The 56,071-nt window shown below is 61.7% G+C and carries 58 protein-coding genes and 1 other RNA gene (2 of these 59 cut by a window edge); 39 read left to right on the top strand and 20 right to left on the bottom strand.

What is annotated here, in order from left to right; translation table 11 throughout:
• The 5 genes from FG13_RS25895 to FG13_RS25875 all read left to right on the top strand — a co-directional run.
• A protein-coding gene (locus FG13_RS25895) for an AAA family ATPase (RefSeq protein ID WP_035825686.1) crosses the window boundary here: on the top strand, positions 1 to 494 show its 3' portion. The gene continues 415 nt to the left of window position 1, outside the view; only the last 494 of its 909 coding nucleotides appear in the window; its start codon lies beyond the left edge, outside the window; it ends in the stop codon at positions 492 to 494.
• 5 nt (positions 495 to 499) lie between these two features.
• Entirely contained in the window at positions 500 to 1,513 is a 1,014-nt protein-coding gene (locus FG13_RS25890) for a DUF58 domain-containing protein (RefSeq protein ID WP_051959463.1), read from the top strand.
• Complete coding sequence (locus tag FG13_RS25885; protein WP_035828758.1) at positions 1,510 to 3,531, top strand: transglutaminase TgpA family protein; 2,022 nt, start codon at positions 1,510 to 1,512, stop codon at positions 3,529 to 3,531. Before FG13_RS25890 ends, FG13_RS25885 begins: the two co-directional genes overlap by 4 nt.
• A gap of 8 nt (positions 3,532 to 3,539) precedes the next feature.
• Positions 3,540 to 4,685, top strand: a complete 1,146-nt coding sequence (gene mltB / locus FG13_RS25880; RefSeq protein ID WP_235211807.1) for a lytic murein transglycosylase B — start codon at positions 3,540 to 3,542, stop codon at positions 4,683 to 4,685.
• A gap of 438 nt (positions 4,686 to 5,123) precedes the next feature.
• On the top strand, positions 5,124 to 5,456 hold the full coding sequence (locus FG13_RS25875) for a hypothetical protein (protein WP_034751784.1): 333 nt from the start codon (positions 5,124 to 5,126) through the stop codon (positions 5,454 to 5,456).
• A 100-nt stretch (positions 5,457 to 5,556) separates the two neighbouring features.
• Here FG13_RS25875 and cysM read toward each other — a convergent pair whose 3' ends face one another.
• Entirely contained in the window at positions 5,557 to 6,459 is a 903-nt protein-coding gene (gene cysM / locus FG13_RS25870) for a cysteine synthase CysM (protein ID WP_035825682.1), read from the bottom strand.
• 252 nt (positions 6,460 to 6,711) lie between these two features.
• Between cysM and FG13_RS25865 the strand changes: the two genes are divergently transcribed.
• From FG13_RS25865 to FG13_RS25850, 4 genes are all read left to right on the top strand, one after another.
• Positions 6,712 to 8,481: an FAD-dependent oxidoreductase gene (locus tag FG13_RS25865; RefSeq protein WP_035825678.1), complete on the top strand. Its 1,770-nt coding sequence runs from the start codon at positions 6,712 to 6,714 to the stop codon at positions 8,479 to 8,481.
• Positions 8,482 to 8,606: 125 nt separating this feature from the next.
• Positions 8,607 to 10,172, top strand: a complete 1,566-nt coding sequence (locus FG13_RS25860; protein WP_035825675.1) for a phospholipase D family protein — start codon at positions 8,607 to 8,609, stop codon at positions 10,170 to 10,172.
• A gap of 231 nt (positions 10,173 to 10,403) precedes the next feature.
• Positions 10,404 to 11,150, top strand: a complete 747-nt coding sequence (locus FG13_RS25855; RefSeq protein WP_035825672.1) for a PEPxxWA-CTERM sorting domain-containing protein — start codon at positions 10,404 to 10,406, stop codon at positions 11,148 to 11,150.
• 140 nt (positions 11,151 to 11,290) lie between these two features.
• The gene (locus FG13_RS25850; protein ID WP_051959462.1) at positions 11,291 to 12,136 is read left to right on the top strand and encodes a sterol desaturase family protein; all 846 of its coding nucleotides are present in this window, start codon (positions 11,291 to 11,293) and stop codon (positions 12,134 to 12,136) included.
• Positions 12,137 to 12,232: 96 nt separating this feature from the next.
• On the opposite strand, the gene FG13_RS29200 is transcribed toward FG13_RS25850, so the two are convergent.
• The 15 genes from FG13_RS29200 to gyrA form a co-directional block, all read right to left on the bottom strand.
• Positions 12,233 to 12,934, bottom strand: a complete 702-nt coding sequence (locus tag FG13_RS29200) for a ComEA family DNA-binding protein (protein WP_081922722.1) — start codon at positions 12,932 to 12,934, stop codon at positions 12,233 to 12,235.
• 177 nt (positions 12,935 to 13,111) lie between these two features.
• Positions 13,112 to 14,065 (bottom strand): D-glycero-beta-D-manno-heptose-7-phosphate kinase, encoded by a 954-nt coding sequence (gene rfaE1 / locus FG13_RS25840; protein ID WP_051959461.1) that lies wholly within the window; start codon positions 14,063 to 14,065, stop codon positions 13,112 to 13,114.
• Positions 14,062 to 15,429 (bottom strand): UDP-glucose dehydrogenase family protein, encoded by a 1,368-nt coding sequence (locus tag FG13_RS25835; protein ID WP_035825670.1) that lies wholly within the window; start codon positions 15,427 to 15,429, stop codon positions 14,062 to 14,064. The genes rfaE1 and FG13_RS25835 overlap by 4 nt, the downstream gene beginning before the upstream one ends.
• A 79-nt stretch (positions 15,430 to 15,508) precedes the next feature.
• Positions 15,509 to 16,684: a lipopolysaccharide assembly protein LapB gene (lapB, locus tag FG13_RS25830; RefSeq protein WP_035825667.1), complete on the bottom strand. Its 1,176-nt coding sequence runs from the start codon at positions 16,682 to 16,684 to the stop codon at positions 15,509 to 15,511.
• 46 nt (positions 16,685 to 16,730) lie between these two features.
• Positions 16,731 to 17,033, bottom strand: a complete 303-nt coding sequence (locus FG13_RS25825) for a LapA family protein (RefSeq protein ID WP_034751796.1) — start codon at positions 17,031 to 17,033, stop codon at positions 16,731 to 16,733.
• Positions 17,034 to 17,268: 235 nt separating this feature from the next.
• A complete protein-coding gene (locus FG13_RS25820) occupies positions 17,269 to 17,574 on the bottom strand; it encodes an integration host factor subunit beta (protein ID WP_008446215.1) in 306 nt (101 codons plus the stop codon).
• Between the two features lie 17 nt (positions 17,575 to 17,591).
• Positions 17,592 to 19,304 (bottom strand): 30S ribosomal protein S1, encoded by a 1,713-nt coding sequence (rpsA, locus tag FG13_RS25815; RefSeq protein ID WP_071650172.1) that lies wholly within the window; start codon positions 19,302 to 19,304, stop codon positions 17,592 to 17,594.
• A 141-nt stretch (positions 19,305 to 19,445) separates the two neighbouring features.
• A complete protein-coding gene (gene cmk / locus FG13_RS25810) occupies positions 19,446 to 20,114 on the bottom strand; it encodes a (d)CMP kinase (RefSeq protein ID WP_035825664.1) in 669 nt (222 codons plus the stop codon).
• 83 nt (positions 20,115 to 20,197) lie between these two features.
• Entirely contained in the window at positions 20,198 to 21,553 is a 1,356-nt protein-coding gene (aroA, locus tag FG13_RS25805) for a 3-phosphoshikimate 1-carboxyvinyltransferase (protein WP_035825658.1), read from the bottom strand.
• A gap of 18 nt (positions 21,554 to 21,571) precedes the next feature.
• Positions 21,572 to 22,480 carry a prephenate dehydrogenase gene (locus tag FG13_RS25800; RefSeq protein ID WP_035825655.1) on the bottom strand — a complete coding sequence of 303 codons (909 nt, stop codon included), beginning with the start codon at positions 22,478 to 22,480 and terminating at the stop codon, positions 21,572 to 21,574.
• 4 nt (positions 22,481 to 22,484) lie between these two features.
• Positions 22,485 to 23,591 (bottom strand): histidinol-phosphate transaminase, encoded by a 1,107-nt coding sequence (gene hisC / locus FG13_RS25795; RefSeq protein ID WP_035825652.1) that lies wholly within the window; start codon positions 23,589 to 23,591, stop codon positions 22,485 to 22,487.
• Between the two features lie 128 nt (positions 23,592 to 23,719).
• Positions 23,720 to 24,790 carry a prephenate dehydratase gene (gene pheA, locus FG13_RS25790; RefSeq protein ID WP_035828753.1) on the bottom strand — a complete coding sequence of 357 codons (1,071 nt, stop codon included), beginning with the start codon at positions 24,788 to 24,790 and terminating at the stop codon, positions 23,720 to 23,722.
• 179 nt (positions 24,791 to 24,969) lie between these two features.
• Positions 24,970 to 26,061: a 3-phosphoserine/phosphohydroxythreonine transaminase gene (gene serC / locus FG13_RS25785; RefSeq protein WP_035825651.1), complete on the bottom strand. Its 1,092-nt coding sequence runs from the start codon at positions 26,059 to 26,061 to the stop codon at positions 24,970 to 24,972.
• Positions 26,062 to 26,088: 27 nt separating this feature from the next.
• Positions 26,089 to 26,673, bottom strand: a complete 585-nt coding sequence (locus tag FG13_RS25780; RefSeq protein ID WP_035825649.1) for a DUF2059 domain-containing protein — start codon at positions 26,671 to 26,673, stop codon at positions 26,089 to 26,091.
• Between the two features lie 151 nt (positions 26,674 to 26,824).
• Positions 26,825 to 29,503, bottom strand: a complete 2,679-nt coding sequence (gene gyrA, locus FG13_RS25775; RefSeq protein ID WP_035825646.1) for a DNA gyrase subunit A — start codon at positions 29,501 to 29,503, stop codon at positions 26,825 to 26,827.
• A 264-nt stretch (positions 29,504 to 29,767) separates the two neighbouring features.
• Here gyrA and FG13_RS30290 point away from each other — a divergent pair, with 264 nt between their 5' ends.
• The 6 genes from FG13_RS30290 (at position 29,768) to FG13_RS29730 (ending at position 34,077) form a co-directional block, all read left to right on the top strand.
• The gene (locus tag FG13_RS30290) at positions 29,768 to 29,995 is read left to right on the top strand and encodes a hypothetical protein (protein WP_152598868.1); all 228 of its coding nucleotides are present in this window, start codon (positions 29,768 to 29,770) and stop codon (positions 29,993 to 29,995) included.
• A 164-nt stretch (positions 29,996 to 30,159) separates the two neighbouring features.
• Complete coding sequence (gene ompA / locus FG13_RS25770) at positions 30,160 to 30,870, top strand: outer membrane protein OmpA (protein ID WP_035825645.1); 711 nt, start codon at positions 30,160 to 30,162, stop codon at positions 30,868 to 30,870.
• A 127-nt stretch (positions 30,871 to 30,997) separates the two neighbouring features.
• Positions 30,998 to 31,693 (top strand): bifunctional 2-polyprenyl-6-hydroxyphenol methylase/3-demethylubiquinol 3-O-methyltransferase UbiG, encoded by a 696-nt coding sequence (gene ubiG, locus FG13_RS25765; RefSeq protein ID WP_035825644.1) that lies wholly within the window; start codon positions 30,998 to 31,000, stop codon positions 31,691 to 31,693.
• Between the two features lie 68 nt (positions 31,694 to 31,761).
• On the top strand, positions 31,762 to 32,466 hold the full coding sequence (locus FG13_RS25760) for an HAD family hydrolase (protein ID WP_035828752.1): 705 nt from the start codon (positions 31,762 to 31,764) through the stop codon (positions 32,464 to 32,466).
• 119 nt (positions 32,467 to 32,585) lie between these two features.
• Positions 32,586 to 32,946: a transfer-messenger RNA gene (ssrA, locus tag FG13_RS29735) on the top strand.
• A gap of 117 nt (positions 32,947 to 33,063) precedes the next feature.
• Positions 33,064 to 34,077, top strand: a complete 1,014-nt coding sequence (locus tag FG13_RS29730; protein WP_152598867.1) for a restriction endonuclease — start codon at positions 33,064 to 33,066, stop codon at positions 34,075 to 34,077.
• A 638-nt stretch (positions 34,078 to 34,715) separates the two neighbouring features.
• Here FG13_RS29730 and FG13_RS25755 read toward each other — a convergent pair.
• The 3 genes from FG13_RS25755 to FG13_RS25745 form a co-directional block, all read right to left on the bottom strand.
• Complete coding sequence (locus FG13_RS25755) at positions 34,716 to 34,931, bottom strand: hypothetical protein (RefSeq protein WP_035825643.1); 216 nt, start codon at positions 34,929 to 34,931, stop codon at positions 34,716 to 34,718.
• On the bottom strand, positions 34,928 to 35,932 hold the full coding sequence (locus FG13_RS25750; protein WP_051959669.1) for a phage portal protein: 1,005 nt from the start codon (positions 35,930 to 35,932) through the stop codon (positions 34,928 to 34,930). Before FG13_RS25750 ends, FG13_RS25755 begins: the two co-directional genes overlap by 4 nt.
• 62 nt (positions 35,933 to 35,994) lie before the next feature.
• Positions 35,995 to 37,794, bottom strand: a complete 1,800-nt coding sequence (locus FG13_RS25745) for a terminase ATPase subunit family protein (protein ID WP_035828751.1) — start codon at positions 37,792 to 37,794, stop codon at positions 35,995 to 35,997.
• Between the two features lie 136 nt (positions 37,795 to 37,930).
• Between FG13_RS25745 and FG13_RS25740 the strand changes: the two genes are divergently transcribed.
• From FG13_RS25740 to FG13_RS30285, 11 genes are all read left to right on the top strand, one after another.
• Entirely contained in the window at positions 37,931 to 38,719 is a 789-nt protein-coding gene (locus tag FG13_RS25740; RefSeq protein ID WP_035825637.1) for a GPO family capsid scaffolding protein, read from the top strand.
• Between the two features lie 49 nt (positions 38,720 to 38,768).
• The gene (locus tag FG13_RS25735; RefSeq protein ID WP_035820855.1) at positions 38,769 to 39,788 is read left to right on the top strand and encodes a phage major capsid protein, P2 family; all 1,020 of its coding nucleotides are present in this window, start codon (positions 38,769 to 38,771) and stop codon (positions 39,786 to 39,788) included.
• Complete coding sequence (gpM, locus tag FG13_RS25730) at positions 39,788 to 40,504, top strand: phage terminase small subunit (RefSeq protein WP_035825635.1); 717 nt, start codon at positions 39,788 to 39,790, stop codon at positions 40,502 to 40,504. Before FG13_RS25735 ends, gpM begins: the two co-directional genes overlap by 1 nt.
• Positions 40,505 to 40,599: 95 nt before the next feature.
• Positions 40,600 to 41,103: a head completion/stabilization protein gene (locus FG13_RS25725; protein ID WP_035825633.1), complete on the top strand. Its 504-nt coding sequence runs from the start codon at positions 40,600 to 40,602 to the stop codon at positions 41,101 to 41,103.
• A complete protein-coding gene (locus FG13_RS25720) occupies positions 41,103 to 41,312 on the top strand; it encodes a tail protein X (RefSeq protein WP_035825631.1) in 210 nt (69 codons plus the stop codon). Before FG13_RS25725 ends, FG13_RS25720 begins: the two co-directional genes overlap by 1 nt.
• Before the next feature lie 65 nt (positions 41,313 to 41,377).
• Positions 41,378 to 41,749, top strand: a complete 372-nt coding sequence (locus FG13_RS25715) for a hypothetical protein (protein WP_035820867.1) — start codon at positions 41,378 to 41,380, stop codon at positions 41,747 to 41,749.
• 8 nt (positions 41,750 to 41,757) lie between these two features.
• Positions 41,758 to 42,309, top strand: a complete 552-nt coding sequence (locus FG13_RS25710) for a glycoside hydrolase family 108 protein (RefSeq protein ID WP_200880315.1) — start codon at positions 41,758 to 41,760, stop codon at positions 42,307 to 42,309.
• Positions 42,306 to 42,818, top strand: coding sequence for a lysis system i-spanin subunit Rz (locus tag FG13_RS25705; RefSeq protein WP_035825629.1), 513 nt, complete (start codon positions 42,306 to 42,308; stop codon positions 42,816 to 42,818). The genes FG13_RS25710 and FG13_RS25705 overlap by 4 nt, the downstream gene beginning before the upstream one ends.
• Positions 42,802 to 43,290: a phage tail protein gene (locus FG13_RS25700; protein ID WP_035825628.1), complete on the top strand. Its 489-nt coding sequence runs from the start codon at positions 42,802 to 42,804 to the stop codon at positions 43,288 to 43,290. The genes FG13_RS25705 and FG13_RS25700 overlap by 17 nt, the downstream gene beginning before the upstream one ends.
• The gene (locus tag FG13_RS25695; protein ID WP_035825627.1) at positions 43,287 to 43,754 is read left to right on the top strand and encodes a phage virion morphogenesis protein; all 468 of its coding nucleotides are present in this window, start codon (positions 43,287 to 43,289) and stop codon (positions 43,752 to 43,754) included. The genes FG13_RS25700 and FG13_RS25695 overlap by 4 nt, the downstream gene beginning before the upstream one ends.
• 259 nt (positions 43,755 to 44,013) lie before the next feature.
• Positions 44,014 to 44,319, top strand: a complete 306-nt coding sequence (locus FG13_RS30285) for a DUF6968 family protein (RefSeq protein ID WP_152598866.1) — start codon at positions 44,014 to 44,016, stop codon at positions 44,317 to 44,319.
• Positions 44,320 to 44,344: 25 nt separating this feature from the next.
• Here the strand turns inward: FG13_RS30285 and FG13_RS30280 are convergent, their stop codons facing one another.
• Positions 44,345 to 45,283: a hypothetical protein gene (locus FG13_RS30280; RefSeq protein WP_152598865.1), complete on the bottom strand. Its 939-nt coding sequence runs from the start codon at positions 45,281 to 45,283 to the stop codon at positions 44,345 to 44,347.
• A gap of 412 nt (positions 45,284 to 45,695) precedes the next feature.
• Between FG13_RS30280 and FG13_RS25690 the strand changes: the two genes are divergently transcribed.
• The 13 genes in view from FG13_RS25690 to FG13_RS25635 are tightly spaced (at most 54 nt apart) and all read left to right on the top strand, a layout consistent with a single transcriptional unit that may run on beyond the window.
• Positions 45,696 to 46,340 carry a phage baseplate assembly protein V gene (locus FG13_RS25690; protein ID WP_035825625.1) on the top strand — a complete coding sequence of 215 codons (645 nt, stop codon included), beginning with the start codon at positions 45,696 to 45,698 and terminating at the stop codon, positions 46,338 to 46,340.
• Complete coding sequence (locus FG13_RS25685) at positions 46,337 to 46,681, top strand: GPW/gp25 family protein (RefSeq protein WP_035825622.1); 345 nt, start codon at positions 46,337 to 46,339, stop codon at positions 46,679 to 46,681. The genes FG13_RS25690 and FG13_RS25685 overlap by 4 nt, the downstream gene beginning before the upstream one ends.
• Positions 46,678 to 47,589: a baseplate assembly protein gene (locus FG13_RS25680; protein ID WP_035825621.1), complete on the top strand. Its 912-nt coding sequence runs from the start codon at positions 46,678 to 46,680 to the stop codon at positions 47,587 to 47,589. Before FG13_RS25685 ends, FG13_RS25680 begins: the two co-directional genes overlap by 4 nt.
• Complete coding sequence (locus FG13_RS25675) at positions 47,582 to 48,202, top strand: phage tail protein I (protein ID WP_200880314.1); 621 nt, start codon at positions 47,582 to 47,584, stop codon at positions 48,200 to 48,202. The genes FG13_RS25680 and FG13_RS25675 overlap by 8 nt, the downstream gene beginning before the upstream one ends.
• Positions 48,199 to 49,764, top strand: coding sequence for a phage tail protein (locus FG13_RS30755; RefSeq protein WP_051959460.1), 1,566 nt, complete (start codon positions 48,199 to 48,201; stop codon positions 49,762 to 49,764). The genes FG13_RS25675 and FG13_RS30755 overlap by 4 nt, the downstream gene beginning before the upstream one ends.
• Positions 49,765 to 49,796: 32 nt before the next feature.
• Positions 49,797 to 50,300, top strand: a complete 504-nt coding sequence (locus tag FG13_RS25665) for a hypothetical protein (protein WP_161784213.1) — start codon at positions 49,797 to 49,799, stop codon at positions 50,298 to 50,300.
• Between the two features lie 29 nt (positions 50,301 to 50,329).
• Complete coding sequence (locus FG13_RS25660) at positions 50,330 to 51,505, top strand: phage tail sheath protein (RefSeq protein WP_035825619.1); 1,176 nt, start codon at positions 50,330 to 50,332, stop codon at positions 51,503 to 51,505.
• Positions 51,506 to 51,559: 54 nt separating this feature from the next.
• The gene (locus FG13_RS25655) at positions 51,560 to 52,069 is read left to right on the top strand and encodes a phage major tail tube protein (protein ID WP_035825616.1); all 510 of its coding nucleotides are present in this window, start codon (positions 51,560 to 51,562) and stop codon (positions 52,067 to 52,069) included.
• A 39-nt stretch (positions 52,070 to 52,108) separates the two neighbouring features.
• Complete coding sequence (locus FG13_RS25650) at positions 52,109 to 52,417, top strand: phage tail assembly protein (protein ID WP_035825611.1); 309 nt, start codon at positions 52,109 to 52,111, stop codon at positions 52,415 to 52,417.
• A gap of 8 nt (positions 52,418 to 52,425) precedes the next feature.
• A complete protein-coding gene (locus tag FG13_RS29725) occupies positions 52,426 to 52,539 on the top strand; it encodes a GpE family phage tail protein (protein ID WP_071650284.1) in 114 nt (37 codons plus the stop codon).
• A gap of 15 nt (positions 52,540 to 52,554) precedes the next feature.
• Complete coding sequence (locus tag FG13_RS25645) at positions 52,555 to 55,443, top strand: phage tail protein (protein WP_152598863.1); 2,889 nt, start codon at positions 52,555 to 52,557, stop codon at positions 55,441 to 55,443.
• A gap of 15 nt (positions 55,444 to 55,458) precedes the next feature.
• Positions 55,459 to 56,067, top strand: a complete 609-nt coding sequence (locus tag FG13_RS25640; protein ID WP_035825607.1) for a phage tail protein — start codon at positions 55,459 to 55,461, stop codon at positions 56,065 to 56,067.
• Positions 56,064 to 56,071 carry the 5' end (the start) of a phage late control D family protein gene (locus FG13_RS25635; protein ID WP_035825605.1) on the top strand. The gene runs 1,237 nt beyond the window's last position, so the window shows 8 of its 1,245 coding nt (coding positions 1-8); the start codon lies at positions 56,064 to 56,066; the stop codon falls past the right edge of the window. Before FG13_RS25640 ends, FG13_RS25635 begins: the two co-directional genes overlap by 4 nt.

Raw genomic sequence — 56,071 nt, 5'->3', positions numbered from 1 at the left:
TCGTCATCGCCACGCAGAATTGCGCGCACCAGCTGGGCACCTTCCCCCTGCCCGAATCGCAGCTCGACCGTTTTCTCATGTGCGTCACCCTGGGCTACCCCGATGCGGCCGCCGAACGGGAACTGCTGCTCGGTGCCGACCGCCGCGCCATGCTGCAAACCTTGCCGGCCGTCATGAACGCGGAAGAATTGCTGCAGGCGCAGGCGGGCCTGCGCGCCATCCACGCCTCGGTCGCCGTCGTCGACTACGTGCTGGCCCTCGTGCATGCCACCCGCGTGCCGGGTGTGTTTGCCGATGGCCTGAGTCCGCGCGCCGCGCTGGCCCTGCTGCAGGCGGCGCGCGCCTGGGCCGCCCTGGCCGGACGCGACCACGTCACGCCCGACGATGTGCAAGCCGTGCTGCTCCCCGTCTGCGCCCACCGCCTGCATGCGGCGCAAGGGGCGACGGACAGCCGCACCCTGCTGCAGCAATTGCTGCTGGCGATTCCCGTCTGACCGCCATGCGCCTGCGCACCATCCGCTGGCTGCCGGCGCGCCCCTGGCTGGGCGCGCAGCGCGTGCACATCCGTCCCTCGGGTGCGGGCCTGGCATTTGCCGCGCTGCTGCTGGCGCTATGGATCGCCGCCGTCAATTACCGCCTGGGCCTGGGCTATGCGCTCACGTATTTCGCGGCCGCCTGCGCCATCGCCGACATGCTGTTTGCCAGCCGCAACCTGGCGGGCCTGGCGCTGGCCGCCAAGCCGGGCCAAGCTGTGTTCGCTGGCGGCCAGGCCACGTTCACCTTGCGCCTGATCAACCGCAGCACACGCCCGCGCCATGCGATCCAGCTGACCGTGATCGATTCCAGCGCAGCGCCCAGCCTGGCCGATATCGATGCCCACGGAGAAACGGCCATCCAGATCGTCGTAGCGGCGCGGCAACGCGGCTGGCTCGATGCCCCGCCCTTGCGCCTGTCCGGCAGTTTCCCGCTGGGCCTGTTCGTTGCCTGGTGCCATTGGCAACCCGAAGCGCGCGTGCTCGTGCATCCGCAGCCCGAGCAGAACGCGCCGCCACTGCCCTTGCCGGCCGGGACAGAACAGCCGGCAAAGCAGACACCACAACAGCCACACTCGTCCGGCGGCGCCCTGGAACTGGCCGGCGTGCGCGCCTACCAGCCCGGCGATCCCTTGCACCGCCTGGCCTGGCGCCAGATCGCCCGGCATGACGGCGAGCATTTATTCAGCAAGCAATTCCAGCCAGCCGCCGACGCGCAAGCGGGCGCAGCCCGTGGCAGCATCGTGTTCGATCTCGCCGCCTTGCACGCACTGGCGCCGGAAGCGCGTTTGTCGCGCCTGGCCGCCTGGGTGCTGCAGGCGGAACGCACGGGCTTGCCATATGGCTTGCGCCTGGGCGCGCTGACTCTGACACCGGCCTTGGGCCCCAGCCAGCGCGACGCCTGCCTGCGCGCGCTGGCGCTCCATGATGTGCCGCACGGTTCGCCGCACGATTGGCCGCCAGCGCAGGCGACGCCATGAAAGCCTGGCTGACCAACTTGCCGCGCGACAAGGCCGACATCGTGCTGCTGTTGCTGGCTGCCGCCATGGTGCTGGCGCCGCACGCGCTGCACCTGCCCCCGTGGCTGTCGGCCGCCGCCGCAGCCCTCCTCCTGTGGCGCGCCATCATCACCGTGCGGGGCCGGCGCCAGCCGCAGCTGACCGTGCTCGCGCCGCTGGCCTTGCTGGGCATCGCCGGCGTCTACGCCAGCTACGGCACCGTGCTGGGACGCGATCCCGGCGTGGCCATGCTGGCCTTGCTGCTGGCCCTGAAATCGCTGGAAATGCATGGCCGGCGCGACATCTTCGTCTTTGTCTTCCTCAGTTTTTTCCTCCTGCTGGCGAACTTCTTTCATGCGCAAGGCATCCTCAGCGCCGCGTGGATGCTGGCCACCGTCATCGTCCTGCTGGCTGGCCTGTTGTCGGCCCAGTACGGCGCCGTGCAGCCGCGCCTGGCGCAAAGGCTGCGTTTGCTGGGTCGCATGCTGGCGCTGGCCCTTCCCCTGTCGGCCGTACTGTTTCTGGCCGTGCCACGCATCGACGGCCCCCTGTGGGGTGCGACACAAGAAAGCGCGCAGGCGCGCACAGGCTTGTCCGACAGCATGCAGCCGGGTGCCATCGCCTCGCTGGCCCTGTCAAGCGAACCCGTCTTCACGGCCCGCTTTTCCACGCCGCTCCCGCCGCAAGAGCAGCTGTACTGGCGCGGCGTGGTGCTGGGCGACTTCGATGGCGCCACCTGGACGCGCAGGGGCGCTGGCCAGCGCGCACCGGCCAGCGACAACCGGATAGACATCGCACTGGAAGGCCAGCCCAGCCACTACGAAGTAACCTTGCAAGCGAGCGGCCAGCGGCGCATCTTCGCGCTCGACGTGCCGCGCAGCATCGAACGCCTGCCCAGCAATCCGTATGTCGTGTCGTCCGCGCTGGAAGTGCTGACCATACAGCCTATTACTTCGACCGTCCGTTACCGCGTCAGTTCCCTGCCCCGCTACCGGCTGCAGGCGGGCCTGTCGGCCGCGCAGCAGCAGCCATGGCTGGCCTTGCCCGCTGGCAGCAATCCGCGCAGCGTGGCCTGGGCCCGCGCATTGCGCGGCCAGGGCGCGCAGGCGCTGGCGCCCGCCGACGCCATCGCCGCCGTGCTCGATCACTTTCGCCGCGCGCCGTTCCGCTACACCCTGCAGCCGCCACTGCTGGGCAAGCATGGCGTCGACGACTTCCTGTTCACCACACAGGCGGGCTTTTGCGAACATTACGCGGGCAGCTTTGTCGTGCTGATGCGCGCCATGGGCATGCCCGCGCGCGTCATCACGGGCTACCAGGGCGGCCTGCGCAACGGCACGGACAACAGCCTGAGCGTGCGTCAGTCCGACGCCCATGCGTGGAGCGAAGTGTGGCTGGCCGGCCAGGGCTGGGTGCGCGTCGATCCCACCGGCGCCGTCGCGCCCCTGCGCACCGAGCGCAACCTCGACGCCGCCCTGCCGCCGGCCCCGTCGCCGCTGACGGCGTGGCGCGCCTTGGCCGGCCTCGATGGCGACGCGCACGGGGCGCTTGCCGCGTGGCGCCAGCAATGGCAGCAGGCCGAGCACGTCTGGAGCCGCTGGGTGCTCGACACTACGCCGCAGCGCCAGCGCGCCATGCTCGACGGCTTGAAAAACGTGCCCGCAAAAAAGCTGGCACTCGCTTGCGCCGTGCTGGCCCTGCTGGCCGCCGTGGCTGGCGCGCTGGTCTGGTGGCGGCAGGCGCGGCAAGGCGATCCGCTCGAGGCCCTGTACGCGCAGTTTTGCCAGCAGCAGGCGCGGCGCGGCTACAGCCGTGCGCCGCATGAAGGCCCGCACGGTTATGCTGCGCGGCTGTCCGCAGGCAAGGCCACACAAGAGGCGCACGCCGCCATTGCACAGTTTCTGGCAATCTATGCCGCGATGAAGTATGGTAATGCCAACCCAGACGAACAATTCCGCGCGCGGCGCAACTTGCGCCGCCTGTTAACCCAATGCCGATGAGACGCTCCTTGTTACCGATCAAATACCCCGCCCTGTCCCTGCTCCTCGCCCTTCCCCTGTGTCTGTCCACCGCGCATGCTGGCGAAAACAGCAATATTTCCGCTGCCGACCGGGCCCGTGCCGTGCGCGCGGCCAAGACGCCACCCGCCAAGGCAGCGGCCAAAAAAGCACCGGCGAAATTCGACTTCGAAGGCGAATTTGTCGACTATGCCAACTGGAAAGAAGTACGCGCCTTCCTCGACGAGATGTCCGCCAAACACGGCTTTAACCGCGCCGAACTCGATGTCCTGATCGGCAAGGTGCGCTATGTCGAGTCGACCGTGCAACTGATGAAGCCGGCCCCGCCGGGCAAGCCGAAGAACTGGCAAGCGTACAGCGCCCGCTTCATCGAGCCGGTGCGCATCAATGCGGGCGTGAAATTCTGGGAAGAGAATGCGGAAGCGCTGGCGCGCGCCGAACGCGAATATGGCGTGCCGGCCGAAATCATCGTCGGCATCATCGGCGTGGAAACTGTCTACGGACGCAACACGGGCCGTTTCCGCGTGCTCGACGCGCTGACGACCCTGGCGTTTTCCTACCCGGAAAGCCCGACGCGCGCCGCGCGCATGGAGTTTTTCAAGGGAGAACTGGAAAACGCGCTGCTGTACGCGCGCAAGGATGGCATCGATCCCTTGACCCTGCTCGGCTCGTATGCGGGCGCCATCGGCCTGCCCCAGTTCATGCCTAGCAGCATCATGAAATATGCGGTGGACTTCGATGGCGATAGTCACATCGACCTGCGCAATTCCACAGCCGACGCCATCGGCAGCGTCGCGCATTTCCTCGTCGAGCACGGTTGGCGGCGCGACGATCCGGCCATCAGCACCTATCCCGTCACCGTCTCGGCCAGCCGCGCCTGGGAAAAATTCATCGGCCAGGGCTTGCAAGCGAAGTACCGGCTGGCGGAAATGCAGGAGGCGGGCGTCAGTGCCGGCCCGTCCACACCCCAGAACATGCTGTTTGGCCTGATCGATCTGCAAAATGGTTCAGAAGCAACTGAGTATCACTTGGCAACCAATAACTTCTTTGCTATAACTCAGTACAACAGAAGTTATTTTTATGCCATGTCAGTGATCGACCTGGGCAAGGCCATCAGCCAAGTGCGCGCACGCTAACCGAAAGTCAGTGTAAAGTTATAATATTACTTGTAAGAAAGCGTAAGGGATGTTGAAGCGACCAGAAAACAAGTCTATGGTAGGGCCGATAACATGTGCCAGCCTTGCTCGCCAGCCTTTGTGCGGCACGGAATACGGAAATGGTTTTATACTTAACTTTTGTCAAAGTACAATTTTTGTTCTATCATAGAGCATAATAAAGAATAAATAGGTGTTGCAACAAGACAACACCTATTTTGTACAAAGCAAGATTGCTGGGCTTTCCGGCCTGAAATTGAATCCTGTTGTACAATTGTGTATATATTACGAAAAACTGTATCCCGGATCGTACCGTGTGTGAATTCGTTCCTTTTAGTAAAGAATGAACATGAACGCAGCAAGAGCGAGCTCCGAGTGTTTTTTACTTTGCAGTGCAACTACAGAAGGAACAATAACATCATGACAAACCAAGTCGGCATTGATATGAACAGCGATTCGGACTCCGACGATCTGCTCCAGTACAACCCAAACAGACTGCTCGATACCCTGATCGAAAACCTGCGCCTGAAAAACGACGCAGCCCTGTCCCGCGCGCTGGAAGTAGCGCCACCAGTCATCAGTAAAATCCGCCACCACCGCCTGCCGGTCGGCGCATCGCTGTTGATCCGCATGCACGAAGTCAGCGACCTGAGCATCCGTGACCTGCGTTACCTGATGGGTGACCGCCGCAACAAATTCCGCATCAGCGACAAGCAATTCAAGCCAAAAGAAGGCGAAACGCCACAAGGCTGATCCTGCCAGTTCCGCAGGTTTTCCCTCCCCGCCATGGGGAGGGGGTATTTCCAGCAGTTCTCAGGCCGTTCTGGCCGACATTATTTTCCCGTATCAACTATCAAGCAGGAAACACACCGGTAGATAAGTAGCGGTCGCCACGGTCGCACACGACAAACACGATCGTCGCGTTTTCCACCGTTTGCGAGATGCGCAGCGCGATTTCGCAGGCGCCGGCTGCAGAGATGCCGCAGAACAAGCCTTCTTCCGCCGCCAGGCTGCGCGCCATGCGTTCAGCCACGCCCTGGCTCACATACTCCACCTGGTCGACGCGCGACTTGTCGTAGATTTTCGGCAGGTACGCTTCCGGCCACTTGCGGATGCCGGGAATCTGCGAACCTTCCTCGGGCTGCGCGCCGATGATCTGGATGGCGGGATTCTGTTCCTTCAAATAGCGCGACACGCCCATGATGGTGCCCGTCGTGCCCATGGCGCTGACGAAATGCGTGACCTGGCCATTGGTATCGCGCCAGATTTCCGGCCCGGTGCTTTCATAGTGGGCGCGCGAATTGTCTTCGTTGGCGAACTGGTCGAGGATCACGCCACGGCCATCCTTCTGCATCTGCTCGGCCAGGTCGCGCGCATATTCCATGCCGCCCGTCTTCGGCGTCAATAAAATGTCGGCGCCGTAGGCGGCCATGCTCTGGCGGCGCTCCACGCTCAGGTTATCCGGCATCAGGAGCAGCATCTTGTAGCCGCGCAAGGCGGCGGCCATGGCCAGCGCGATGCCCGTATTGCCACTGGTCGCCTCGATCAGGGTATCGCCCGGCTTGATGACGCCGCGCTCTTCAGCGCGCTTGAGCATGGACATGGCCGCGCGGTCCTTCACGGAGCCGGCTGGATTATTGCCTTCCAGCTTGCCCAGGATGACGTTATTGCGCGCAAGCGCATCGGCACCCGGCAAGCGCGTCAGCTGCACCAGCGGGGTATTGCCTATCGTATCTTCAAGTGTCTTGTAAGCCATCGTGTCTGTTTGAGTAGGTTCAACAAAGACCCATTCTAATATGAGATGCCGGCCCGCGTATCGCTGATCGGCTCCAGCAGCCGGGCCCGCACGCGCGCCTTGCTGCGCCGCCACATGCGGCATGGCGCCTGCCGCGCCGCCATTTCCGGGCGTACACAAGGGGTATTGCGGCAGGCGCGTGCCGCATGCGCTAGACTCGTCACTGTTAGTTATTTTTGTTATTTGCTTATTCAGCCTCCGAACGGACTCGCCATGGCCAGCAGCACACCCGAATTCATTCCCGAAACGACGCAGGACGATCCCGTCCAGTTCGCCACGCTCGACTTGCAGGGCCGCAGCCACCAGATCTCGCCCGTCTTCAATGGGCTCGAACTGCAGCGCTTGCAGCGCTACGGCACGCTGCAGCGCTTTGCCGATGGCGATACGCTGTTCGAGGCAGGCAGCAGCAGCTTCGGCATGCTGGTGATACTGTCCGGGCGGGTCAGCATCAAGCGCCACGAAGTGATGGGACAGGCGTCCGTCCTGCGCGAAGTGGGCGTCGGCCACTTCATTGCCGAGGTAGCGCAATTGTCCGGCCGCCCCACCCTCGTCAACGGCAGCGCCGTGGGCGCCGTGGAATTGCTCGACATCAGTTCGGAATCCCTGCGCGCGCTGATCGTGGCCGAGGCGGAGATGGGCGAACGCATCGTGCGCGCCCTGATCCTGCGCCGCGTGGCGCTGATCGAATCGAATTCGGGCGGCCCCGTGCTGGTAGGGCCGCGCGGCAATGGCAATCTGTTCCACCTGCAAAGTTTTCTGTCGAGCAACGGCCATCCGCACACGGTGCTTGATCCGTCCACCGATGCGGCCGCCGCCGCGCTGGCCGAGCGCTACCAGCCTACGCCGCAGGACTGGCCGCTGGTGGTCTGTCCTGACGGCAAGATCATGAAGAATCCCGGCAATGCGGAACTGGGGCGCTGCCTGGGCATGTTGCCCGACTTGTCCGGTGACAAGATTTTTGATGTGCTGGTGGTGGGCGCTGGCCCCGCCGGCCTGGCCACGGCCGTGTATGCGGCCTCCGAAGGTTTATCGGTCCTGGCGCTGGAACAGCGCGCGTATGGCGGCCAGGCGGGCGCCAGCGCGCGCATCGAAAATTACCTGGGCTTTCCCACAGGTATCTCCGGGCGCGCGCTGGCGGGGCGCGCCTATGTGCAGGCGCAAAAATTCGGCGTCGAGATCGCCACGCCAGCCAGCGCCGCCAACCTGCTGTGCGACACCTGGCCCCTGCGCGTCAACTTGTGCGACGGCACGCAGGTGCGCGCCCGCACGGTGGTGCTGTCGTGCGGCGCGCGCTACCGCCGCCCGTCGCTGGCCAACCTGAAAACGTATGAGGGACGGGGTGTGTATTACTGGGCCTCGCCCATCGAAGCCAAGCTGTGCCGGCAGGAAGAAATCATCCTCGTTGGCGGCGGCAATTCGGCCGGTCAGGCGGCCGTGTTTCTCTCCGGTCACGCCGCCAAGGTCCACATGGTGATCCGCGGCGAAGGCCTGGCGGCCAGCATGTCGAGCTATTTGATCGAGCGCATCGCCGCCACGCCCAACATCACCTTGCACACGCACACGGAAATCATCGCCCTCGAAGGTGACGACGATGGCTTGACAGAGGTGCACTGGCGCAACAACCAGACAGGCAAGGAAGCCGCTTGCGCCGTGCGCCGCGTCTTCCTGTTTGTTGGCGCCGATCCGAATACGGACTGGCTGCACGACTGCGCCGTGGCCGTCGATGAACAGGGCTTTATCCGCACGGGCTTCGACGTCACCCGCGCCGAATGCCGCGCCCACGGCCATGCTGCGCATTTAGCCTACCCGCCACCGGATATGCCGGAGCGGGCCGCGCTGGAAACAAGCGTGCCGGGCGTGTTCGCCATCGGTGACGTGCGGGCCGGCTCCACCAAGCGCGTGGCCGCCGCCGTCGGTGAAGGCGCGGCAGTTGTTTCCCAGATTCACGGCTTCCTGGCGAGGCTGCCAGCCGGCTCCGCCTGAAAATCGTGCATTGTAGAAACTGCTACAATCGGCTGTTGCCATCCAGCTGAAAGAGTCCGCATGCCCCACACCACCCGGCTTTTCTCGCGCCGCAGCATGCCCGCGGTGCGCTGACGGTGCGCCGCATGTTCGTGAAACTGTTGCTGCTGGCCACCTTGTTTGCCATGCTCAGCATCGCCGCCCTGTACAGCTACGGGCGCTTCGCCGAGCGCTCGCTGGGCGCGCCTGGCACGGCCCTGCCCGTGGCGATGGATGCCACCCTGCTCGACCGCGTGCTGGCGCCGCAACTGGCGCAACGGCCCGGCCACAGCGGCACGGCGTTGATCGACGATAATCTGGAAGCGTTCGCCCTGCGCGCCCTGAGCGCGCGCGAAGCGGGCCGCAGCCTCGACCTGCAATACTACATCTGGCATAACGACGTCACGGGACGGCTGCTGGTGCGCGAACTGCTGCGTGCGGCCGACCGCGGCGTGCGCGTGCGCGTGTTGCTCGACGATATCAACGCGCGTGGCCAGGATGCCGCCATCCTCGCGCTCGACAGCCACCCGCTGATCGACGTGCGCATGTTTAACCCGGGCCGCAACCGCGACGGCATCTGGTTGCGCGCCACGGAAATGGCCTTGCGCGCCGTCAGCCTGAACCGGCGCATGCACAACAAGGCCTGGATCGTCGACGGCAGGGTCGCCCTCGTCGGCGGACGCAATATCGGCGATGAATATTTCGATGCCGCCGAACAAGTCAATTTCCAGGATGCCGACCTGCTGCTGGTGGGCCCCGCCGTGCAGCAGACGAGCGACATCTTCGACCGTTTCTGGAATAGCCGCGCCGTCATCCCCATCCGCGCTTTGCACGCTGGCAAGGACGCGGGCGCGCCGGAACTGCAGGCCGTGCGCGCCCGCCTCGACGCACTGACGGGCGAACTGGGCGCCTCACCCTACCTGCGGCAACTGACGGATGCGGGCCAGTTGCAAGCGCACCTCGATGGCCGCGTGCGCCTGCACTGGAGCGAAAAAGTACAGGTACTGTCGGATCCGCCGGAAAAAGCCGCGCCAGTAGCCAGTTTGCAGCGCAGCGAGCACTGGCTCATGCACAGTTTACTGCCCCTGCTGACGGACGCGCGCGCGGAAGCGCTGCTGACTTCGCCATACTTCGTGCCCGGCGCGGCGCTGACGCGGACCCTGGGCGAAAAAGTCGCCGCCGGCGTCCAGGTCCAGGTGCTGACCAACTCGCTGGCCGCCACCGACGTGGCCCTCGTGCATGCGGGCTATGCGCGCTACCGCCAGGCACTGCTGGGCGGCGGCATCGAACTGTATGAATTGAAGACCCAGCACCGCAAGCGCATCAGCCTGATGGGCTCGAGCCGCGCCAGCCTGCATACCAAGGCCATGGTGGTGGACGGCCAACGGGGCTTCGTCGGCTCCTTCAACCTCGATCCCCGCTCGGCCCAGCTCAATACGGAGATGGGCGTGCTGTTCGACGATGCCGCGCTGGCGAACGACATGCGCGCGCTGTTCCACCATTCGACGGCGAGCGACACCAGCTATCGTTTGCTCCTCGACAACGGCGCCCTGCGCTGGTCCGACGCCACCGAAGTGCCCGCCAAGGTGTGGACGCACGATCCCGAAGCGGGTATCTGGCGCCGCATGCTGGTGTCCGTGATGCGCTGGCTGCCGATCGAGTCGCAGCTGTAGCCGCACATGGCATGCAAAGACTTTAATACCGGCAAGATTGCTACCTAAAAATACTTGTTGTTTTCAAGACATGTTAGATGCTGTTTTACCAAACGCTGCTATAATCGCTTCAACGAGACACCACCGCTGTCTCTGCAATACCTTTCTCGCCCCTTCCGCGATTGAATCCAACGTTGGCCAAAAGCTCGCCGACAGACTGCAACACTACCCTGTCACTTTTGGAGCTTTATCATGCGTAACACATCTACCTTGCTGGCGCTGGCCGCCGCTTCCCTTTGCGTCACTGCCGCCCAGGCCGCCACGACCAACCTGGTCAAGAATGGCGATTTCGAACTGACCAGCAACGGCACCTCGAAACAACTGAACGAAGGCACGTACGCCCGCGCGGACCGCACCTACCTGACCGACTGGTCCAGCAAGGGCTACAACTTCGTCTTGAACGGCAACAACATCGACGACACCAACGCCGCGACGGCGCTGGCCTTGTGGGGCCCGAATTCCTACAGCGGCCGCGGCCCGCAAAACGGCCTGGGCGTCAGTCCCACGGGCGGCAATGTGCTGGCGGCGGACTGGGATTACTTTCCCGGCCCCGTCACGCAGCAGGTGAGCGGCCTCGTCCCCGGCCAAGCCTACACCCTGAGCTTTTCGTATGGCGCTGGCCAGCAAGTGGGTTTCCGCGGCGACAATCCCGTCAATTACTGGGACGTTGCGCTCGGCAACAGCAAGCAGCAAACGGCATCGCTGGCCAACGTCAGCCAGGGCTTCACGGGCTGGCACCAGGCCAGCATGACCTTCACGGCCACGGACAGCAGCGAATTGCTGTCGTTCATGGCCAAGGGCAGCCCGACGGGCGCGCCACCGTTCATGCTGCTCGACGGCGTGTCGCTGGTGTCGGCCGTGCCGGAACCATCGACCTGGGGCATGCTGATCGGTGGCCTGGGCTTGCTGGGCTTTATGGCGCGCCGCCGCAAAGGCTGACAAAACCTACTGCGCGGCGCGGGGCGCAGCCTGCGATGCTCGCTGTACGCCCGTACAGCTGCGCGTCTCGGCCACGCCGCGCATCCGCTCGCTACGGTTTTGTTCAGCCTTTCATTTCACCAGTTGACTGAAACACTTCGATGAGCCTTCTGCACACCTTGCAAACCCACCTGCCCGGCATCGCCATCGATGTGCTGCGCCTGACCCTGTGGCTGGTGCTGCTGGCCGTGATCTTCGTGCCGCTCGAACGCTTCTTTGGCGAGCGCCACCTTGGACGTTCCCGCACGGAACTGTTCAGCGACCTGGGCTTTTATTTCATCAGCAGTCTGCTGCCGGCCGTCTTGCTGGCCGCGCCGCTGGCTCTCGTCGCCGTCGCTGGCCAGCGCTGGCTGCCGGACGCCATTCCCGCCACCTTGTCCGCCCTGCCTCTGTGGGGCAAGCTCCTGCTGGGCTTGCTGATCGGCGAAGTCGGCACTTACTGGGGACATAGACTCAGCCATGAAATGCCATGGCTGTGGCGCTACCATGCCGTGCACCACAGCACGGAACAGCTGTATTTCCTCGCCAATACGCGCACCCATCCCGTCGACATGGTCGTCACGCGCCTGTTCGGCCTGACACCGTTGTATCTGCTGGGCCTGGCCGGCCCCGGCGCGGCGGGCAGCGCCGCGCCCGTGCTCTTGCTGCTGGTCGGCACCGTCTGGGGCTTCTTTCTCCACGCCAACCTGCGCTGGCGCTTCGGCCCGCTGGAATGGCTGGTGGCCACGCCCGCCTTCCACCACTGGCACCACAGCAAGGTCGAGCACATCAACCGCAACTACGCCTCGACTTTACCCGTGCTGGACCGGCTGTTCGGCACCTATCACTTGCCGCGTACGTGGCCCGCCGCCTGCGGCATCGAGACGCCCATGCCGACGACGCTGGGCGGGCAACTGGCTGCGCCATTCCGACGCACTGGCAAGCCGGAAGTCGAGGCCATAGAATAAAAAAAACCCCGCGCGGCCGGTACCACGCGGGGTTTTCTTCTCGTGCTGCGCGGCACCACCACGCAACACGCCTTACAGCAAACTACAGCAACACGCTCACTTTTTCTCGGCTTCGGCCTTCTTCGCGTCGGCAGCAGCCAGTTTGGCTTCCTTCTTCGCCGCCGCTTCCGCAGCCTTGGCTTCTTTCTTGGCGGCCGTTGCCGCTTTCTTCGCAGCAGCGGCTTCCTTCTTCGTTTCGGCAGCCGTTTTCACGGGGGCGGCATCGGCGGCTGGCGCGGTAGCGGCGGCAGGCACGACCTTGGCCGCAGCGGCTTCTTTCTTGGCGGCGGCAGCGGCGGCCTTGGCTTCTTTCTTGGCAGCAGCAGCTTCTTTCTTCGTTTCAGCGGCTGTCTTGGCTGGCGCCGCAGCGGTGTCGGTCGCAGCAGCTGGCTTCGGTGCGGCTTCTTTCGCTGCAACTTCCTTCACAGCAGTTTCCTTTTTTGCCGGGGCAGCTTTCGCCGCCGGAGCAGGCGCCGCTGGCGCGCCGGACTTGGCCTGGCCATTCACTTGCAAGCCCGCTTCCGACAGCTTCACCGAACTTTTCGGGCCGATGCCTTTTACGCGGCTTTCAAAATCGGCCCAATCCTTGAAGGCGCCGCCCTTGGCGCGTTCATCGATGATGGCTTTCGACGTGACGGGGCCGATGCCCTTGACGCTATCGAGTGCCGCCTGGTCCGCCTTGTTGACATCGACCTGGGCAAAGGCAAAGCCCATCGTCACGATCAGGGTGGCGATGGCCAGCAGTATTTTTTTGAACATGGATATCTCTCCGTAAGGTGGTTTCAAGATGACTCGAACGCAAAGGAGGAACGGCGCCTTAACGGCTTAACGGCTGGGGCGTGATACGGTTGACAAGACGGGACAGCGGAATGGCAGGAGAACCTGCGCCAGATCAAACGGACCGGCGCAGGCGAGATGCGGCATACAGCGGCATAGTTACTGCGGGAACAGCTCTTCTCGGGTGACGGTGGCCGTGCCCAGCTTGCCGACGACGATGCCGCCGGCGCGGTTGGCCGTGCGCACGGCCTCGCCCAGGCTCATGCCGGCGCCCAGCATGGCCGCCATGGTGGCGATCACCGTGTCGCCGGCGCCCGAGACGTCGAACACTTCACGCGCATCGGTCGGCATGTGCACCACCTCATCGGCCGTGTACAAGCTCATGCCTTCTTCCGAGCGCGTCAGCAGCAAGGCGTCCAGGCCCAGCTGCGCGCGCATCTGCTGCGCGCGTTCCGTGAGTTGCTCTTCCGTATTCCAGTTGCCGATCACGCGGCGCAGTTCCGATTTATTCGGAGTGAGCACTGACGCTCCGGCGTAGCGACTGAAATCATCGCCTTTCGGGTCGACCATGACGATCTTGCCGGCCGCCCGGGCCGCCTTGATCATCTCGGCCACGTTCACCAGACTGCCCTTGGCGTAATCGGACAGGACCACCACATCATAGTGCGGCAAGAGGGCATTGAATTGCGCCAGCTTGTCGCGCAGCACCGTATCGCTGGGCGCATCCTCGAAATCGATGCGCAGCATCTGCTGCTGGCGGCCGATCACGCGCAGCTTGATGATGGTGGAAATGGCCGCATCGCGCTGCAGATAGCTGTGGATGCCGCCACCTTCGAGCAGGCGCTCGACCTGGCTGCCGGCCTCGTCGTCGCCGACCACGCCCAGCAAGCTCGTCTTCGCGCCCAGCGCGGCCGCATTGCGCGCCACGTTGGCCGCGCCGCCCAGGCGCTCTTCACGCTTTTCGATGCGCACGATGGGCACGGGCGCTTCCGGCGAAATACGGCTGACGTCGCCAAACCAGTAGCGGTCCAGCATCACATCGCCCACCACCAGCAGGCGTACCTGGGCCAATGCGGCCGGCGCCGTCAAGGCGACCACCTCTTGGGCGCTCATGCGCGCGTCAGGATCGAGCGGCCGATCCCGTGGTATTCGATGCCGTTCTCGGCCATGACCGCCGGCTCGAACAGGTTGCGCCCGTCAAAGATCACGGCCTGCTTGAGGCGCGCCTTGACCTGCTCGAAGTCGGGGCTGCGGAAGGCTTTCCATTCGGTCACGATGACCAGCGCATCGGCGTCCTGCAGCGCATCTTTCGAGCTGTCGGCAAAACGCACCTTGGCCAATTGCTCCGGCGTCAGGTCCAGTTGCAGCACGCGGCGCGCCTCGGCCATGGCGACGGGGTCGTACACGGCCACCGTGGCGCCGCGCCCCAGCAAGTCGGCCAGCAGCACGCGGGCCGACGCTTCGCGCATGTCGTCCGTATTCGGTTTGAAGGCCAGGCCCCACACGGCGAAATGCCGGCCCGTCAGGTCTTCGCCGAAGCGAGTGACCACTTTGCGGCCCAGCACCTGCTTCTGCTGGTCGTTGACGGCCTCGACGGCGCGCAGGATCAGCAATTCCTGACCGTGCCCGCGCGCCGTGCGCTCGAGCGCCTGCACGTCTTTCGGGAAGCAGGAACCGCCATAGCCGCAGCCCGCGTACAGGAAGCTGTGGCCGATGCGCGGGTCGGAGCCGATGCCGTGGCGCACAGCCTCGATGTCGACGCCCACCTTGTCGGCCAGGTTCGCCAATTCATTCATGAACGAGATGCGCGTGGCCAGCATGGCGTTGGCCGCATACTTCGTGAATTCGGCCGAGCGCACGTCCATCCAGTAGGTGCGTTCATGGTTACGGTTGAACGGCGCGTACAGGCTTTTCAGCAATTCGCGCGCGCTCTCTCCGTCCGGCGTGGCGTCGACGCCGATGACGATGCGGTCCGGACGCATGAAGTCTTCGACGGCCGCGCCTTCCTTGAGGAATTCCGGGTTCGAGGCGACCGAGAACGTGGCGGCCACGCCGCGCGCATCGAGTTCGCCCTGGATGGCGGCGCGCACTTTTTCCGCCGTGCCGACGGGCACGGTCGACTTGTCGACGATGACCTTGAAGTCCGTCATGTACTTGCCGATGCCGCGCGCGGCGGCCAGCACGTATTGCAGGTCGGCCGAGCCGTCTTCATCGGGCGGCGTGCCGACGGCGATGAATTGCATTACGCCGTGTGCGGCGGCGGCCTCGACGTCGGTGGAAAAGGTCATGCGCCCGGCGGCGCGGTTGCGCGCCACGACTTCTTCCAGGCCAGGTTCATGGATGGGGATGCCGCCGCTGTTGAGCAAGGCGACCTTCTGTGCGTCCAGGTCGAGGCAAAAGACGTCGTTGCCCAGCTCCGCCAGGCAGGCGCCGGTCACGAGGCCAACATAGCCGGTGCCGATAATGGTGATTTTCATGGATGTACCGTATGGATAAAAAGCAGGTCTTACATAGAAGTACACGCCACATTGCTCAGGGCAAGGTGACGTGTACGAATCAGTTCATGACATTGAGTTCTTCTGTGCGGCGTGGTGGGTAAGTCTCCCACTTGTTGCAGCCAGGGCAGTGCCAGTAGAACTGGCGCGCCTTGAAGCCGCAGTGGCTGCACTGGTAGCGGGCCAGCTTTTGCGTGTAGCCGTGCACGAGGTTTTTCACCATCGACAGCTCGGACCAGATGGCGGCCGGCGCATCCATCATGCGCGCTTCCAGCAATTTATCGAGGCCCAGCAGGGTCGGCGTGCGGCGCAGCTCGGCGCTGACCAGCTGCTTCGCCGCTTCCACGCCGTCGAGTTCGATGACGGCCTTGAAGACGACTTCGATCAGGTCGATCGACGACGCTTCTTCCAGGTAGGAGCGCAGCAGGTTGACGCCTTCCTGTGGACGGCCCAGCTTGGTGTAGCCATCCATCAGGCGCTGCGCCACCAGGGCCACGTGCGGCACGCTTTGCTGCTCCACGCGGCGCCAGGTGGTCAGCGCGCCTTCCACGTCGCCGCGCGCCAGCAGCACGTCGCCCGTCAGGATGGTGGCGCGCACGCTCTTGCGGTCCGTCTGCAAGGCTTTTTCCAGCAGCGGCATGGCCTCGTCCGGTTTCATGTGCACGAGCGCATCATGCGCCAGTTCACAATAGAACTGGGCGATTTCCTTCTGGCGCGCGCCGGCGCCCGATTCCTGCAAGCCCACGGCCGCTTCGATGGCGCGTGGCCATTCCTTTTCGCGCTGGTAGATTTCCAGCAGCGCGCGGCGCGCCTGGGCCGCATATTGCGTGTCGATCAGGCTATTGAAAGTTTCTTCGGCGCGGTCCAGCAGACCCGCTTTCAGGTAATCCATGCCCAGCTCGTAGGCGGCGTGGCCCTGCTGTTCCAGCGGCAGGTCCGGGCGCGCCAGCAAGTTCTGGTGCACGCGGATGGCACGCTCCGTCTCGCCGCGTCGGCGGAACAGGTTACCCAGCGCAAAGTGCATATCGGCCGATTCCGGGTCCAGCTTGACGACTTCGATGAAGGCATCGATGGCCTTGTCATGCTGCTCATTGAGCAGGAAGTTCAAGCCCTTGAAATAATTGCGCGGCAGGCTGCGCGATTCGGACACCAGTTGATGAATGTCCACGCGCGCGGCAATCCAGCCCAGCGCGAAAAACATCGGGATACCCAAGAGCCACCAGAGTTCAAAATCCATGCGATTGTTTTTATTCGAGTAAGAGAGATAGGAGCGACGGCGGCGCTTACTGCGCGCTCACGCTGTCCGGTTGCGGCTGGACATTGCTGGCCACGCCAACGGTCTGCAGCGCGGCAATGGTGGTTTTTTGCTTGGTCGCTTCGCGGCGGTGACGGAACACGGTCGGCGTCAGGGCCAGTACGCCCAGGCTCGCGCCAGCGACAAAAAAGCCCAGCAGCATCAGGACCAGGGGGCCGCGAATTTCATAATTGAGAAAAACATGCAGGTCAACAACCTGCGCATTCTTCAGCGCAAAACTGAAGAACAGGACGAAAAGAACACAGCCAACGATGGTGGAGATGATTTTCATCGATACGTCCAGAAAGTACAAAAAATGCCCGTATGGCACAACCTTGGAATGCCTGACAGAAGCGTAGCGAGCGTCAGTGATTTGTGGCCAAGAAGCGCAACCGTACTTGAGTACGGTGAGCATCGCAGGCCGCAAAGCGCGACGCGCAGTAGCTTATGTCAGGTATTCTCAGCATATTAACAAAAAAAAGCGGCATCCAAGGACGCCGCTCTTTATGTCGCCTTCCAGCAGACGATTAATCCTCGATAATCGGTTGCCCGACCATCGCGTCCACGCGCTCGCGCAACTGTTTGCCCGGTTTGAAGTGCGGCACCCGCTTTTCGGGAACCATCACCTTGTCGCCGGATTTCGGGTTGCGGCCGATGCGCGGGGGCCTGCTGTTCAGGGCAAAACTGCCAAAACCGCGGATCTCGATACGCTGACCGGTCGCCAGGGCGTTGGTCATCGCATCGAGAATGGTCTTGACGGCATACTCCGCATCTTTCGCCACCAGCTGAGAATAACGCTCAGCGAGGCGGTTGATCAGCTCGGACTTTGTCATCTGCCGTATCCGCAGTCTTAGTTCTTGTTATCGAACTTAGCTTTCAACAATGCGCCCAGGCTGGTGGTGCCCGAAGCTGCGTTGTTGTCGGTAGCTGCCATCTTCTGCATGGCTTCCTGGGTTTCCACGTTGTCTTTCGCTTTGATCGACAGTTGGATACCACGGGCTTTGCGGTCGATGTTCAGCACCATTGCTTCGACGGTATCGCCGACTTTCAGGTGCGTACCAGCATCTTCAACGCGGTCGCGCGAGATTTCGGAAGCGCGCAGGTAGCCTTCAACTTCTTCGGACAGTTGGATCACGGCGCCTTTAGGCTCAACCGATTTAACGGTACCGGTAACCAGCGAGCCTTTGTCATTCATGGCTGCGAAGTTGTTGAATGGGTCACCTTCCAGTTGCTTGACGCCCAGGGAAACGCGCTCGCGCTCAACGTCGATGGCCAGAACGATGGCTTCCAGTTCGTCACCTTTCTTGAAGCGACGCACGGCTTCTTCGCCGGTTTCGGTCCAGGACAGGTCGGACAGGTGCACCAGACCGTCGATGTTGCCGGCCAGGCCGATGAACACGCCGAAGTCGGTGATCGATTTGATCGCGCCGCGGACTTTGTCACCTTTCTTATGGGTAACACCGAAGTCGTCCCATGGATTGGCTTTGCACTGTTTCATGCCCAGCGAAATACGACGACGCTCTTCGTCGATTTCCAGAACCATCACTTCTACTTCGTCGCCCAGTTGGACAACTTTGTTAGGAGCAACGTTTTTGTTCGTCCAGTCCATTTCGGAAACGTGTACCAGACCTTCGATACCCTGTTCCACTTCAACGAATGCGCCGTAGTCGGTCAGGTTCGTTACTTTACCGAACAGACGGGTGCTTTGTGGGTAACGACGGGACAGACCGGTCCAAGGATCGTCGCCCAGTTGTTTCACACCCAGCGAAACACGGTTTTTCTCTTGATCGTATTTCAGGACTTTGGCGGTGATTTCCTGGCCAACCGTCAGTACTTCCGACGGGTGACGTACACGGCGCCATGCCAGATCGGTGATGTGCAGCAGGCCATCGATACCGCCCAGATCCACGAACGCGCCGTAGTCGGTGATATTTTTGACGACGCCGGTCACGACCGTGCCTTCTTTCAGCGTTTCCATCAGTTTCTGACGCTCTTCGCCCATCGAAGCTTCGATGACGGCGCGGCGGGACAGAACCACGTTGTTACGCTTGCGATCCAGCTTGATCACTTTGAATTCGAGGGTTTTGCCTTCGAATGGGGTCGTGTCTTTGACAGGACGGGTATCAACCAGCGAGCCCGGCAGGAATGCGCGGATGCCGTTGGTCAACACGGTCAGACCGCCTTTGACTTTACCATTGACGGTACCGACGACGATTTCGCCCGATTCCATCGCTTTTTCCAGAGCCAGCCACGAAGCCAGACGCTTGGCTTTATCGCGCGACAGGATGGTATCGCCGAAACCGTTTTCCAGCGATTCGATCGCCACGGAAACGAAGTCACCAACTTTGACTTCCAGTTCGCCGTGGTCGTTTTTGAATTCTTCGACAGGGATGAATGCTTCGGATTTGAGGCCAGCGTTCACGATCACGAAATTGTGGTCGAGGCGCACGACTTCAGCGGAAATAACTTCGCCGGAGCGCATATCTTGACGCGACAACGATTCCTCGAAGAGCGCAGCAAAACTTTCCATACCGGTAGATTCGTTAGTTGTAACAGTAGACATAGGGTTCACACAGGTTATCCAGCAGAGATCGCACGATGCGACTTAAACTGGGTTAGGTTTTTGACACACCCGGACAGGCCAGGAGCCGTCAACGGGCACCACATAGCATGCACTACACATCAATACACGCTATTTTGCTGCTTATTTTGCAACTGCGGCATACCATTTCAACACGGTTTCGACAGCAACATCTGCCGTCATTTCCGACGTATCCAGGACATGCGCCCCTTCCGCGGGAACCAGCGGCGCAATCGCACGGTGAGTATCACGTTCGTCCCGCGCCTGCAAATCCATCAGAAGGTCTTCCATATTAGCAGAAAAACCCTTGTCTATCAATTGCTTGTAGCGCCGTTGCGCGCGCGCCTCGACGCTGGCCGTCAGGAACACCTTCAATGGGGCATGCGGGAAGATCACCGTGCCCATGTCGCGCCCGTCGGCCACGAGGCCCGGCGTCTTGCGAAAGCCCAGCTGCAAACCCACGAGCGCATGGCGCACCGTTGGCAATACGGCAATCTTCGACGCCGTATTGCCCACTTCTTCAGCACGGATCTGCTCGGTGACGTTTTCATGCGCCAGCAGGATCTCGCCGCCGGCAAAATGGCAAGGCAAGTGTTCGGCCAGCTTGGCCAGCGCGTGCTCGTCGCGCAAGTCCGTGCCGCGGCGCAGCGCGCTCAAGGCAGTCAGGCGGTACAGCGCGCCCGAATCGAGGTAATGAAAGCCCAGCTTGTCGGCCACGCGGTGCGCCACCGTGCCCTTGCCGGAAGCGGTGGGGCCGTCGATGGCGATGACTGGGATGTTGGAGGTCGGCATTATTTTGTCACTTTAAAAAAACTAAACCCAAAAACAAGAGCTGGGGTCAGACCCGGCGGGTCTGACCCCAAATTTGCCTTCGGTCAAATAAGACTATCTTTGGCAATCCCCGCGAACGCGGCGAAATACTCGGGGAAGGTCTTGGCCACGCATTTCGGGTCGTTGATGCGCATCTCGTTGCCGCGGCGGGCGGCGCCGTCCAGCGAGGCCAGCGAGAAGCACATGGCCATGCGGTGGTCGTCATACGTGTCGATGGTGGCGGCGGCAATTTCGGCCGGCGGCGTCACGCGCAGGTAGTCGGCGCCCTCTTCCACTTGCGCACCGAGCTTGCGCAACTCCGTGGCCATGGCGGCCAGGCGGTCCGTTTCCTTCACCCGCCAGCTGGCGATATTGCGCAAGGTCGACGTGCCGTCCGCGTACAGGGCGGCGACGGCGATCGTCATGGCCGCGTCGGGAATATGGTTGAAATCCATGTCGACGGCTTTCAATACACCATTCGAACGGGCTTCGATCCAGTTCTCGCCCATGGTGATGGTCGCGCCCATCTGCTGCAAGGCTTCGACGAAACGCACGTCGCCCTGGATGCTGTCGCGCCCCACGCCTTCCACGCGCACGGGACCGCCGCCGATGGCGCCGGCCGCCAGGAAGTACGAGGCCGACGAGGCGTCGCCTTCGACGTGGATCGTGCCCGGGCTTTGATATTGCTGGCCCGGCTGCACGGTGAACGACTGCCAGCCGTCATGCTCGACCGTCACGCCAAAGCGGCGCATCAGGTTCAGGGTGATCTCGATATACGGCTTCGAAATCAGTTCGCCCGTGACATCGATGGTGACCGCATGGTCGCGCGCCATCAGCGGCGCCACCATCAGGAGGGCCGTCAAAAACTGGCTCGACACATTGCCGCGCACGGCGATGCGCTGGGCTGCAATGTGGCCGCGGCGGATGCGCAGCGGCGGGAAGCCCTGCTCGCCCGTGTATTCGATTTGCGTGCCGACGGCGTTCAGCGCGTCGACCAGGTCGCCGATCGGGCGCTCGTGCATGCGCGACACGCCGTGCAGGGTGTAGTCGCCACCGATCACGGCCAGCGCCGCCGTCAGCGGACGGATCGCCGTGCCGGCATTGCCCATGAACAGGTCCGCCTCGTGGTGCGGAAAGACGCCGCCGCAGCCTTCCACGTGGTGGATCTGGTGAGCGGTGGCCGGGTCGCCCGTCAATTCATCCTGCGTCCACTTCACGCCCAGCGACGTCAAGGCCGTCAGCATGACGAAGGTGTCGTCGGAGGCGAGCAAGTCGATGATCTTCGTCGTGCCCTTGGCCAGCGCTGCCAGCAGCAGCACGCGGTTGGAAATGCTTTTCGAGCCGGGCAAGCGCACCGTGCCTTCGGCATGCATCACCGGCTTCAGATCGATATGGTGGGGGTAGTGCTTGGTCTGGGTCATGCTGGAATCCTTGAGTATTTATCGTGTGGGCGCGGCCGGTACTTCCGCCGTTTCAATCGCCTCGATCCATTGCTGCCGCGCGTGCTGGGCATTCGCATACACGCCTTCGATGGCGGCGCCGTCGTTCGCGGCCAGGTGAGCGCGCAAGGTCGTCAACTGCGCCAGGTAGGCGTCCAGTTCATGCAGCAGCGCCGGCTGGTTGGCCAGGCTGATGTCGCGCCACATTTCCGGCGATGAGCCGGCGATGCGCGTAAAGTCGCGAAAGCCGCTGGCCGCGTACTGGAACAGCAGGCCTGCGTGCGGTTTGTTGGCGATGTCGTCGACCAGCGCAAAGGCCAGCAGATGCGGCAGATGGCTGACGGCGGCAAACACCTTGTCATGTTCTTCGGGGCTCAAGGTGTGCAGGATGGCGCCGCAGGCGCGCCAGGCGGCCGCCACCCGTTCGACGTCGTCCGCGGCGTTTTCCGCCAGCGGCGTGAGCACCACTTTCTTGCCTTGATACAGATCGATGATGGCCGCGTCGGGACCATTCGTCTCGCGCCCCGCGATCGGGTGGCCGGGCACGAATTGCCCCACCTTGCCACCGAGCGCCGCGCGCGCGGCCGCCACCACGTCGCTCTTCGTGCTGCCCGCATCGGTGACGATGGTGCCGGGCTGCAGATGCGGCGCGATGGACGCCAGGATGGCACCCGTCTGCGCCACAGGCGCGGCCAGCAGCACCAGGTCGGCGCCATGCAAGGCTTGCGCCATGTCGCCGCCGATTTCATCGATGATGCCCAGCTCCAAGGCGCGCGCCATCGAGGCCGGCGAGCGGCCCATGCCGACTACCGTGCCGACCGCGCCCGCGTGTTTCAAGGCGCGCGCGAACGAGCCGCCGATCAGGCCTACGCCAAAAATGACGACCTTCTTCAGTGCAGGCGTCGTCATAAGGTCAGGCCAGCGCTTTCGTCAGCGCGGCGATGAAGATGGCGTTTTCCTGCGGCAGGCCGATGGAAATGCGCAGCCATTGTGGCAAGCCATAGCTGCCCACGGGACGCACGATCACGCCCTGTTTCAGCAGCGCCAGGTTGACGCGCGCGCCCGCTTCATCATCGTCGCCCACCTTGACCAGCACGAAATTGCCGTGCGACGGCACATATTCCAGGCCCAGTTGCGCAAACGCTTCGGTGAACTGCTGGTAGCCGGCCGCGTTGTTGCGCGCGCTTTGCTCGAGGAATGCCTTGTCGTTGAGGGCCGCAATCGCGGCCGCCTGCGCCAGCGAGTTGACGTTGAACGGCTGGCGGATGCGGTTCATCAGGTCCGTCAGCACGGGCTGGGCGATGGCAAAGCCGATACGCAGGCCGGCCAGGCCGTAGGCCTTCGACAGGGTGCGCGAGACCACCAGGTTCGGATACTGGCGCACCCACGCCGTCGACTCGTACTGGTCATCGGCCGACAGGAATTCGTTGTACGCTTCGTCCAGCACGACGACGACATGCGCCGGGACTTTTTGCAGGAACGCTTCCAGCTGCGCGGCCGTCAGGAAGGTGCCTGTCGGGTTGTTCGGGTTGGCGATGAAGACCAGGCGCGTGTCGTCGGCAATCGCCGCCGCCATGGCGTCCAGGTCATGGCCGTAGGCTTGCGCCGGCACGACGATGTGGCGCGCGCCCAGGCCTTGCGTGGCCAGCGCGTACACGGCGAACGAATACTGCGAGTACACGACGGATTGGCCATGCTGCACGAACGCGTGCGCGGCGATTTCCAGGATGTCGTTGCTGCCGTTGCCCAGGGTGATCCAGTCGGCCGGCACGTCGTAACGCTTGGACAGTACGGCTTTCAAGTCGAAGCCGTTGGCGTCCGGATAGCGGCCCAGGTCATCGATGGCGGCGATCATCGCCTGCTTCGCCGATGCCGGCATGCCGTACGGGTTTTCATTCGACGCCAGCTTGACGATAGCTGCCTCGTCGAGGCCGAACTCGCGCGCGACTTCCGCGATCGGTTTGCCGCTCTGGTAAGGGGCGATGGCGCGGACGTATTCTGGACCGATATTTTTAGACATGGTGTTCTTTAAAAGTTGGTGAATGATTAGGCTGGTGGTTTTTGTTGGGTTACGCTGCGCTAACCCAACCTACGGCTTATTGTAGGTCGGATTAGGCCGCAGGCCGTAATCCGACACCACCGTCGGCGTCACAAACTGACCGGATACGACCCCAGCACCTTGAAAAACGCCGCATTGCTCTGCAGCTCGCCCAGCGCCTGGGCGACGGCCGTGTCGTGCACGTGGCCTTCCACGTCGACATAGAAATAATACTCCCAGCTGCCCATGCGCGCCGGGCGCGACTCGAAGCGCGTCATCGACACACCGTGCTTGGCCAGGGGCGCCAGCAACTGGTACACGGCGCCGGCCTTGTTCGGCACGGCCAATACCAGCGACGTCTGGTCCTTGCCCGACGGCGCCGTCTGCAAGGTGCCCACGACGGCAAAGCGCGTGCGGTTGTGCGGATCGTCCTGGATATGGCCCTTGACCACGCCCAGCTTGTACTGCGCGCCGGCCAGTTCGCTGGCAATCGCCGCCACCGTACCGTCTTCGCCGGCCATGCGGGCCGCCTCGGCGTTCGAGGCGACGGCGTGGCGCGCGACGTTCGGATAATTCTGGTTCAGCCACACCTGGCACTGCGCCAGCGCCTGCGAATGGGCGCAGATGGCGGTGACGCCATCCATGTTGCCGCTCTTCGTCATCAGGCTGTGGTGCACGGCGATCGCCACTTCGCCGCTGATGATGAGGCTAGTCTGCAGCATCATGTCCAGCGTGCGGTTGACGGCGCCTTCCGAGGAATTTTCGATCGGCACGACGCCAAAGTCCGCCGTTCCCGCCTCGGCGGAACGGAACACTTCATCGATGGACGCGCATGGCAAGCCTTCGACGGCGCTGCCGAACTGCTGATACACGGCCTGTTCGCTGAAGGTGCCGGCCGGGCCAAGGTAGGCCACGGTCACGCGCTTTTCCAGCGAGCGGCAGGACGACATGATTTCGCGGAAGATGGTCTGCACTTCGCGGTCGCCCATGGGGCCGGGATTGCGCTCGGCCACGCCGCGCAGCACCTGCGCTTCGCGCTCGGGACGGAACACGGGCGCCTGCGTTTCGGCCTTCACGTGGCCCACTTGCTGGGCGATTTGCGCGCGGCGGTTCAGCAGTTCGAGGATTTGCGCGTCGATCGCATCGATCTGTTCGCGCAGCGGTTTCAATTTATCGGTCATGGTGGTTTGTTTCGTCAGCTGTACTTCAATCATGGCCGCGCGGCCTGCGCCGGCGGCGAGCCGGCGCGCTTATTCATGAGAATGCCGGACAAAATGATCAGGGCTAGGCGCGTTGCCGCTGGCAGTACGAATGTACGACAAGGCAATGCAACAACGCCCTGGACTTTTTGGCAGGCATTCTAGCGTCCGGCAAACTCGTTCAGATAATTCACCAAGGCTTGCACACCCTCGATCGGCATCGCGTTATAGATCGATGCACGCATGCCGCCGACGGACTTGTGGCCCTTCAGTTGCAGCAGGCCGCGCTGCTTGGCGCCGGCCAGGAATGCGTCGTTCAGACTTTCGTCGCGCAGATAGAACGGGATGGTCATGCGCGAGCGGTATGCGGGGTCGACCCGGTTCTGATAGAAGTCGTCCGCATCGAGCGCCGCGTACAGCAGCGCCGCTTTCTCAATATTACGCTGTTCCATGGCTGCAACGCCACCCTGGCGTTTGAGCCACTGGAAAACCAGGCCGGCGATATAGATGCCGTAGGTGGGCGGCGTGTTGTACATCGACTCATGTTCGGCCACGATGGTCCAGTCGAAGGCGGACGGGCATATCGGCAGCACCTTGCCCAGCAAGTCTTCGCGCACGATGACCAGAGTCAGGCCGGCCGGGCCGATATTTTTCTGCGCGCCGCCGAAGATCACGCCATATTGCGACACGTCGATCACGCGCGACAGGATGTGCGAGGACATGTCGGCCACGATGGTGGTCCCCGCCGGCACGCCTGGCGCCTGCTGGAATTCCACGCCGTCGATGGTTTCATTGGTGCAGATGTGCAGGTAGGCGGCGCCTGGCGTCAGCTTCCATTCGGAGACAGGCGGCACGCCCGTGAAATGGGTGGCCTTGGACGACGCGGCCACGTTGACGTTGGCATACTTGGCCGCTTCCTGGATCGACTTGCCCGACCACGAGCCCGTATGCACGAAATCGACGGTGGCCGGCTGCTGCGCCGCCAGGCCCGCCAGGTTCATCGGAATGATGGCGTTCTCGCCCAGGCCACCGCCCTGCAGAAACAGGATATTGTAATTATCGGGCACGGCCAGCAGCTCGCGCAGGTCGGCCACTGCCTGCTTGTAGATGGAAATGAATTCGGGACCACGGTGGCTCATTTCCATCACCGACATGCCACTGCCATGCCAGTCCTGCATCTCGGCAGCAGCTTGCGCCAGCACTTCCTTGGGCAGGACGGCGGGGCCGGCGGAAAAATTGTAGATATGGGTCACGATACGGTCCTTGGCAAAATGGGAATCTTATTGGGGCGACTGCGTGGCCGCCCGCATGAACTGGTCAAGCACGGCATTCACGCGGGGGTTCAGCACGCGCTGGCTGATGGCCATCGATTCGGCCGACAGTTGCGGCATGCTAGCCAGCATCTTGCGGCCCAGCGGCGTCTTGTAGAAGGCCGTCAGCTGTTCGACTTCCGGCACCGTGTAAAAGCGCGCGTACAGGGGCACCATTTCATCGCCCAGCTCTTCGATCAGGGTCGGGTCGGCCAATACCTGCGTCAGGGTGGCGATGGCCAGGGGGATTTCTTCCTCGGCGCTGGCCAGCGCGCGCGCCTTGCGCTGTTCGTCCAGTTTCGGGTTGCTGTTGATTTGCTGCTGCGCCGACTGGCGGATCATGGCGGGCATCGATTGCAGCATCTGGTCGAAGATGTTGCGCGTCAGTTGCGGGAACTGCATCGCGTCGAGCATGCGCCGCACGGCCACTTTCATGGCGGGGCTGGGCGCCGCCTGGCGCGCGGGCGTGGCTTGCGTGCTCTGGGCCAGGGCCGGCAGGGTCGCGAGGAAGGCCAGCGAAAACGCGGCGAAGAAGGTGGCGACGATTTTTCTCATGGCATGCGGGATATTGAGTGACTTGTAAATAGACATTGCCGGCGATGCTTGTCGGCTTACGCCCGACGGGCTAAGCCGACCTACGCAATTCTGTTGGCGGCATAAGCACGCGCCAATAGCAATTGGGGCTCCCGAAAGAGCCCCAATCATCTTACTCCGGCTGGGCCGGATCGACCGGATCAACCGGGTCGGCCGCCGCCGGCGCAGGCGCGGCGTCCGCCTCCGTCGTCAGCTCGACTTCGTCGATATCCGTTTCCACCACGCGCTGCAGGCCGGACAGCTTGGTGCCGTCTTCCACGGCGATCAGGGTCACGCCCTGCGTCGCGCGGCCCATCTCGCGGATTTCCGACACGCGGGTGCGGATCAAGACGCCACCGGTGGTGATCAGCATGATTTCATCGCTGGTATCGACCAGGGTCGCGGCAACCACTTTACCGTTGCGTTCGCTGGTCTGGATGGCGATCATGCCTTTCGTGCCACGGCCATGGCGCGTGTATTCAAGAATCGGCGTACGCTTGCCGTAGCCGTTTTCCGTTGCCGTCAGCACCGACTGCTGCTCGTTCTCGGCCACCAGCAGGGCGATCACGTGCTGGCCCTCTTCCAGGTTCATGCCGCGCACGCCGCGCGCCGTACGGCCCATCGGACGCACGTCGTTTTCGTCGAAGCGCACTGCCTTGCCCGAATCGGAGAACAGCATCACGTCGTGCTGGCCGTCGGTCAGCGCCGCGCCGATCAGGAAGTCGCCGTCGTCCAGGTCGACCGCGATGATGCCGGCCTTGCGTGGATTGCTGAAGTCCTTCAGCGGCGTCTTTTTCACGGTACCAAGGCTGGTCGACATGAAGACGTAATGGTCTTCCGGGAACGTGCGGTTCTCGCCCGACAGCGGCAGGATCACGGTGATCTTTTCGTTGTCTTGGAGCGGGAACATGTTGACGATCGGCTTGCCGCGCGAATTGCGCGAGCCTTGCGGCACTTCCCATACCTTCAGCCAGTACATGCGGCCACGATCCGAGAAACACAGGATGTAGTCGTGCGTGTTGGCGATGAACAGCTGGTCGATCCAGTCTTCCTCTTTCGTCGCCATGGCCTGCTTGCCGCGTCCACCGCGCTTCTGCGCGCGGTATTCGGTGATCGGCTGGGCCTTCATGTAGCCGGTGTGCGACAGGGTCACGACCATGTCCTGCGGAGTAATGAGATCTTCAGTCTCGAGGTCGGTGGCGTTGAGTTCGATCTGCGAGCGGCGCACGTCCTTGTTGCCGGCGCCGTATTCGTTCTTCGCCGCCGTCATTTCATCGGTGATGATGACGGTGACGCGTTCCGGCTTGGCCAGGATGTCGAGCAAGTCGGCGATATGTTCCATCACGTCCTTGTATTCGTTGACGATCTTGTCCTGTTCCAGGCCGGTCAGGCGCTGCAGGCGCATTTGCAGAATTTCCTGCGCCTGGTCGTCCGACAGCTTGTACAGGCCATCCGTCTGCATGCCGTAGTGCTTCGGCAGGTTTTCCGGACGGTAGGCATCGATGCCGCCTGGCGTCGTGCCGTCGCCCGTGCGGGCCAGCATTTCGCGCACCACGGACGAATCCCAGGCCTTGGCCATCAGCTCGACCTTGGCGATCGGCGGCGTCGGCGCGGCCTTGATGATGGCGATGAAGTCATCGATGTTGGCCAGCGCGACCGCCAGGCCTTCCAGTACGTGGCCGCGTTCGCGCGCCTTTCGCAGTTCGAACACGGTACGGCGCGTGACCACTTCGCGGCGGTGCGACAGGAAGCATTGCAGCATCTGCTTGAGGTTCAGCAGCTTCGGCTGGCCATCGACCAGGGCCACCATGTTCATGCCGAAGGTGTCTTGCAACTGGGTCTGCTTGTACAGATTGTTCAGCACCACTTCCGGCACTTCGCCCCGCTTCAGCTCGATCACCACGCGCATGCCCGACTTGTCGGATTCGTCGCGGATGTCGGAAATGCCGTCGAGCTTCTTGTCGCGCACGTTTTCAGCGATGCGTTCCAGCAAGGATTTCTTGTTGACCTGGAATGGCAGCTCGTCGACGATGATGGCGATGCGGCCGCCATCCTTGCCGTATTCTTCGAAGTGGGTCTTGGCGCGCATGACGACGCGGCCGCGGCCCGTGCGGTAGCCGTCGCGCACGCCGGACACGCCATAGATGATGCCGGCCGTCGGGAAGTCCGGCGCCGGGATCAGCTCGATCAATTCATCGATCGTGCACTCGGGATTGCGCAGCACGTGCAGCGCGCCGTCGATGACTTCGGTGATGTTATGTGGCGGAATGTTGGTCGCCATGCCGACGGCGATACCGGACGAGCCATTGATCAGCAGGTTCGGGATACGCGTCGGCAAGACCGTCGGTTCCTTCTCCTTGCCATCGTAGTTGGGCTGGAAGTCGACGGTATCCTTGTCGATATCGGCCAGCAGCTCGCTGGCGATCTTGTCCAGGCGGCACTCGGTGTAACGCATCGCCGCGGCGCCGTCGCCGTCGACGGAACCGAAGTTGCCCTGGCCATCGACGAGCATGTAGCGCAGCGAGAAATCCTGCGCCATGCGCACCAGTGTGTCGTAGATCGAGGCATCGCCGTGGGGATGGTATTTACCCATGGTTTCGCCGACCACGCGGGCGCACTTGACGTAAGGGCGGTTCCACACGTTATTCATTTCATGCATCGCGAACAAGACGCGGCGGTGCACTGGCTTCAAGCCATCGCGCGCATCGGGCAAGGCGCGACCGACGATCACGCTCATGGCGTAATCGAGGTAGCTCTTGCGCATCTCTTCTTCGAGGGAAATAGGAATTGTTTCTTTTGCGAATTGATCCATTGGCGGTTCGACTGATCTCAGGCTGTGGTTAACTTATCTGTTACGCAATGTATGACGCAATACTGCATATCCTGGGTGGCTGTCGTCGTGGACGCCGCGCCGCGCGCTGCTGGCGTGGCCCGGTGTCCATGTCGCAGAGTGCCAGAACAAATCGGCGGGCTGGCGGCACGGCCAGTACGGCTACCGCAAGGGTAGGTGCTGGCCATGCCGTGCCGCCGTGGGCATTTGCTCGACACTCTTGACAGTCAAGCGCACGATTTTAGCATGCGCGCCCAGCTACCTGTACAAATTGGCCATACCGGCAAGATTGGCAGTTTGCATGGGAGGCGTGCATGTTGCCCTGTCGATAATGCACAATGGCAATATCAGTTCAAGACACCTGCCCTTAAAAGAGGCAAAAAAAGCGATCAATTGTTACAGACGCGTTACAAATGGGCATTTTCGTTGCGCAAAAACAACGCACGGTCTAAAATCGGGCAAGCTTTGATTTAACCACGGTCGTGTGCCCCTGATGCGTGTGGCAAAATGACTGGGAAGTTAATTGCTAGTTTCGCAATCTGAAACGAGCGCATATGGTCTACATGATAAAATCTTGGCACGTAGCACCAGTAGCGCAGTGTTGTTCTGCGGATATCACCCCCCGAAAGGAAAAAAGAATGAATAAATTTGTAACGCTGTTTTTCGCTGCATCCGCAGTGATTGCTGGCTCGGCTTCGGCCCAAACCCCAACCTCCCCACCATTCGCGCCAGTTACCACTGACATCAAAGCACCAAGCCCAAAAAGCGCTTACGTGCAAGATGCCCGCGGCGTCATCGTGCGTGACCCATTCGGTCTGTGCTGGCGTACCGGCTACTGGACACCTGCTGACGCGGTGCCAGGTTGCGACGTACCACTGTGCGTAGAGCCAGAAACCCTGCAAGACGGCAAATGCGTGGCTCCTCCAGCACCAGTCGTACCTGCTCCAGCACCAGCACCAGTCGTGCCAGTGCCAGTCGTCGTTGCTCCTACCTCGGAAAAAGTCAGCTTCGCTGCTGATGCATTCTTCGATTTCGACAAAGCGACGCTGAAGCCAGAAGGCAAAGCCAAGCTGGACGAGCTGTCCGCACAACTGGGCGGCATCAACCTGGAAGTCATCATCGCTGTGGGTCACACCGACTCCGTCGGCACCGATGCTTACAACCAAAAACTGTCGGTACGTCGTGCTGATGCTGTCAAAGCCTACCTGGTCACCAAAGGCGTTGAAAGCAACCGCGTGTACACCGAAGGCAAAGGCGAGAAACAACCTGTTGCTGATAACAAAACTGCCGAAGGCCGTGCGAAAAACCGTCGCGTGGAAATCGAAGTTGTTGGTACCCGCAACAAGTAATAGCTGATCCCCTGGACTTGCCGCAAGTCATCGCGCAAGTCAAGAACAGCATGAAAAACCCCGCCACGGCGGGGTTTTTTTTCGTCCGTGGCTGCCCAATTGTAAAATTGCCGCTATTATTCGACCTATGAACGCCGACCCTCTCGAAATCCAAAAATTCAGTGAGCTGGCCCACCGCTGGTGGGACCCCACTTCCGAGTTTCGTCCCCTGCACGAAATTAACCCCCTGCGCCTGGAATGGATCAACGCGAAAGTGCCGCTGGCCGGCAAGCGCGTGATCGACATCGGCTGCGGCGGCGGCATCCTGGCCGAATCGATGGCCCGCAAGGGCGCCGACGTGACGGGCATCGACCTGTCCGAAAAGGCACTAAAAGTTGCCGACCTGCACAGCCTGGAATCGGGCGCCAAGGTACGCTACAAGCTGATCGCCGCCGAAGCCATGGCCGAGGAAGAGCCAGGCCAGTACGACGTCGTGACCTGCATGGAAATGCTCGAGCACGTGCCGGACCCCGCCGCCATCGTCAAGGCTTGCGCCGCGCTGGTGAAACCGGGCGGCCACGTCTTCCTGTCGACCCTGAACCGCAACCCGAAAGCGTATCTGTTCGCCATCCTGGGCGCCGAATACCTGCTGCGCCTGTTGCCGAAAGGCACGCACGACTATGACAAATTCATCACCCCGGCCGAACTGTCGCAATACCTGCGCAGCGCCGGCCTGGACGTCAACAGCATGCGCGGCATGGGCTACAATCCGCTGACCAAGATTTACTCACTTAATAGCGATACCAGCGTCAATTACCTGGTGGCCTGCACCCGGCCGCTGTAACCATCACGCACAATACAAGGCGGCCGCGGCCGCCATTTTTCATTCCCACTTGACACACTTTGCCCGCCATGATCACTGACCATCTGCCAGCCCCGCGCGCCATCCTGTTCGACCTCGACGGCACCCTGGCCGACACCGCGCCCGACCTGGCAGCGGCCATCAACCTGCTGCGCGCGCGCGCCGGCCTGGCGCCGACGCCGTACGACATCCTGCGTCCCACGGCCTCGGCCGGCGCGCGCGGCATGATAGGCGCGTCGTATGGCATTGCCCCAGGCGAAAGCGGCTACGAAGCCCTGAAAGACGGCTTCCTGAACAATTACGAAGCGGCCCTGGCCGTGGAAAGCCGCTTATTCGACGGCATCCCCGCCCTGCTGGAAGGCTTGACCGCCCTAGGCCTGGCCTGGGGCGTGGTCACCAACAAGGCCGCCCGCTTCACCGACCCGCTGGTCGGCCAGATCGGCCTGGGCGCCGCCGGCTGCGTGATCTCGGGCGACACCATGCCCCACCCGAAACCGCACCCCGCCCCCCTGCTGGAAGCGGCCCGCCGCCTGGACCTGGCGCCGGAAGCCTGCTGGTACGTGGGCGACGACCTGCGCGACATCCAGGCCGGCCGCGCCGCCGGCATGCGCACGGTCGCCTGCGCCTGGGGCTACTGCGGCCCCGTCGAGCCACAGCACTGGAACGCGGACCATTTGCTGGAGACGCCGCAAGCGTTGCTGGAACTGGTGACTGGCGTGGTGAAGGCGGCGCAGGAGCGGCAGCTGGCGGCTTGAGACACATCCCTTTTCGCGGCAGAAAGCTGAGGTCTGACCCGACGGGTCAGACCCCTTACGCCAATGGCGCGAATGCAGCATGCAAGAGTGGGCAGATTGCGCTACAATGAAGGTTCTGTGGGGACGACCTGGTTTCGACGTGGGTTGCAAAGCAGCGCAGGGCATACCGAGGGCGGGCTACCTCGTAAATACAACCTGAAAAAACTTAACTGCAAACGATAACTCGTACGCACTGGCAGCTTAATCGCTGTTAGCTCTAGAACACCTCGTCCCTGGGGTGGGCCGTCAAAAGCTCTAGAGTCATTTACAGGGACTCGTCGTATGCTGGGTTACTTAGCGTCCGACTAAATAATAGGTAACTCGCTTGCCCATAACGTGCACATCCGTGCTGGCTGAGTTAAATTAAATGATAGTGCTAAGTATGTAGAACTGTCTGTAGAGTGCTTGCGGACGCGGGTTCGATTCCCGCCGTCTCCACCACTGAATTGTTTAGAATCAAGTAGTTAGCAAGAAGAAGGCTGTCATTATTTGGGTTGTTTTTGGGCTGTTTTAGCCTAGGAATGACAACAAAATGACAGCCTTTTTTTTCCCTATTACTTGGCATTGCTTCCCAAAAGAAAGTTTTCTGTAGACTTCATCAACCGCCTCCCTTACTTACCTATGCCTACTATATTTGACACCCTGCATGAAGAACTTTTCAACTCAAAATGCACTAAAGAGGGGGAGGCTTTTGAGCGAATTGCCACATTAGCAATGAGCATTGCGTGTCCTGATGCAGACTTCTCCCATGACTCAAAGGTTCGAGGCGAATTTAGCAAATCTTTGTACCAAATCGATGTCCATCAAAAAAAGAATGGAGCACTGACATTTGGCGAAGCAAAAGATTACACAGGCAGAGGTAAGGAAGGGGCAAAAGTTGGACGCCCCGACCTTCAAAAACTGGGAGGTGCGTTGCCTGATGTGGAAGCAGAGCGAGGAGTTTTCTATTCGGCAACAGGTTACACGCGAGAAGCTATGAAATATGCATCTGCAGCCACCAACATCGTTGGAGTTCCTATAGATTTAATGCATATTCGGCCATCGATTGAATCAGATATGGACGGCAGAATCCAAAAAATAGTGTTAACAATCACATCACAAACACCTGTTTTTTCTAAAGCCACTTGGACGCCCATTGTCACCCCTGCGGGAGACCGTGTCCTTAAAGCGCTACTTAAAGAAGAACAAGAGCACATCGCAATTAATTTGCGGGTTGATTTTTTTTATGATAGCAAAGGGTCAATTAAAGCCTCTATTGAAGATCTATCCCGATTAATATGTGTGAATAACGACTTCGGTTCAGATCTTGCTCATGCATCCTTTCACCTCCCAAATCACTACATCAAAGTCGGTGAAATTTTTGCTGAGATTTCTGGACTTGAATATTCTGTTCCATTTTCCATAAAAACAGAAAAATTAGAAATAATTACAAACGACGAACCAAAAATCTTACTAAGGGCGGAAGATGGCAGCATCAACAAAATAATAACGGACAAGCAACTAAAAGAAATGAAGTTTGATGACTCAGGAATGGTAATTCGTCCCAATCCCTCCATCTTAAAGAAAACATGACGCCACATAAATTATTGCCGATACAATAACATTAGCCGATTGAATATCCGATAGTCTGACCGTTGCACAATTAGTATTGGTGCCGGAGACGTCCACTGCTGGCTCCATATTAATTTGGCACTTAACGCAACCTTTTATATTTCGCGAGTAGCTCAGATCGATTCGGCCTATTTGAATGTCATGTCATGAGCACGGGGTTGAACTATGGTGTAGATGACACACAAGTTATCATCCCACTAAATGGCACCGAATCTACATAAGCCAAAGAGCTGCAATGCAGAACGCTAAAGCACAGAAACCGCACTTCCCGCGCGATCCATTATCTGAGCAAAAAAACCGCTCAAAGTGCGTCAAAATGCGTCAAATCGCGCGCCCCCTCTTTGCCCAGCAGCACCAGTCCTCATGCGCCTTCGGCCATGACGCAAATTTGAGTCAAAAGAGCCCTATATAGCGGGCAGGTGTGGAGGGGGGACAACTGCGCGCGCCGGGCCGAAACGGGCCTTTTTCTTACTCCAAGAGCAACATCAATCGTCGGGACGTGAAAAAGCCGCCTCGTGGGCGGCTTGTGCGGTGGCTGGGGCGCTCTGGCGCGGCTGGGCTGTCGCGGCCCCGCCCTACCGGCTATCGCGGCGTGGCGGTCATCCTGTGCGGCCGGCGCGGGCCTTGGCCGCCTGTTCCTTCTCGTAGTCGTCGCGGCAGTCCACGCCGCAGAACAGCAGCGCGGGCGCCAGCGCCTCGTCACAGTAGTGGCAGCAGCCATGCGCCACCAGGGCGGGACGGCCGCGCACGGCGGCCAGGCCTCGCGCCACTTCGGCGAAGATGATCTTGTCGGTATTGTCTACGTGGTCGCTCATTGCGCGCCCTCCTTGCCCAGGCCCAGGTCGTACGGGGCAAACTTCACCACTTCCACGCCGGCCCACTCGTTGATTGCCATGAACTGTGCCTGCAGCGGCACCAGCTCGTTGCGCGCGAAGACCCGCGCGGCCGGTTCCACGGCGCCAAAGCCACCGGCATTGTTGGGCAGGATGCCCATGAGCTGGGGCGGCACGCGGTGCGCGGCCAGCTGGTCGTCGCGCGTGACGCTCTTGATGTTGAAAAACTCGTCCTTGGCGGCCACGTCCGACACCGGCAGAATCTGGATGCCGTCCTTCTTGCCGTTCGGCGCGTACATGAACAGGTTGCGGAAGTTGCCCGGCCCCTTGCTGTCGCGCATGGCCTGGCGCAGGTTGTCCACGTCCTGGGTGTTGGCGGCGGCGTCCGTCATGTAGAACACGAAACCCGCGTGCGAGCCGTTCTTGTAGTACTTGCGGCGGAACAAAGTCGCCGCCTCGTTGAGCCAGGCCGACTGCAGCGCGCTCAGGTACTGGGGCACGCCGTACAGCTCCTGGTTCACGTCCGGTTCCATCAGGTGGAACACCCTGCCTTTGTCGAACTGGTGCACGGCCTGGTAACCGTTCACGAAAAAATAGGTATCCAGATCGACGCCGCGCCGCATGTACTTGGCCAGCGCATGCTGATAGCTTAGCGCCTTGCCGCTGCGGCTGGGCCGGTCTTCCAGGTAGGCATTGCCGAACGTCAGGAAGTCCAAGGCCATGCGTTTAAAAGCGTCGCGCGACAGGTACTTGCTGGGGATCAGGGTGGACGCCAGCACGTTAGCCTTGAAGTGGATCGCGCTGCTGTGGTGCACGCCGGCGTTGAATGACTTGGCCAGGCCAGCCAGGTTGACGGGCGGCTCATACCAGTGGCCGTTCTTCCAGCATTCGAAGCAGTCGAGGATGTCGGCGTGCTCGAGCACGGGCGTGGGGTCACCGAAGGAAAACGCCTCGATGCCGGCGGCGGCCGGCGCCGTGGCCATGGCCGCTGTTGATGGTGCGCCCAGGGCCTGCCGGCCGCGCGCGCGCAAGTGTCGTGCTTTGCTCAAGAATAAATCTCCATGAAAGAGTGGTGGTTGTCGGTGGTGCCTTCGAATGGCTCGTGATCGAGGGCGTGCATGCAGGCCCACGCCAGATCGGCGTGGCCGGTTTCGTCGCTGCGGCCGGCGACATAGGTCACGTGCCGCCCGCTTGGGGTGAGGGTCTTGTGGATGGCCATGAACGATTGCGCGATGTCCGTCCAGCCGGCGTCGAACTCCAGCCGCCCCTTGCTGATGATGTTTTTGGCTTTTAGCACCATGCGGGTTTTGACTTCGGGCGAGTAATTCAGGGCCGTGACTGCCGGGAAGAAGCCGCGCACGATAGGCAGCACGCCGATGCCCATGCCCGTGGTATCGATGCCGATGTATTCGACGTTGTAGCGCTGGGTCATCTGGCGGATGGCGTCGGCGTGGTCTTCGAAGCTCTGCCCGCGCCATTGGTGGCGCTCCAGGATGCGGAACTTGCCGCCGGCCGTCATGGGCGGCGCCAGCACCACGCAGCCGGCGCTGTCGCCGTTCAAGGCCGGGTCGTAGCCGATCCACACGGGCCGGTTGCCGAACGGGCGCAGGCCCAGCAACGGCTTGTAGTCGTCCCACTCCACCCAGGAATCGACCATGCAGCGCTGCAGCTCGGCCAGCGGGAAGACCGAGGCCGAGTCGTCAATAAAATTGCACATCAGCAGGTTGTCGAACTGGTCGGGGCTGTATTCGAAGTTGCGCAGCTCGTCGATGTCGAACAGGTTGCAGCCGCCGCGCTCGGCGTCGAGGATGGTGACGATCTGGCGCCAGATTTTGTCCTCGCCGGTAAAGCCCGACGAGAGGCGGCCGTGGCTCACATCGATGTTGACCTGGTCCACCTTGGCGCGGCGCTTGTTAAACAGCTCGCCCGTCCAGAACGGGTACGCCTGGTGCGTGGTCGAGGATGGCGTGGAGAAATACGTCTTGCGCCACTTCTTGTGAATGGCCATGCCCGAGGCCACCTTGTTCAACTCCTGGAAATTCTGTGTCCAGAAAAATTCATCGAAGTAGAAATTGCCGTGGTAGCCCTGGGCCGTGCGCGCGTTCGTGCCCAGGAAGTACAGGTGCGCGCCGTTCGGCAGCACGATGGGGTCGCCCGTCAGCTCGATGCCGGCCGCCTCGCGTGCAAATTGCACGATGTATTGCTTGAAGACGTGCGCCTGGCTTTTTGAGGCGGACAGGAAGATCTGGTTGCGGCCCGTCGCCATGGCGTCGGCCAGCGCCTCACGCGCGAAGTACCAGGTGGCGCCGATCTGGCGCGACTTGAGGATGGCGCGCGTGCGCTGGTCGCCGTTGCGGAACCAGACCTTTTGATAGTCGAAGAGCGAATCCTGGAAGGCGTCGAGTAGCTGGATTTTCTGCTCTTCGCTGAAGTCGTTGCGCGTCGGCTTTTTCTTCGGGCCGGCATTGCGGTTCGCCAGCGTGGGGTTGAGATCAACCTCATTGCCGCCCGGCTGCTCATAGCGCCGCACGCGCGCCATCTGCACGATGGTGCGCGCGAGTAAATCGATTTCCTTGTAATCGCTGCCGCTCTTGACCTCTTTTTCGATCAGCTTCACCAAGCGCAGCTCGGCCGACGCCTCGACGTGCTCGATGGCCTGCGCCTTGTCCCATTCGTCGCGCTCTTTCCAGCTATTGATGGTGCTGCGCTTGATCCCCAAGTGGCGGGCGATGGACGAAATGCGCCAGCCCTTCCAGTACAGGGCGCGCGCGGCACGGCGCGGCTCGGATTCGGGCACGGCCAGTTCGGCGATTATTTCTTCGGGTTTTTGTTCAATGACTAGCATGCCGCCAGCGTAGGCCGCGCGCGCGCGGAACGGGGAAAGGCAAAAGTCGCTATGGCCCATAGCAACCCGCCCCGCATTGAATCGCAGCGCCAAGACGTTGACCATGGCGTTATCCGATCAACCGAGAACGCCCACCATGTCCAAATCGAAATTCTTCCGCGTCGCCACCGAAGGCGCCACCACGGACGGCCGCAACATCGACCGCGCCACCATCGAGCAGATCGCCGCCACCTACAACCCGAAGACCTACGGCGCGCGCATCTGGCTCGAGCACATTCGCGGCATCCTGCCCGACAGCCAGTTCAAGGCTTACGGCGACGTGATCGCCGTCAAGGCCGAGGAAGTGGACACCGACAGCGGCAAGAAACTGGCCCTGTTCGCGCAGATCGAACCCACGCCGGAACTGGTGGCCATCAACAAGGCAAAACAAAAGCTGTACACCAGCCTGGAAATTCAGCCCGACTTTGCCGACTCGTCGCAGCCCTACCTGGTCGGCCTGGGCGTCACCGACAGCCCTGCCAGCCTGGGCACCGAAGCGCTGAAATTCTCCGCTGGCCGCAAGCAGCAAAGTGCCAACCTGTTTACCTCGGCCGTCGAGGTGACGCTGGAATTTGACGAGCCGCAAGGCACCAAGCTGGCCGACGCCGTCAAGAACCTGCTGTCGCGCTTCTCAAACAAATCCGGCAGCGACGCCGCGCAGTTCGCCGACATCAGCGAAGCCGTCGAGGCGCTGGCTGGCCACGTCGTCACCGTCAACGACAACTACGCCGACACCCTCAAGCGGCTCGATGCCGCGGAAAAGGCGCAGAAAACGACGCAGGAAGAGCTGGCCACCTTCAAGGCGCAAATGGACGAAGCGCCCGGCAACGGCCCGCGCCGCCCTGCCGCCACCGGCAACGATGGCGCCGTGCAGACCGAGTTTTAAGCGCCCACGCCATTCCACAACACCCCATTCAACAACGGAGCACTGATTCATGAAAAAGCAAACGCGCCAGGTATTTTCCCAATATGAAACCCGCCTGGGCCAACTGAACGACACGGACAACGTGGCCAAGACCTTCAGCGTCACGCCCAGCGTGCAGCAGAAGCTGGAAAACAAGATGCAGGAATCGAGCGAGTTCCTGTCGAAAGTGAACATCATCGGCGTGGGCGAGCAGGAAGGCGAAAAGCTGGGCCTGGGCGTCTCCGGCCCGATTGCCAGCCGCACCAACACCAAGGACAAGGAACGCGAAACGCGCGACCTGTCCACCATGGACAGCACGAAGTACCGCTGCGAACAAACCAACTTCGACACGCATTTGAGCTATGCCAAGCTGGACGCCTGGGCCAAGTTTCAGGACTTTCAATCGCGCGTCGCCAATGCCATCCTGACGCGCCAGGCGCTGGACCGCATCGTCATCGGTTTCAATGGCGTGAAAGTCATGGCCACCACCGACCTGGCCGCCAATCCGCTGCTGCAAGACGTCAATAAAGGCTGGCTGCAGCACCTGCGCGAACAGGCGCCCGAGCGCGTGCTGGGCCTGGTGGCCGCTGGCATGCCGGGCAAGGTCATCATCGGCGACGTGGACGGCGCAGACTATGCCAACCTGGACGCGGCCGTGACGGACGCCGTCAACCTGCTGGACCCGTGGTATCAGGAAGACACCAACCTGGTGGCCATCGTCGGGCGCAAGCTGTTGAATGACAAGTATTTCCCATTGGTCAACACCAAGCAGGCGCCCACGGAAACCTTGGCGGCCGACATCATCATCAGCCAGAAACGCATTGGCGGCTTGCCGGCCGCGCGCGTGCCCTACTTCCCAGACAACGCGATCCTCATCACGCGCTTCGACAATCTGTCGATCTACTTCCAGGACGGCGCGCGCCGCCGCCGCGTGTTCGACGAACCCAAGCGCGACCGCATCGAGAACTACGAGTCATCGAATGACGCCTACGTGATCGAAGACCTGGGCCTGGCCGCGCTGGTGGAAAACATCGAGCTGAAAGACAAGTGATGAGTAATCAATCACCTGCCCTGCGCCACCGCGCGCGCATGCTGGCCGAGCGCACGGCCGGCGCCGCCGCGCCGCAGGGTGTGACCACCGGCACAGCCTACGAAATGATGCTCTACAAGCTGGCCGACGACAGGCGCCGCCTGAAAGCCATCCAGTCGGTGGAACGCAAGATCGAGGTCAAGGCCACCTTGTTGCCGGATTACGCGCAATGGATTGACGGCGTGCTGGCCGGAGGCAAGGGCGCCCAGGATGACGTGTTCGCCACCTTGCTGGTATGGCACATCGACACGGGCGAGTACGCGCGCGCCCTGGTCATGGCCGAATACGCGCTGGCGCACAAGTTCACCTTGCCCGATACCTATAGCCGCGACATCGCCACCCTGATGCTGGACGAATTTGCCGAGGGCTTCCTGCACGGCAAGCTGGCCAGCGATCCGCAGCACGCGGCCCAGGTGCTGGGCACCGTCGAACAGTTGACGGCCGCCAGCGACGCGCCGGACCAGGCGCGCGCCAAGCTGCACAAGGCCATCGGCCTGGCCATGATCACCGTGCTGGACCAGGCCGACGACACGGACATCGCCCCGGCGCTGGTGGCGCAGGCGGAAACGGCCATGGGCCAGCTGAAACGTGCCCGCGCCCTGTCCGAGTCGTGCGGCGTCAAGAAAGATATGGAAAAGCTGGAACGGCGCATTAAGCGCGCGGCCGGTTCCACGTAAAGCGCATCCCCCGCAGCACGGCGGCACGGGGGAATTCTGGCTAATCCATCAGCCTGATGAACCCCGTCCACCGCCCCATTTTTGAAAGCGCCCGTATGTCCTTCATGGCCCTGCCCCCGTCAACCCAGCCTGGCACCGCCCCGGCGCCGCCGGCGCCTGCCGCCGGCATCATCGAGAACGACGGCTGGTTTCCCGACATCCTGCTTACCGATATGCGCGACGCCATGCGCCTCGATGGCACCGTCACCGACGCGCGCCTGGTGCAAGCCGTGGTCGATGCCATTTTGCACGTCAACCGCGAGCTGGCCGACTGGCAGGGCAAGCAGGCCGCAGCCGGTATTGCCGCCCTGGTCGACGTGCCGGCCACGCGCATCAACCGCGAATCCCGCCTGGTGGCGCAGTACCGGCGCGCCGTCTACAGCACGGCCAAAGCCGATCTGATCGAACGTTACCGCGACTACGACAGCACGGCCACCTCCGTCAGCGACAAGAAAAGCATGGAATGGCTGGACGAGGCGCCCGGCGCGCAGCGTCGCAACGCGCAATGGGCCATCGCCGATATGGTCGGCCGCACGCACCTCACCGTGGAATTGATCTGATGCAGGTGCGCACGCGGCAGCACGACACGGTAGACGCCCTGGTGTGGCGCTACCTGGGCGACGGCGCGGGATACGTCGAGCACACCCTGGAAATGAATCCCGCGCTGGCGCGCCACGGCGCCGTGCTGCCGGCGGGCCTGGTCGTCACCCTGCCCGAGCCGACGCCCAGCACGGGCCAGCTTGCTGACATCGTGCAGCTATGGGACTGATCCTGGCATTCACCCTTTTATCCATCATGAAAAATCTATCTAACTTTACCCCGGAGAATCAAGCAATGTCCGCAGAATCGTTTGGTGGTTTCGCCACCCTGGTCAAACTGTACGGCTTCAAGGCCGCGCTGGGCATGGTCGGCGCCGCCATGCTGTACATCGTGCTGCCGCCGTTGAACAGCGACGGCACCTTCAACAAGGGCGAATTCGTCGCCCGCCTGGCCTGCGCGGGCGTATTCTCGTGCCTGCTGGGCGGCACCGTGTACCAGCTCCTGTGCGCCCAGCTCCCCGCCATCGGCGCCATGGTCAACGCGTCCGCCATCGATCTGATCGTCGGCGCCCCCGGCTGGTGGGTATCGCGCGCCGTGGCCCTGTGGTTCCAGCGCCGCAGCGACAAGGACATCGCCGAGCTGGTCAAAGACGCGAAGGAGCATTGATGGTCACCATGGAAAACCCACTCATCGCGCGCATCATCGACGCCATCTTGCGCGCCGAAGGCGGTTATGTGAACGACACGCAAGACAAAGGCGGCGAAACCAATTACGGCATCACCGTGGCCGTGGCGCGCGCCAACGGCTACACGGGGCCGATGCGCGACCTGCCCGTGGCGGTGGCGCGCGCCATCTACACGGCGCGCTACATCACGGAACCCAAGTTCGACCAGGTGCTGGCTCTGCATGCCGGCATCGGCGCCGAACTGATCGACACGGGCGTGAACATGGGGCCGCACCGCGCGGCCGAGTTCCTGCAGCGCTGGCTGAACGGTTTCAATGACACGGGCGCACGCTATCCCATCCTGGTTGTCGATGGCCACCTGGGCGAACAGTCCCTAGGCGCGCTGGCCGCCTTCCTGAAATGGCGCGGCCAGGACGGCGCGGCCGTGCTGCTGCGCGCCTTGAACGGATTGCAGGCGGCGCGCTACCTGGAAATCACGGAAGCCAACAAGACCCAGCGCCGTTTCCTGTTCGGCTGGATCAAGGAACGGGTGGCCATGTGACCGCGACCACATGGCGCCCGCTGGCCGCCTGCCTGCTGTGCGGCGCCCTGGCGGGCTGGATGGCGCAGGGCTGGCGCAAGGACGCCAGCATCGCCGAACTGCAACGGCAGGCGGCCACCAGCAAGACCACCGCCGCCACCGCACTGGCCCAGGCCACGGCCCGCGTGCTCTCGCTGGAGCGCGCGGCCGGCGCCGCCCTGGCGCAGCGCGCCGACCACCTCACCCAGGAGCAAACCCATGCGAAAACTGAACGCGACCATTTCAATGCTGACGTGCGCAGCGGCGCTGTGCGCCTGTCAATCCCCATCGCCGGCGGCCAGTGCGCCGCAACTGCAGATACCTCCGCTGCCGCAGGCCATCGCCACCAAGCGCGCGCCGAACTTGACCCGGCGACTGCGGCAGCTCTTGACGCCATTGCCGGCGACGGCGACGACGCCACCCGCCAGCTGAACGCCTGCATCGACGCCTACAACACCGTGCGAGACACCTACCATGTACAAACCGAATAGCCTGCGCCAGCACTTAGCCGCCGCCATCCCCGACCTGCAGCGCGACCCCGACCGCCTGCTGGTTTTCGCCGACGAGGGCAACGTGGTGGCATCGGCCACCGCCTCCCTCTCCTTCGAATACCGCTTCAAGCTCAACCTGATCGTCACCGATTACGCGGGCGACGCCGACGCCATCATGGTGGCCCTGATCGCCTGGCTGAAAGTCCACCAGCTCGACCTGATGGCCAACGAGGAAACGCGCAAGCACGGCATCGCCTTCGAAGTCGATTTCAACAACCATGAAACGGTCGATATCTCGATCAAGCTGGACCTGACCGAACGCGTGGCCGTCAAGACCGGCGAGGCCGGCCGCCTGGACATCAAACACCTGGCCGAGATACAGCACATGCCGGCCTACGCGGACGAGTTCTGGAAGCTGTATAACGGCGACACCCTGCTGGCCGAATGGCGCACGCCCGAGGCCACGCCATGAGCGGCGACCTGCACGCGCTGGAAGCCTGGGCCGGCGCGCTGCTGGCCAAGCTGCAGCCAGCCCAGCGCCGCGCCATCAATCACAAGGTGGCCATCGACCTGCGCCGTAGCCAGGCGCAGCGCATCAAGGCCCAGCAGGGGCCGGATGGCACAGCCTACCCGGCGCGCAAGCGGCGCAAGGAATTCAAGGGGAAGAATGGACGGATCAAGCGGCAGAAGGCGGCCATGTTCGCCAAGATTCGTACCGCCAAACACCTGAAAGTAAAAGCGACCGGCGACCAGATAGAGGTCGGCTTTTTTGGCTGGGTGGCGCGTGTGGCGCATGTGCATCAGTTTGGCCAGCGAGACCGCTTGTCGAAAAAAGGGCCACTGCACAAGTACCCGGAGCGGCCGCTGTTGGGCTTGAATGAACCGGATCGGACGTTGATACGCGAATCGTTGCTGCGTCACATCGAAAAAAGCTAAGATACTCCAATGTAAACTTCAACTGACATTAGTTATCAAATGAGTTAAAGTTGTGTCGCATTGAACGCACCCAACCACCATTGGCATATAGGAAAGTTATCATTGAAATGGCTATCAATTATGATACAGCCTTAAAACATCACATCAAATAACTACTGAACATAAGTCGCACAGTCAGCATTGCACCATAAAAATATCAATCCCACAATAATTATAAAATTTATTAACTTACAACAATACCGAAAAGCAAGGATATCTTATGAAACGCGTTTTTTGTGCTACGGCGCCAGATGGAGAAAAATTTGATACTTTTTTGAGTATTGGCATTCCGCAACGTATGTCGGAAAACCATTGGAGCTGTGAGGTTTTTATAGATAAAATATTTAACGAGCCAAAAAATGTCGCTGGAGTCGATAGTTGGCATGCCATGCAACTAGCTATGAATATGATATATATGGAATTGAGAATACGTAAAAAATTTGGATGGGGTTTCTCTTGGTTTGACGGAGAGGAAGATGATCTTAAAAGCTTACTTCCCCCACTAGGGCAAAAAGCAGCCGATTAGATCCATCGGCTGCCTTTCAAAAAATTTAATAATATTTAGCGTAACATTCGTTCTCAAGATTGTACCAATATGCGGCCATAGCTTTTTCGAAGCACATCCGCGTACGATTTGCATTTTTGAGACCAACACATCCTTGAACCATTATTCCCCAAGTACGATAATATCCTGCAGTACAAGCAGCCATGCCAACAGGATCTCGAGCTTTTAAGATGTCGCTTGGGGCAACTCCACTTGGCAATGGGTCAGGCACTTGTAATGGGTCACCAAAGATAACTGGAACTATTACGAACCCACCTCCATCGAATGGTGAGTCAGGAAAAGGAGCAGTAATTTCAACTATTGGAATTTCAACATCAACTTCACGCTGTATTGAAATTTCACAGTTTCCCTTGATGCATTTTGAACTAGTTGGCATGGCATCCGAAGACAACTCCAATTCATTGGCAGCGGCGTACACGCGATTCAAGAAACTATTTGCAACGCGTTGGATGTAATTTTTTCTAACTTTTGTCGAACTAAAGACTAACGAAGGAATTCCCGTACGCTTTCTATCAAATGTAATATCTACCCCATTGTAGTTTATCAATCCTACACTTTTGCATCGAACCGATAAATATCGGCCTTCCGCAACACAAAAACTAACGGCTTCGTTAGTAAATGCAAGCCAACTTGCATCATACTTCTGACTAAAATTTCCAAATACTATTTCCGTTACCTTCCCGACCTTTTCCGGAATTTTTACACTTTCACATATCGCTGATTCTTGCCCTGAAAGACATAGTGCAACAACATTGTTTCCCGAATACTGCCCTGTATACCTATCGATGATTGGTTGCGGATTTTGTGCAACACTTGAAATTACAATATCTTGCAGATCTCCCTCTCGCTCATCCAATGAATTAGCAAGCGCACTTGAAAAGATAATATCTAAAATTACAATTAACACAACTAATATAGTTTTCACTCACTCTCCTTTGGCTTTCATTTTTGACAAACGAAAATTTATAGTACCTTACTATTGGATATCAAAAAATCACCAAAAATCACCGAACCAACATTTTCTCATGCAAAAAATAAGGTAAATTTAAATTTTTTCCTCTTAAATTACGCAAGTCAACCAAATAAAATATCACTTCGAAATTATTAAATCTTAATTTGAAATTTTTACGAAATTCATCTAAAAATGCCGCCCTGAACATAAATTCTATTGTGATAATAGATTATCAATGATGCTTCGTACGGGAAAAAATGACGGGGGATAGTGCATGAATATCAAGGAAATTCTAGAGGCATATCAAAGATTTCCATAGTCGCTAAGCCGCATATCAACCCGCCCCCGCGTGCATCCGAACGCGGACTTCGGCAACATGCACTGCATGAACGCCGACCTGTCCGACCTCCTCCGCTTGCTGCAAAACCTGATCCGCCTGGGCACCATCGCCGAGGTCAAAGGGGCCAAGGCGCGCGTACGGCTCGGGCCGACGCTCACCACCGAATGGCTGAAATGGGCCACGCGGCACGCCGGCAACACGCGCACCTGGTCGGCGCCGACAGTCGGCGAACAGGTGATCGTCTTTTCGCCGGGCGGAGACCTGACGCGCGGCATCATCCTGCCAGCGCTGTACTCGCAGGCGTTTGACGCGCCCGAAGCCAGCAACAGCATCCACACCACGCATTACCCCGACGGCGCCGTGGTGCAGTATGACCATGCGGCCCATGCCCTGACGGCCACGCTACCCGGCGGCACTGCCATCATCACCGCCGACAAGGTCACGTCGAACGCACCGAGCACCATTTGCACGGGCGACCTGATCGTCACGAAAAACCTGATCGTCAACGGCGCCACCGCCCTGAACGGCGGCGTGAACGCCAAGGCTGGCGCCGCTGGCGGCGTGGCCATGGCCGTGCAAGGGACGATCAAAGCCAGCGAAGACGTGCTGGCCGGTGCCATCAGCCTGGCAAAGCATCCGCACGGCGGCGTCCGGGCCGGCAGCGACCAGTCGGGCGGGCCACAAGCATGATGGGCATGCACGCCGCCAACGGGCGCAGCCTGACGGGCCTGGGCCACCTGCGCCAGTCGATAACCGACATTCTCACGACGCCAATCGGCTCGCGCATCCGGCGCCGACGCTATGGCTCCGAAGTGCCCGAGCTGATCGACCAGCCCCTGAACAGCGCGACGCAATTGCGCATCTACGCGGCCACCGCCTTTGCCCTGCGCCGCTGGGAGCCGCGTTTGCAGCTCGCCAGCGTGCAGCTCACGCGCGACACGGACGGCGCCATCGCCCTGCTGCTCGACGGCACAGCGAATGGCCAGGGCATCACCCTGTCCGTGCCCGTCAAGCAAGGCGGCGGCGTATGAGCACGCCCATCGACCTGACCCAATTGCCCGCGCCCAGCGTGGTCGAAGTGCTGGACTTCGAAGCCATCCTGGCCAGCCGCAAGACGCACCTGGTCAGCCTGCTGCCGGAAGCCGAGCGCGCGGCCGTCACGGCCCTGCTGGAGCTGGAATCGGAACCGGCCACCAAACTGCTGGAAGAGAACAGCTATCAAGAAACCATCCTGCGCAACCGCGTCAACGAGGCGGGCAAGGCCGTCATGCTGGCCTTTGCCCTCGACGGCGACCTGGACCAGTTGGGCGCCAACGTGAACGTGGCGCGCCTGGTCATCACGCCGGCAAATCCCAACGCTCTGCCGCCCGTGGCCGCCGTCATGGAAGACAACGACGCCTACCGCCTGCGCATCCAGGAAGCGCCGGACGGCCTGTCCGTGGCCGGCCCGAAAGCCTCGTATGAATTTCACGCCCGCAGTGCGGACGGCCAGGTCAAGGACGCGAGCGCCACCAGCCCGGCGCCGGCCAGCGTCACCGTCACGGTGCTGGCCAATGATGCCACCGGCATCGCTAGCGCCGACCTGTTGGCCACCGTGGCGCGCGCGCTTAACGCCGAGGAAGTGCGCCCCCTGGGCGACCGCCTGACGGTGCAAGCCGCCCAGGTCATCGACTACCAGATCGAGGCCACCTTGTTTATCGGCGTCGGCCCGGAAGTGCCGATTTTGCTGGACGCCGCGCACGCCAACGCCGTGCGCGTGTCGCAGCCGCGCCGTCCGCTGGGCCACAGCATCTACCGTTCCGCCTGCAGCGCCGCCGTCCACGTCGAGGGCGTGCGCAAGGTCATCTTGAACAGCCCGGCAGCGGACATCGAACTGAACGCCACCCAGGCCGCGCGCTGCACGGCCATTAAGCTCAATGTCGTGGTGCTCGATGAATAAGGTTGTGCCGACCCTGCCGCCCAATACCACGGCGCTGGAACGCGCCATTGCCGTGGCCTGCGCCGAGCTGGTCAACGTGCCCGTGCCGCTGCGCGACCTGTGGAACGCCGACCGCTGCCCGGTCAATCTGCTGCCGTTTCTTGCCTGGGCCTGTTCCGTGGACCGCTGGGACGACGCCTGGCCCGAATCGACCAAGCGCGGCGCCATCAAAGCGGCCTATTTCATCCACAAGCACAAGGGCACGATTGCCGCCGTGCGCCGCGTGGTGGAGTCCCTGGGCTACCTGATCCGCATCACCGAATGGTGGCAGACCACGCCACCGGGCGTGCCGGGCACGTTCCGCCTCGACGTGGGCGTGCTGGACACGGGCATCACGGACGCCATGTTTCAGGAAATGGAACGCCTGATTGCCGACGCCAAGCCCGTCAGCCGTCACATGACGGGCCTGGCCATTTATCTGGAAAGCCGTGGCAACGTCTACACGGGCGCTTGCGCGTACCACGGCGACAGCATGACCGTGTATCCCTGGATCGCGGAAACCATCGAAGTGCGCGGCACGCTGTTGCAGGCCGGCGCATCCCATACCATCGACACCCTGACCATCTATCCATGAGCACATACTTTGCCATCCTGACCGAAGTGGGCGAGGCCAAGCTGGCCAACGCCATCGCCCTGGGTCAAACCCTGAAACTGAAAAACCTGGCCGTGGGCGACGGTAACGGCAATCTGCCCATGCCATCGCGCACGCAAAAGGCGCTGGTGCGCGAGGTGCGCCGCGCCGGCCTGAATCAGCTGACGGTCGACCCGGCCAATGCCAGCCAGATCATCGTCGAGCAAGTCTTGCCCGAGAATGTGGGCGGCTGGTGGATACGCGAAATCGGTATCTACGACGAGGCCGGTGACCTGTGCGCCGTGGCCAACTGCCCGCCCAGCTACAAACCAGTGATGGCCGAGGGCAGCGCACGCACGCAAGTGGTACGCATCGTGCTGATCGTCGCCAGTACGGCCGCCATCGAGCTGAAAATCGACCCGTCCATCATTCTGGCCACGCGCAAGTATGTCGATGACCAGGACATTACCGTGCGTGCCTACAGCGATGCGCAACTGGCCAAGCACCTGGCGGCTCTTGACCCGCACCCGCTACTGGCCAAGGTCGCCTATGTCGATCAGCAAGACACCAGCGCACGCGCCTATGGCGATCAGCAACTGGCCAAGCATCAGGCTGCTGCAGACCCGCATCCGCTCCTGGCAAAAGTCACCTACGTCGATCAACAGGACACCAGTGCACGCACCTATGGCGATCAGCAACTGGCCAAGCACCAGGCGGCCGCCGACCCGCACCCGCTCCTGGCAAAAGTTACCTACGTCGATCAGCAAGACACCAGCGCACGCACCTATGGCGACCAGCAACTGGCCAAGCACCAGGCGGCCGCCGACCCGCACCCGCAATACAGCATGAAGGAAGTACCAACGCTGGCAAAATTTGACGCGTCTAAAAAGCTGGCCAATGCTGAGTTTGTGCAGCAGGAACTGGGGAACCTTTCAGGTATTTCGGCTTTTCCTAATTCGCGCACGCTGGCCGCCGCCGATTTTGGCAAGGCTTTCTATTTCAACAACGGTTCCATCATGGCGACCCTGCCCCGTCCCGACAGTCTCGGCACCGGCCAGATCATCGGCCGCAAGGTCACATTCTTTGGTTTCAACAAGATCGATGGCACCGTCGCCCCGGCCGCCAACGCATTGCTTCGCTATGACGTTGCAAACATCGCATCAATACTCGTGAAGTTCGGCCAGTCAGTATCGTTGGTCGCTATCGCGGCGGATACATGGCAAGTCATCGATTCAACTGCAGAGCTGTGGCGCAACGCTGATTTTGCTGGCGAGCTTGGCGTATTAAGAAATTGGCGGCGCCTTCCGAATGGCGATATTGAACAATGGGGAACCATCGCAGGATCCGCCAGCATGGCGCCGTTCACCCCGAACCTGACGTTTCCCATCGCATTCCCGAATGCCTGCCGCGCCATCACGGTGCAGTGCATGAATGAACTGTCGTCGGCTGGTTACAGCGGTCGCACGACAGACAAAACACTCTCACGCACCGGCGCGTGGGTTTCCAACTCCAACGGCGTGACTGCCGTTCCCGACGTTCTCTGCTGGCGCGCGATTGGCAACTGAGCATGACATCCACTATCGAAAGCGAGTCCACTATGTTTTTTTCAAACAGTACGCGCGGCTTCTATCCGGAGCAAATGCGTGCCGATTACGATGCCGCCGGCACGTGGCCAGATGATGCCGTCGAAGTATCGCCCGACGACGAAGCGCGCTTGCGCGACGCCATCGCCGCGTGCGCAGCCATCCGCATGACGACCGGCGGAAAGTGGAAAATCACCGCCGCCCCGCCACCGCCGTTTGCCGTGCTGGCAGCGCCCTACCTGGCCAGCGTGCGCCAGACGCGCGACGCCATCCTCAACCGCTTGGCCGGCATCGGCTTTGCCGCCATGGCCGACGGCGACGCCGACACGGTGCAAGCCATCGCGGCGGCGCGCGCCTGGCTGCTCGACATCACCATCTGCCCGACGGTTGCCGCAGCGCAGGACATCGAGGCGCTGCAAGCGGCCGTCAACGCCGAATACGCGCGCATCGCAGCCACCCTGTCCGGCGAGGCGCGGCGCGCCTTCGATGATACCGCCGGCATGGCATCCACTCAGTAACGCCCATTCACCACCTACAGGAGAGCCACATGGCAACCGACTACCACCATGGCGTGCGCGTCATTGAAATCAACGAGGGTTCGCGCCCCATCCGCACCGTGTCCACGGCCGTGCTGGGCCTGATCGCCACGGCCGATGACGCCGACCCGGCAGCGTTCCCGCTCGACACGCCCGTGCTCGTCACCAACGTGCTGGCCGCCATGGGCAAGGCCGGCAAGACGGGCACCTTGTACCGCGCACTGGAAGCGATTGCCGCGCAGACCAAGCCTCTGACCGTCGTGGTGCGCGTGGCGGAAGGCGAAACCGAAGCGGAAACCACCAGCAACGCCGTGGGCGGCGTGTCGCCCGATGGCAAGTACCTGGGCGCCAAGGCGCTGCTGGCCGCGCAAAGCAAACTCGGCGTGAAGCCGCGCATCCTGGGCGCGCCGGGCCTGGACACCCAGGCTGTCACCAATGCCCTGGCCAGCGTGGCACAGCGCCTGCGCGGCTTCGTGTATGCATCCGCCTATGGCTGCGCCACCGTCCCGGCGGCCATCGCATATCGCGGCCAGTTCGGCCAGCGCGAAGTCATGATCATCTGGCCGGACTTCGTAAACTGGAATACGGCCGTCGACGAGGAGGCCAGCATTTCCGCTATCGCTTACGCCATGGGCCTGCGCGCCAAGATCGACGAGGAAACGGGGTGGCACAAGACCTTGTCCAACGTGGTCGTCAATGGCCCGACCGGCATCACCAAGGACGTGTTTTTCGACCTGCAAGACCCGGCCACCGATGCCGGCGTACTCAACGCCAAGGAAGTGACGACCCTGATCAACATGGGCGGCTACCGATTCTGGGGTTCGCGCACCTGCGAGGCGCCGGGCGGTTTCTTCTATTTCGAGAGCTACACGCGCACGGCCCAGGTGCTGGCCGACACCATCGCCGAGGCGCACTTCGCCTATGTCGATGTGCCCTTGCACCCGTCGCTGGTGCGCGATCTGCTGGAAAGCATCAACGCCAAGTTCCGCGACCTGAAATTGCAGGGCTACATCATCGACGGCCAGGCCTGGTATGACGAGCAGTACAACGACAAGACAGGGCTGAAAGACGGGAAGCTGGCCATCGACTACGACTACACGCCCGTGCCGCCGTTGGAAAACCTGCGCTTCCAGCAGCGCATCACCGACCGCTACCTGGCCGACTTCGCCTCGCGCATTGCCGCCTAAGCGCCACCACCCTGCCCGCGCCCGCGCGGGCGCAACTGGACAACGGAGAACACTATGGGCATGCCCCACAAACTCAAGCAATTCAACGTATTTCAAAACGGCGTGCTGTTCATGGGCATGGTGCCCGAAATCACCTTGCCCAAGTTGAGCCGCAAGATGGAAGAGTACCGCGCCGGCGGCATGAGCGGCCCCGTGTCCGTGGACTTCGGCAACGAGGCGCTGTCGCTGGAATGGAGCGGCGGCGGCCTGATCGCCGAAGCATTGAAGCAATACGGTTCCCACTCGCACGGTGCCGTGATGCTGCGCTTTGCCGGTGCTTATCAAAATGACGAGGACGGCAACGTCGCCGCCGTCGAGGTCGTCGTGCGCGGCCGCTACAAGGAAATCGACATGGGCGGCGCCAAGATGGGCGACGACACCACCCATAAATACACAATGGCTTGCAGCTACTACAAGCTGATGATCGACGGCGCCACGGTCATCGAACTGGACTTCATGAGCGGCATCGAGAACATCGGCGGCGTCGATACCAATGCCGCCATCCGCAAGGCCAGCGGCCTGTAATCCCTTTTTTATTCACTCCCCACACACAAGGACAACACCATGAACACCGAAAACAACAATCAAGCCGTCATCGAACTGGACGAACCGATCAAACGCGGCGACGGCTTCATCACCTCGCTGACCGTGCGCAAACCCAAGGCGGGCGCCCTGCGCGGCATTTCCCTGATCGAGCTGGGCAACCTGAACGTGTCGGCCCTGCAGATCGTGCTGCCGCGCATCACCGAGCCGACCTTGACCGCGCACGACGTGGCCAACATGGACCCGGCCGACCTGCTGGCCGTAGGCGTCGAGGTTGCCGTTTTTTTGGCGAGCAAAGCCGATCGCCTTTCGGTATCCCCGGCGAAGTAGAAGACGCCATGGCCGACATTGCCGGCGTCTTCCACTGGACGCCCGCAGCGATGGACGGCTTTACGATTGATGAACTGATGGCCTGGCGCGAACGCGCCAGGCAGCGAAGCGGAGCGGAATAGATGGCTGGTCGGGATTTGAAGTTACAGGTAGTGTTTGCAGCGCTGGACAAAATCACCGGCCCGCTGAAAAAAATCATGGGCGGTTCCAGCGAGACGGCCAAGGCCTTGAAGGCCACCAGCGACCGCTTGCGCGAGCTGAACACCCAGCAGAAAAACATCAGCAAGTTCCGCGAGCTGCACGGTGGCCTGGACGCCACCCGCACCAAGCTGGAAGCGGCCCAGCAGAAGGTGGCCAGCCTGGCCACCAAAATGAAACAGACGGAGGCGCCCACCCGCGCCATGACGCGCGAGTTTAACGCCGCCGTCAAAGCGGCCGGCGCCTTGAAGACGGCCGGCCAGCAGCAGGCCCAGCAACTGCAGGTCATGCGCGAGCGCCTGGGCGCCGCCGGCATCGGCACCAAAGACCTGGCCAACCACGAGCGCACCTTGCGCCGCGAGATCGAAGCCACCAACAAAACCATGACGCTGCAGCAGCAGAAGCTGGCCAATGCAGCCGCCAAGCAGCAGCGCGTCACCAACGCCACCCAGCATGCCGACAAGCTGCGCAACAAGGCGGGCAACCTGGCCATGGCCGGCGCGGGCGCGACCGCCACGGGCGCTGTCATCGGCGCACCCGTCGTCAAGGGACTGAACGAGGCCAAGCACTATCAAACGGAAGTGGGCCGCGTCAACGCCCTGGGCCTGGGCGACAAAGTGTCAGCCGAGGCCGTTGCCTTTGCGCGCAACATGAAAACCTACGGCACCAGTCAGCTCGACAACCTGCAGCTCATGCGCGACGGCATGAGCGCCTTTGCCGACGTCCACCACGCGGAAATGGTCGCTCCTACCCTGGCCAAGATGAAATTTGCCAATCACGCCTTCTTTGGCGAGGCCGAGGGCGCCGACAACGAACGCAAGTTCATGGACATGCTCAAGGTGATCGAGCTGCGCGGCGGCCTGGAGAGCAAGGAAAAGTTTGAAGCCCAGGCCAATATCGTGCAGCAGGTCATCACCGCCACGGGCGGGCGCGTGGGCCCGAATGAATGGCTGAATATGATCAAGACGGGCGGCATCGCGGCCAAGGGCTTGAAGGATGATGCCTTTTACTACCAGATGGAACCGCTGGTGCAGGAAATGAGCGGCAACCGCGTCGGCACGTCGCTGATGAGCGCCTACCAGAACTTGTACCAGGGTCGCACCACCAAGCGTTCAGCCCGAAAACTGGAAGAGTTCGGCCTGATCGGCGACAAGAGCAAGGTCAAGCACGACAAGGCCGGGCAAGTCTCGTTCCTCGATCCCGGCGCGCTGCTGGGCGCCGAGCTGTTCCGCGAAAACCAGTTCGAATGGCTGGAAAAGGTGCTGTTGCCGCAACTGGCCAAGAAAGGCATCACGGAAAAGAAACAGGTTCTCGATGCCATCGGCAGCATCTTTTCCAACCGCACCGCGTCGAACCTGTACTCGCAGATGTATTTGCAGCGCGTGCAAATCCACAAAAACGAAAAGCTCAACCGTGGCGCCGCAGATATTGGTCAACTGGACAAGCTGGGCCGCGACTCGGCCGCCGGCAAGGAACTGGAGGCGCAATCGAAGCTGGCCAACTTGAAACTGACCATGGGCGAGAAAATCCTGCCGCTGTACGCCCAGGGGCTGGAACTGGCGATTTCCGCCGTCACGCGCCTGAACGGTTTCATGGAACGCAACCCGACCGTGGCCAAGGTCATGATTACCGCGTTTGCCGTGCTGGCCGGCCTGCTGCTGGTGCTCGGCCCGCTGATGCTGGGCATTGCCGCACTGGTCGGCCCTTACGCCATGCTGCACGTCATGTTCGCCAAAATCGGTATCAAGGGCGGCGTGCTCACGCCGATCCTGCGCGGCCTGGGTGGCGCCTTCATGTGGGCCGGCCGCGCCGTGCTGTGGCTGGGCCGCGCACTTTTGATGACCCCGATTGGCATCGCCATCACGGTCATCGCCGGCGCCGCCTTCCTGATCTATAAATACTGGGAGCCAATCAAGGGTTTCTTTACAGGCATCTGGTCGCACGTCAAGACGGCATTTGCCAGCGGTATTGGCGGCGTCAGCGCCCTGATCGTCAACTGGTCGCCGCTGGGCCTGTTCTATCGCGCCTTCGCGGGCGTGCTGGGCTGGTTCGGCATTGCGCTGCCCGCCAGGTTCAGCGACTTCGGCAGCGGCCTGCTGCGCCGCATGGCCAGCGGCATCACCAGCAGCTTGAACGTCATCTATCAATGCTGGGAGCCGGTCAAGACGTTCTTTGCCGGCGTGTGGCCGCAGCTCAAGGCGACGTGTGCCGGCGGCCTAGCGGGTATCAGCGCGCTGATTATCAACTGGTCACCCGTCGGGGTGTTCTATCAGGCATTCGCGGGCGTGTTGAGCTGGTTCGGCATCAAGCTGCCGGCGCAGTTCACGGAGTTCGGCGCCAACATCCTGCGCGGCCTGGTCAACGGCATCACGGGTTCCATGGGCGCCGTCAAGGACGCCATCAGCAACGCCGGTTCCAGCACCATTGCCTGGTTCAAGGAAAAGCTGGGCATCCACAGCCCAAGCCGCGTGTTTGCCCAGCTCGGCGACTACACCATGCAGGGCCTGGCCGTGGGCCTGGACCGCAGCGAGGGCGCGCCGATTGCCAAGGTATCCGGCCTGGCGCAGCGCCTGACGCAACTGGGCGCGGGCATTGCCATCGGCACGGCCACGGCGTTACCCGCCAGCGCGTTCGACACGCGCGCCCCGCTGTCCCAGGGCGGGTTCGGCGCCGGCATGACGATTCAGGGCGACAAGATCGAAATCACCTTCCATGTGCAGGCCGGCACCGATCCGCAGGCCATCGCGCGCGCCGTGAGTATGGCGCTCGATCAGCGCGACCGCGAAAAGGCGGCACGCATCCGCTCGTCCCTGCGCGACCACGATTAAGAAGGAATAACCACCATGATGATGATTTTAGGAATGTTCGTTTTCAGCCTGCCGACCCTGGCCTATCACGAGCTGCAGCGGCAAACAGAATGGAAGCACGCCAGCACGGCCCGCGTGGGCCTGCGCGACGCGCACCAGTATGTGGGGCCAGGCGACGACACCATCACCCTGTCGGGCTGGGTGGCGCCGGAACTGACCGGCTCCCTGTACTCGCTCGATGCGCTGCGCATGATGGCCGACACGGGTAAATCGTGGATTTTGATCCAGGGCACAGGCCGCATTCTCGGCTCGTACCGCATCACCAGCATGACCGAGGGGCGCAGCATCCTGGACGGCAGCGGCGGCGCGCGGCGCGTCGAGTTCTCGATTGCGCTCAAGCGCGATGACGACGGCGTGCTGGCCATGGTCGGCCTGGGCGACATCGGCGACCTGAAAAACATGCTCAGCATCGACGGCATGACCAGCAGCATCGCCGGCGCGGCCAGGAATGCCGTGGGCAGCGTGGTGGGCAATGTGGTCGGCGGCATCACGTCGAAATACGGCGGCGTGGTCAGCGAAATGAAGGACAAGATCGGCGGCAGCATCAGCGGCGCCATCGGCAGCGCGGCGGACAAGTTCAAATGAGCGA

This window comes from Janthinobacterium sp. RA13 (genome assembly GCF_000745325.1).
In the GTDB taxonomy this organism is placed as follows: domain Bacteria; phylum Pseudomonadota; class Gammaproteobacteria; order Burkholderiales; family Burkholderiaceae_D; genus Janthinobacterium; species Janthinobacterium rivuli.
Note: the sequence above shows the minus strand (reverse complement) of the source record. Positions and strands in the feature narration are given on the sequence as shown.

What these genes read in the sequence shown, in the direction of transcription:
- FG13_RS25890 (WP_051959463.1), top strand. Translation starts at nt 500, where the DNA reads ATGCGCCTGCGCACCATCCGCTGGCTGCCGGCGCGCCCCTGGCTGGGC.
- FG13_RS25885 (WP_035828758.1), top strand. Translation starts at nt 1,510, where the DNA reads ATGAAAGCCTGGCTGACCAACTTGCCGCGCGACAAGGCCGACATCGTG.
- FG13_RS25875 (WP_034751784.1), top strand. Translation starts at nt 5,124, where the DNA reads ATGACAAACCAAGTCGGCATTGATATGAACAGCGATTCGGACTCCGAC.
- cysM (WP_035825682.1), bottom strand. Translation starts at nt 6,459, where the DNA reads ATGGCTTACAAGACACTTGAAGATACGATAGGCAATACCCCGCTGGTG.
- FG13_RS25865 (WP_035825678.1), top strand. Translation starts at nt 6,712, where the DNA reads ATGGCCAGCAGCACACCCGAATTCATTCCCGAAACGACGCAGGACGAT.
- FG13_RS25860 (WP_035825675.1), top strand. Translation starts at nt 8,607, where the DNA reads ATGTTCGTGAAACTGTTGCTGCTGGCCACCTTGTTTGCCATGCTCAGC.
- FG13_RS25855 (WP_035825672.1), top strand. Translation starts at nt 10,404, where the DNA reads ATGCGTAACACATCTACCTTGCTGGCGCTGGCCGCCGCTTCCCTTTGC.
- FG13_RS25850 (WP_051959462.1), top strand. Translation starts at nt 11,291, where the DNA reads ATGAGCCTTCTGCACACCTTGCAAACCCACCTGCCCGGCATCGCCATC.
- FG13_RS29200 (WP_081922722.1), bottom strand. Translation starts at nt 12,934, where the DNA reads ATGTTCAAAAAAATACTGCTGGCCATCGCCACCCTGATCGTGACGATG.
- rfaE1 (WP_051959461.1), bottom strand. Translation starts at nt 14,065, where the DNA reads ATGAGCGCCCAAGAGGTGGTCGCCTTGACGGCGCCGGCCGCATTGGCC.
- FG13_RS25835 (WP_035825670.1), bottom strand. Translation starts at nt 15,429, where the DNA reads ATGAAAATCACCATTATCGGCACCGGCTATGTTGGCCTCGTGACCGGC.
- lapB (WP_035825667.1), bottom strand. Translation starts at nt 16,684, where the DNA reads ATGGATTTTGAACTCTGGTGGCTCTTGGGTATCCCGATGTTTTTCGCG.
- FG13_RS25825 (WP_034751796.1), bottom strand. Translation starts at nt 17,033, where the DNA reads ATGAAAATCATCTCCACCATCGTTGGCTGTGTTCTTTTCGTCCTGTTC.
- FG13_RS25820 (WP_008446215.1), bottom strand. Translation starts at nt 17,574, where the DNA reads ATGACAAAGTCCGAGCTGATCAACCGCCTCGCTGAGCGTTATTCTCAG.
- rpsA (WP_071650172.1), bottom strand. Translation starts at nt 19,304, where the DNA reads ATGTCTACTGTTACAACTAACGAATCTACCGGTATGGAAAGTTTTGCT.
- cmk (WP_035825664.1), bottom strand. Translation starts at nt 20,114, where the DNA reads ATGCCGACCTCCAACATCCCAGTCATCGCCATCGACGGCCCCACCGCT.
- aroA (WP_035825658.1), bottom strand. Translation starts at nt 21,553, where the DNA reads ATGACCCAGACCAAGCACTACCCCCACCATATCGATCTGAAGCCGGTG.
- FG13_RS25800 (WP_035825655.1), bottom strand. Translation starts at nt 22,480, where the DNA reads ATGACGACGCCTGCACTGAAGAAGGTCGTCATTTTTGGCGTAGGCCTG.
- hisC (WP_035825652.1), bottom strand. Translation starts at nt 23,591, where the DNA reads ATGTCTAAAAATATCGGTCCAGAATACGTCCGCGCCATCGCCCCTTAC.
- pheA (WP_035828753.1), bottom strand. Translation starts at nt 24,790, where the DNA reads ATGACCGATAAATTGAAACCGCTGCGCGAACAGATCGATGCGATCGAC.
- FG13_RS25780 (WP_035825649.1), bottom strand. Translation starts at nt 26,673, where the DNA reads ATGAGAAAAATCGTCGCCACCTTCTTCGCCGCGTTTTCGCTGGCCTTC.
- gyrA (WP_035825646.1), bottom strand. Translation starts at nt 29,503, where the DNA reads ATGGATCAATTCGCAAAAGAAACAATTCCTATTTCCCTCGAAGAAGAG.
- FG13_RS30290 (WP_152598868.1), top strand. Translation starts at nt 29,768, where the DNA reads ATGCGCGCCCAGCTACCTGTACAAATTGGCCATACCGGCAAGATTGGC.
- ompA (WP_035825645.1), top strand. Translation starts at nt 30,160, where the DNA reads ATGAATAAATTTGTAACGCTGTTTTTCGCTGCATCCGCAGTGATTGCT.
- ubiG (WP_035825644.1), top strand. Translation starts at nt 30,998, where the DNA reads ATGAACGCCGACCCTCTCGAAATCCAAAAATTCAGTGAGCTGGCCCAC.
- FG13_RS25760 (WP_035828752.1), top strand. Translation starts at nt 31,762, where the DNA reads ATGATCACTGACCATCTGCCAGCCCCGCGCGCCATCCTGTTCGACCTC.
- FG13_RS25755 (WP_035825643.1), bottom strand. Translation starts at nt 34,931, where the DNA reads ATGAGCGACCACGTAGACAATACCGACAAGATCATCTTCGCCGAAGTG.
- FG13_RS25750 (WP_051959669.1), bottom strand. Translation starts at nt 35,932, where the DNA reads ATGGCCACGGCGCCGGCCGCCGCCGGCATCGAGGCGTTTTCCTTCGGT.
- FG13_RS25745 (WP_035828751.1), bottom strand. Translation starts at nt 37,794, where the DNA reads ATGCTAGTCATTGAACAAAAACCCGAAGAAATAATCGCCGAACTGGCC.
- FG13_RS25740 (WP_035825637.1), top strand. Translation starts at nt 37,931, where the DNA reads ATGTCCAAATCGAAATTCTTCCGCGTCGCCACCGAAGGCGCCACCACG.
- FG13_RS25735 (WP_035820855.1), top strand. Translation starts at nt 38,769, where the DNA reads ATGAAAAAGCAAACGCGCCAGGTATTTTCCCAATATGAAACCCGCCTG.
- gpM (WP_035825635.1), top strand. Translation starts at nt 39,788, where the DNA reads ATGAGTAATCAATCACCTGCCCTGCGCCACCGCGCGCGCATGCTGGCC.
- FG13_RS25725 (WP_035825633.1), top strand. Translation starts at nt 40,600, where the DNA reads ATGTCCTTCATGGCCCTGCCCCCGTCAACCCAGCCTGGCACCGCCCCG.
- FG13_RS25720 (WP_035825631.1), top strand. Translation starts at nt 41,103, where the DNA reads ATGCAGGTGCGCACGCGGCAGCACGACACGGTAGACGCCCTGGTGTGG.
- FG13_RS25715 (WP_035820867.1), top strand. Translation starts at nt 41,378, where the DNA reads ATGTCCGCAGAATCGTTTGGTGGTTTCGCCACCCTGGTCAAACTGTAC.
- FG13_RS25710 (WP_200880315.1), top strand. Translation starts at nt 41,758, where the DNA reads ATGGAAAACCCACTCATCGCGCGCATCATCGACGCCATCTTGCGCGCC.
- FG13_RS25700 (WP_035825628.1), top strand. Translation starts at nt 42,802, where the DNA reads ATGTACAAACCGAATAGCCTGCGCCAGCACTTAGCCGCCGCCATCCCC.
- FG13_RS25695 (WP_035825627.1), top strand. Translation starts at nt 43,287, where the DNA reads ATGAGCGGCGACCTGCACGCGCTGGAAGCCTGGGCCGGCGCGCTGCTG.
- FG13_RS30285 (WP_152598866.1), top strand. Translation starts at nt 44,014, where the DNA reads ATGAAACGCGTTTTTTGTGCTACGGCGCCAGATGGAGAAAAATTTGAT.
- FG13_RS25690 (WP_035825625.1), top strand. Translation starts at nt 45,696, where the DNA reads ATGAACGCCGACCTGTCCGACCTCCTCCGCTTGCTGCAAAACCTGATC.
- FG13_RS25685 (WP_035825622.1), top strand. Translation starts at nt 46,337, where the DNA reads ATGATGGGCATGCACGCCGCCAACGGGCGCAGCCTGACGGGCCTGGGC.
- FG13_RS25680 (WP_035825621.1), top strand. Translation starts at nt 46,678, where the DNA reads ATGAGCACGCCCATCGACCTGACCCAATTGCCCGCGCCCAGCGTGGTC.
- FG13_RS25675 (WP_200880314.1), top strand. Translation starts at nt 47,582, where the DNA reads ATGAATAAGGTTGTGCCGACCCTGCCGCCCAATACCACGGCGCTGGAA.
- FG13_RS30755 (WP_051959460.1), top strand. Translation starts at nt 48,199, where the DNA reads ATGAGCACATACTTTGCCATCCTGACCGAAGTGGGCGAGGCCAAGCTG.
- FG13_RS25665 (WP_161784213.1), top strand. Translation starts at nt 49,797, where the DNA reads ATGTTTTTTTCAAACAGTACGCGCGGCTTCTATCCGGAGCAAATGCGT.
- FG13_RS25660 (WP_035825619.1), top strand. Translation starts at nt 50,330, where the DNA reads ATGGCAACCGACTACCACCATGGCGTGCGCGTCATTGAAATCAACGAG.
- FG13_RS25655 (WP_035825616.1), top strand. Translation starts at nt 51,560, where the DNA reads ATGGGCATGCCCCACAAACTCAAGCAATTCAACGTATTTCAAAACGGC.
- FG13_RS25650 (WP_035825611.1), top strand. Translation starts at nt 52,109, where the DNA reads ATGAACACCGAAAACAACAATCAAGCCGTCATCGAACTGGACGAACCG.
- FG13_RS29725 (WP_071650284.1), top strand. Translation starts at nt 52,426, where the DNA reads ATGGCCGACATTGCCGGCGTCTTCCACTGGACGCCCGCAGCGATGGAC.
- FG13_RS25640 (WP_035825607.1), top strand. Translation starts at nt 55,459, where the DNA reads ATGATGATGATTTTAGGAATGTTCGTTTTCAGCCTGCCGACCCTGGCC.